The sequence below is a fragment of the Brachybacterium sp. FME24 genome (genome assembly GCF_014897705.1).
Lineage (GTDB): Bacteria > Actinomycetota > Actinomycetes > Actinomycetales > Dermabacteraceae > Brachybacterium.
This window is the reverse complement of the sequence record NZ_JABUXV010000012.1, coordinates 1-55,306: the sequence shown is the minus strand read 5'-3', so window position 1 is coordinate 55,306 and position 55,306 is coordinate 1. Positions and strand designations below refer to the sequence as shown.

Here is a 55,306-nt window from a genome sequence, read left to right as displayed (position 1 = left end):
GGCCTCGCTCCCGAGATGCTCGGCCATCGAGAGCAGGAAGTCGACCACGGCGCGCCGGGACTCCAGCGGCACCTCGTGGGCGATATCGAGCATGCGCTCGTGCATGCGGGTGAGGCGCTCGCGCACCTGCGCGTGGGCGTGATCCGTCGCCACGACGATGCGGGACCGGCCGTCGTGCGGGTGGGGTGCTCGAGCGAGGTGACCGGAGGCCGTGAGGCGGTCCAGCAGCTTGGAGGTCGAGGCCCCCGAGATGTGCAGATGCTCGGCGAGGGCCAGCGGCGTGACCGGATCCTGGGCCAACTCGTGGGCGATGACGTGCCTCAGCGCCGCGAGGTCGGTCACATTCATGTCCATCTCGGCGCTCATACGGCGCCGCAGCTCCGTATCGGCCACCCGGAAGCTGCGCACCGCCGACAGCATCGCCACCGCAGAATCCGCGCCGTCGTACCAGTACGACGTGCCCGATCCGGCGTCTGCACCTCTTGACTCATGGACCACCCCTGGATGCTACAGTCCATTTAAATAGCCAGGCTAAGTACTTGGGAGGAGGTGCCGATGGAGATGGCAGAGACGGACCACGTGATCCTGATGAGCCCCGACGGCCGCGCCCGCGGCCTGATGCCTCGCGCCACCGTCCACAGCGCCACCACCCCGCTGCACCTGGGCTTCTCCTGCTACCTCCGGCGGGAGGACGGATCCGTCCTGCTCACCCGCCGCGCGCTGACCAAGCGCACCTGGCCGGGAGTCTGGACCAACTCCTTCTGCGGGCACCCGCGCCAGGGCGAATCGATGCCCACTGCCCTCGCCCGGCACGCCCGGCACGAACTGGGCATGGACGTGCGCGCAGTGCGCTCTGCCCTGCCCGATTTCCGGTATCGCGCCACGGATGTCTCCGGGGTGGTCGAGAATGAGATCTGTCCGGTGTTCCTCGCCGAGGCCGCAGGGGATCCGGTTCCGAACCCCGCCGAGGTGATGGACCTGCGATGGGTCTCCCCCACGGAGATCGACGAGCTCGTGGTTCTGGCCCCGTGGACGCTCAGCCCCTGGATGACCGCCCAGGTGCCGGCGCTTCGCGACCATTTCGACCCCACCCCCGGGAGAGCGACATGATCAGTGCGGACCGATGGGCGGTGGACCACGAGCTCACGAGGCTGCTGCGTCGCGGCGCCGAGCGCCCCGGCACCCTGCCGATGCGCGACCACGATGACCTCTGGGCGGCCTTCGCGCGCGCGGCAGAGGGTGGGAAGCGGTTCCGCCCGGCCTTGCTGGTCGCCACGCATCGCACCCTCGACGGGGCTCGTCCGGCGGCCGCCATCCAGGTCGCCGCCGCTCTCGAGCTCCTGCACACCGCCTTCGTGGTGCAGGACGACGTCATCGACGGCGACCAGGTCCGCCGCGGTGTCTCGACGCTGTCCGGCAGCTTCGCCCGCGGAGCGCGGGAGCAGGGCGTCCCCCGGGACGGCGCCCAGCGGTATGCGGACGCCGCCGGCATCCTCGCCGGCGATCTCGGCCTCCTCGCCGCCTACCGCGCGGTCAGCCGGTGCGATGCCCCCGACCCCGTCGTCGACCGCCTGCTCGACCTCTTCGAGAGCACGGTCCACGCCTCCGCGGCCGGCGAGCTCGCCGACGTCCGCCTGCAGCTCGGACTCTGCGATGACACCGCCGCCCTCCAGGACGCCCTCGCCGTCGCCGAGCTGAAGACCGCCACCTACTCCTTCCAGCTCCCCCTGCACGCGGGCGCCCTGCTGGCCGATGCGTCCCCCGATATCCTGACCGCCCTGGACGAGATCGGCGGGCTCCTGGGCATCGGGTTCCAGCTGTTCGACGATCTGCTCGGAGTGTTCGGCGACGAGGGCCGCACCGGCAAGAGCGCCCTCGGAGACCTGCGCGAGGGCAAGCGCACCACGCTGCTCGCGCACGCCTCGACCACCTCCGCGTGGCCCCAGCTGCAGCCTCTGGTCGGCCGCCCGGACCTCGACCAGGTTGATGCCCGGCAGGCCCGCGAACTCCTCACCACCTGCGGCTCCCGCGCCTGGACGCAGGACCTCGCACAGTGGCATCTGACCAGTGCCGTCGAGGCCGCCGAACGCCACGGCCTGCCGGCGCCTCTGGTGCGAGCCATGACCACCGCGACCCAGGAGATCCTCCGCGCCGCTGATCTCTCCTCCGCGAGAACAGGACAGCCCGCATGACCACGGCCTCCCCCGCCCCCTTGGTGCTGGTCACCGGTGCCACCGGTTATATCGGCGGCCGCCTGATCCCCGCCCTCCTGGATGCGGGCCTGCGCGTGCGCGCCATGGCTCGGCACCCCGATCGGCTCGACGGCCGCCCCTGGCGGGACGACGTCGAGGTCGTCGAGGCCGACGTCGAGGACCCCGCCAGCCTGCGTCGGGCCCTCGCCGACGTCGACGTGGCCTACTACCTGATCCACGCGATGGGCGGCGGGCGCAGCTTCGCGGGCCGCGACCGCACCGGGGCCCGCGCCTTCGCCGATGCCGCGGAGCACGCCCAAGTGGGCCGCATCGTCTACCTCGGGGGCATCTATCCCGAGGGCGAGAAGCTGTCCGCGCACATGGCATCCCGCAAGGAGGTCGGCGACATTCTCCTGGCCGGAGCCGTGCCCACAGTCGTGCTGCGCGCTGCCGTGATCCTCGGCTCCGGCAGCGCCTCGTTCGAGGTCATGCGGTACCTCGCTGAGCGACTGCCAGTGATGATCGCGCCGCGGTGGATCCACAACCGCATCCAACCGATCGCCGTGCGCGACGTGCTGCACTATCTCGTCGGTGCCGCCCGGGTCGAGGGCGAGCTGAACCGCACTCTCGACATCGCCGGGACCGATGTCCTCACCTACGCCGACCTCCTCCGGGCCTACGCGCGGGCCGCCGGACTGCGACCGCGTCGGATCCAGGCCGTCCCCGTCCTGACTCCGCGCCTGGCCAGTCACTGGATCGGTCTGGTCACCCCGGTGCCCACCGGGATCGCCCGACCTCTGGTCGAGTCGCTGATCCACGAATCGGTCGCCTCGGACTCCACCGTCCGCACCCTCATTCCCGACCCCGAGGGCGGACTGACGGGCGTGGACCGCGCCATCCAGCTTGCGCTGCACCGCATCCAGGACCTCGACGTGGCCACTGCCTGGCACTCCGCAGCGCCGGCGGGCGCGCCGTCGTCCCCTCTGCCCGAGGATCCGCAGTGGTCCGGCGGCGTCACCCGGGGCGACGAGCGCAGCCGCCGCGTCGAGGCCTCCCCGAAGACGCTGTGGTCGGTGATCGAGGGCATCGGCGGGGCGCACGGCTGGTACTCCTGGCGGCTCGGCTGGGTCACCCGCGGCCTCCTGGACCGCATCGTCGGCGGGCCGGGGCTGCGGCGCGGCCGACGCCACCCCCACCGGCTCTCCGTCGGCGAGGCCCTGGACTGGTGGCGGGTCGAGCGTCTCGAACCGGGGCGCCTGCTGCTTCTTCGCGCCGAGATGCGCGTGCCGGGCCGGGCCTGGCTGGAACTCGGGGTCGAGGCGGCGGACGACGGCGGATCCGTCCTGCATCAGCGCGCCGTGTTCCACCCCCATGGTCTGCTCGGCGACGCGTACTGGTGGGCCGTATGGCCCTTCCACGGCATCGTCTTCGGGGGCATGCAGCGCAACATCGCCCGCGCTGCCGAGAACGCCGCGGGCCCCGGACCCGACACCGCTGACCCCGCTGACCCCGCTGACGAGGAGAAGACCCCATGACCACCGCCCGCCCCGACGGCGACCCCGTCGCCCGCGCCTCGCTGCGGCGCCGCATCGCGGTCACCCTCAGCTTCCTCGTCGCGATGGTCGGCACCTCGATCGGCGTCGGCGCTTTCGGTGGGGACCCGATCGCCGAGGCCGCCGGCGGCCTGCTCGCCGCCGATGCCACTCACCTCTCGCCGGCCGGCTCCGCCTTCTCGATCTGGTCGGTCATCTACGTCGGGCTCGGTGCGTACACGCTGTGGCAGTGGTGGGATCCTCGCGACGAGCGAGGGATCGCGCGGCATGCGATCGCCTCGCTGCTGCTGAACGCCGCGTGGATCCTCGTGATCCAGGCAGGCTGGGTATGGCTCAGCGTGCTGGTGATCGCCGCACTGCTGGCGGTGCTCGCAGATCTGTTCCGCCGCACCACGGCGCGCCCGCCGCGCGGCCCCGTCGGCCGTCTCGTCGTCGACGGCACCTTCGGCCTGTACCTGGGCTGGGTGAGCGTCGCGGCCTGCGCGAACATCGCGGCCGCACTGGCCGGTTCCGGGTTCAGAGGATTCGGCATCCCCGCAGTGATCGCGGTCGCGGTGCTCGCCGTCGTCGCCGTCGTCGGGGTGGCTCTGTGCGTCGCCGGGCGTCGACCCATCGCGGCCCCGCTCGCGATGATCTGGGGCCTGGTGTGGATCGCCGTCGGCCGGGCGAGCGACCAGCCGCACTCGCCGACCACTGCCGTCGCCGCCGGCCTGGTGGCCGCCGTCATCGCGATCGCCGCCCTGGCGCAGTGGCGCCGCCGCACCCCGAACGGCGCGCGAGCGTGACCCGCTACGACCGGGTCGCGCAGCAGAGCGCGAGATGCGTGATCGCCGGCTACTCGACGTCGTTCGGCTGGGCCTCCAGGCTCCTGGACGAGCCGGTGCGCACCCACGTGCGCAGCATCTACGCCCTGGTGCGAGTCGCCGACGAGACCGTGGACGACCCGGATCCGCAGCTCACCGCCCCGGTGCGCGCGCAACTGCTCGACGCCCTCGAGGCGGAGACCGCGCAGGGCCTGGACCTCGGGCGCAGCACCAACCTGGTGGTACAGGCCTTCGCCATCACGGCCCGGACATACGGGATCGGGCCGGAACTGATCGCCCCGTTCTTCGCCTCGATGCGCGCCGACCTCGAGGTCGCCGAGCATGACCAGGAGAGCCTGGACCGCTACGTGCACGGCTCCGCCGAAGTGGTGGGGCTGATGTGCCTGCGCGTCTTCGTCGACGGGGACGACGATTCCTACGCGCGTCTGCTCCTGCCCGCGCAGAGCCTCGGCGCCGCATTCCAGAAGGTGAACTTCCTGCGCGACCTCGCCGAGGACCACGACCTCCTGGGGCGCACCTACTTCCCGGGGCTGGACCCTGCCGCCTTCGACGACGCGCACCGGGACGCGCTGCTGGACGAGATCGACGCCGACCTCCACGTCGCCGCCACCGCGATCCCCCACCTGCCGGCGAGCAGCCGTCGCGCCGTCGCCGCCGCCCATGGCCTGTACCGGGCTCTGTCGCGGCGACTGCGCGCGACCCCCGCCGCCCAGATCCGCCGCTCCCGAGTCCGGGTCCCCGAGCGCGAGAAGGCCCAGATCCTCGCCCGCGCCCTCCTCGGGGCCCGCCCATGAGCGCCGCGCCCGCCCGCACCGCGGTCGTCATCGGCGGCGGCATCTCCGGACTCGCGACCGCCTCCCTGCTCGCCCGCGACGGCTACCAGGTCGATCTCGTCGAAGCCCGCGAGGTGCTCGGCGGCCGTGCCGGCTCCTGGGAGCAGGCCGGCTTCCGCTTCGACACCGGCCCCTCCTGGTACCTGATGCCCGAGGTGTTCGACCACTACTTCCGCCTGCTCGGCACCTCCGCCGCCGAGCAGCTCGACCTGCGGCCGCTGGATCCCGGGTACCGGGTGTTCTTCGAGGGCCACGAGGATCCGATCGACATCCGGGCCTCCGCCGCGCGCAACGCCGACACCTTCGACGCGATCGAACCGGGCGCGGGACGGCGACTCGCCCAGTACCTCGACTCCGCGGGGCGCACCTACGACATGGCTCTGGAGCGCTTCCTGTACACCTCGTTCACCTCCGCGCTCCCCTTCCTCTCCCCGCGCGTCGCGACGAAGGCACCCCAGCTGCTGTCCCTGCTCACCCAGCCGCTCGACCGTTTCGTCGCACGGCGGTTCCGGGACCCGCGACTGCGACAGATCCTCGGCTACCCCGCGGTGTTCCTGGGCTCGTCACCGGACCGTACGCCGAGCATGTACCACCTGATGAGCGCCTTGGATCTGACCGGCGGGGTGCAGTACCCGCAGGGTGGATTCGCCCGCCTGATCGACGTGATGGTCGACCTCGCCGCGCAGCAGGGCGTGCGCCTGCACACGGCGACCCGGGCCACGCGGGTCCTCACCGCCCCGGGCGAGCGGCGCATCGGGCGGGCCTCACTCAGTCAGCAGGAGAGACGGGACCGTCGGCCGCGCGCGAGCGGCGTGGAGGTGCAGGGCGCCGACGGGACCCGGCGCACCCTGAGCGCGGACGTCGTCGTCGCGACCGCCGATCTGCACCACGTGGAGACCACGATGCTGCCTCCTGAGCTGCAGACCTACCCGGAGTCGTGGTGGCAGCGCCGCGTCAGCGGCCCGGGCGCGGTGCTGGTCCTGCTCGGGGTACGGGGGAAGCTGCCCCAGCTCGCGCATCACAGCCTGCTGTTCACCAGCGACTGGCGCGAGAACTTCACAGCGATTCGCGACGGGCGCGTCCCCTCTCCGGCCTCGACCTACGTGTGCCGGCCCTCGGCGACCGACCCCTCCGTCGCGCCGGCGGGGCACGAGAACCTGTTCGTGCTGGTCCCGGTCCCGGCGGATGCAGGTCTCGGTCACGGCGGGGTGGACGGCGCCGGCTCCGCGGCCGTGGAGCGCATCGCCGACGACGCCATCGCACAGATCGCGGCCAGGGTCGGCGTGCCCGATCTGGCCGACCGTGTGGTGGTGCGACGCACGATCGGCCCAGCGGACTTCACCACCGATCTCGGGGCCTGGCGCGGAAGCATGCTCGGGCCCGCGCACACGCTGGGTCAGAGCGCGTTCTTCCGCGCCGGCAACGCCTCCCGTCGCATCGACGCGCTGCTCTATGCCGGCTCCAGCACGATCCCCGGGGTCGGCCTGCCGATGTGTCTGATCAGCGCGGAGCTCGTCGCCAAGCGGCTGCGAGGGGACCGCTCGTCGTCCCCGCTGCCCGAGCCGCCGGCCACGGCGGGCAGCGGCGGACAGGGACATCGTGGGACCGGCGGCATCGGGGCAGGCACTGCCGGGGCGGGCAGTGCCGGGGCAGGCGCATGATGCCCGGCCTCTACCTCGCGGCACTGCTGGTCCCGACGTTCTGCATGGCCCTGCTGGACCGCCGGTTCCGCCTCGTGCTGTGGCGGGCTCCGCGACGCGCCGTCCTCACGCTCTGCATCGGCATCGGCTTCTTCCTGGCCTGGGATCTCGCCGCGATCGCCGCCGGTCACTACGGGATCGGGGAGAGCTCGGCGATGACCGGGCTGATGCTGGCCCCGGAGCTGCCGATCGAGGAGCTCGTCTTCATCGCCTTCCTCAGCTACACGACCCTGGTGCTGTGGGCGCTCCTCGCCACGGCGGCGCGCCGACGATCCGCGACGGAGGACCGATGACCTACGCCGCTCTCGCCGCCGTGTTCCTGATCCCTCCCGTCCTGATGACCGTGACCGCCGCCGTGGTGCGCCGCCCCGGCAAACGCTGGTGGGCCGTGACCGCGGCGACCGTTCTGGTGCTCCTGGCCCTCACCCTCATCTTCGACACCGTGATGATCGCGGCAGATCTGTTCCGCTTCGAGGAGTCCCTGCTCAGTGGCGTGATGCTCGGCCTGGTCCCCGTCGAGGATCTGGCGTGGCCGGTCGCGGCCGGACTGCTGCTGCCCTCGCTGTGGCTCCTGCTCACCCCGACGGAGGCCCGATGACCGCCGCGACCGCCGCCCCCGGTATGGCCCGCCAGCTCCTGGGCACCTCCCGCCCGCTGAGCTGGATCAACACGGCCTACCCCTTCGCTGCGGCCTATCTCCTGGCCGGTGGACAGATCACCGCGACGCTGGTGCTCGGGACGGTGTTCTTCCTGGTCCCGTACAACCTGCTCATGTACGGCATCAACGACGTCTTCGATCACGAGTCGGACCTCCGCAATCCCCGCAAGGGCGGGGTCGAGGGCATCGTCCTGGACCGTCGCTGGCACACGGCCACCGCGTGGGCGGCCGGCCTGCTGGCGGCGCCGTTCGTGCTGGCGCTGATCGCATGGGGAAGCATCGCCTCCACGCTCATCCTGACCGTCGTGCTCGCCGCTGTGGTGGCATACTCAGTGCCCGGCCTGCGGCTGAAGGAGCGTCCGGTGCTCGACTCGGTCACCTCGTCGACGCACTTCGTCGGCCCCGCCGCCGTGGGACTCGCCCTCACCGGGGCGCCGTGGGGAGCCACCGCCCTCGCCGCCCTGTCCGCCTTCTTCCTGTGGGGAATGGCATCGCACGCCTTCGGTGCCGTGCAGGACATCGTGCCGGACCGCGAGGCCGGGATCGGCTCGATCGCGACCGTCCTGGGCGCGCACAGGACGGTGCTCCTCTCGAGCGGACTGTACGCCGGGGCCGGGGCGGTCATGCTCACCACGGGCTGGCCGGCGGCGCTCGCGTCACTGCTGGTCATCCCGTACGTCGTCAGCATCTGGCGCTATCGGGGCCTGACCGACGAGCACAGCGCCCAGGCGCACCCCGGATGGCGACGCTTCCTCGGCATGAATCTCGTCGCGGGGTTCCTGCTCACTCAGCTGCTGATCTGGATCCTGCTGCGAGGCTGAGAGATACCGGGACCCACGCTCCCCCACGGCCCGGACCAGACCTGGGATCTATCATGTGCGCATCCAGCGGCCGTGCCGACCAGCGGCGACCACTGCGCTGGAGATCCTCACGCTCGGCGGTCCCGCCGCCCGACCCGGAAGCAGTCCCATGCCGCGGAAGTCCTCACGCCCCACCGTCGCCACGATCGCGCATGACCTCGGCATCTCCCCCGCCACCGTGAGCTACGCGCTCAACGACAAGCCTGGCGTCAGCGCCGCCCTGCGCAGTCGCGTGCTCGAGCACGCCCAGCAGGTGGGCTGGACGCCGCATTCCGGCGCCCAGGCCCTGCGTCGAGGTCGCAGCGGAAACATCGGACTTGTGCTGGTCAGAGATCCGGAGGAAGTATCCCGGGAGCCGTTCTACTCCTCGGTGACGGCGGGCATCGAGTCGGCGACCTCCGCCCACGGCTACGAGCTGCTGATCCGATTCGTGCGCGGAGGCGCCGACGAGGAGTCCGATGTGTTCCGCACCTGGTCCCATCAGCGCCGGGTGGATGGCGTGGTGCTCCTGGACCTCGCCGAGGACGACCATCGGCCGGCCGTGCTCGAGGCCCTGAACATGGACTTCTCGATGCTCGGCCACTACTGCGGGCCCGAGTCCTTCGCGAAGGTCACGACCGCGGAGGCCGAGGACGCCCGCACCGTGGTCGAGCACGTCCTCGCGCAGGGGTACGACGGGTTCATCCAGCTCACCGGCCCGTCCGAGTACGCCCATGAGCGGCGCCGGCTCGAGCTGCTGGCCGAGCTGTCCGGCGAATACGGGGTCCCCCACTCGCACGCCTCCGGCGCGTACACGATCGATGCCGGCCTCGCCGCACTCGAGGCCTCCGACCTCCACCTCAGCAATCGGCCCGCCGTGATCGCCTCGAGCGACCTGATCGCGATCGGGGCCCTGCGCGGAGCTCTGCGCCAAGGCGTCGTGATCCCCACGGAGCTCGGGCTGGTCAGCTGGGACGACTCGCTGATCGCCGAGCTGACCTCCCCGGCCATCACCGCGCTCGCCCGCCGCCCCTTCGACATGGGCCGCAGCGCCGGTGACCTGCTGATCCGACAGATCAGGGGGGAGATCCAGGAGCGCTCGGTGCTGCAGATCGACCCGGCCACGCTGATCCCCCGCGAATCCACCGGCACCGTCTGAGCCCTCCGGGCCGTCGTCGGCCGTGGACCGCCGCCCGGTGCCCGCAGGCCACCGGGCGGCAGGCAACAGGCAGCGGAGGGCGTGCATCCGGCTAGGCAGTGCGACGCCCACACCACGGCGTCGTCACGCACCGCCATAGGGCGTCACACACCGTGACCGCTCCGTGACGTTACCCCGTTGACAGTCGCGCTCAGCCGTTGCCATACTCGCCGAATCGATTAAGTTCGAATCGATTAAGCAGTCTGGCGTGATGCCCACGAGGGCGCCCGCCTCCCCCGCTCTCACCGCTCACCACCCACGACGGTGCACCAAGGAGTCTTTCGATGCGACGACGCACACTTCTGACCGCTGCTCCCCTCGCCGCTGCCGGTATGGCCGGCCTTGCTGCCTGCGGCTCCGGCTCCGGCGGCTCCAATGAGAGCCCCGACTCGTTGACCTACTGGGCCTCCAACCAGGGCACCAGCCTCGAGAACGACAAGGAGATCCTCACCCCTGTCCTCGAGCGGTTCACCGAGGAGACCGGTATCGCCGTGGACCTCGAGGTGATCGGCTGGGCCGATCTCCAGACCCGCATCCAGACCGCCATCACCTCCGGTCAGGGCCCCGACGTGGTCAACATCGGCAACACCTGGGGCGTCAGCCTCCAGGCCACCGGCGGGCTCCTCGACCTCGGTGACGAGCAGTTCGAGGCGCTCGGCGGCCGCGACCGCTACGTCCCGGCGGCACTGGCCACCGGCGGCGCGGTCGACACCGACCCCACCTCGATCCCGCTGTACGGCCTGGCCTACGGCATGTACTACAACGTGCAGATGTTCGCCGACGCCGGCATCGAACCGCCCACCACCTGGGAGGAGATGGTCGAGGCCGCCAAGGCGCTGACCGACGAGGACGCCGGCGTCTACGGCATGTCCCTGGCCGCGGGCTCCTATACGGAGAACAACCACTTCGCGTTCATCAACGCCACCCAGAACGGCGCCTCGCTGAACACCGAGGACGGCAAGCCCTCCTTCACCGAGGACGGCGTCGTCGACGGCATCATGCGCTACCTCGACCTCATGCAGGAGCACAAGGTCGTCAACCCCTCCAACGCGCAGTTCGACAACGGCACCAAGTCCGTGACCTCCTTCGCCAACGGCGAGGCGGCGTTGATCATCAACCAGAACAACGCCCACGCCACCATCGAGTCCAACGGCATGAGCGCTGACCAGTTCGCGGCGATCCCGTTCCCCGCCCCGGCCGACGCCGTCGACGACTGCGCCTCGCACCTGGCCGGCATCAACCTCGCGATCATGAAGGACACCGAGAACGTCGACGGCGCCCTGCAGTTCCTGAACTTCATGACCTCCGAGGAGTCCCAGGCGGAGCTGGGCGAACCCTTCGCCTCACTGCCCGTGCTGGTCGATGGTGAGCCCACCTTCACCGACGACACCGAGCAGGCAGACATGTTCATGGAGATCTACGGCGAGCGCGCCGAGCCACTGCCGCTGGTGCCGTGGGAGGACCAGTTCGAGACCTCCGTCGGCCAGGCCATGAACACCATGTTCGCCACCATCGCCACCGGCGGAACCGTCACCCGTGACGATGTCGTCGTCGCCATGCAGACCGCGCAGGACTCGATCCGCGCCTGAGGTGCACTGCGGCCGACGGGGAACCACTCCCCCGTCGGCCGCCGCACGTCCCGCGCCGCCTCGAAGAGAAGAGCCCCATGCCCAGCAAGACTGCCCCGGAGAGCACCAGGACGCCTCCGCAGAGTGCTGACCGGCCGGCGCCGCGCCGCCCGCGCCGCCACCTGTTCCCGTACCTGATCCTCGCGCCCGCAGTGATCCTCGAACTGCTGATCCACATCGTCCCGATGGCCACCGGGTTCTGGATGAGCTTCGTCGAGCTCACGAAGTTCTTCATCCGCCGCTGGACGGAGGCGCCCTTCGCCGGCCTGGAGAACTTCCAGATCGCGATCGACCTCAACACCCCCGTCGGCCAGGAGTTCCTGAACTCCTTCCTGGTGACCCTCGCGTTCACCGCGCTCGTGGTGGGCATCAGCTGGACTCTCGGCATGGCCGCCGCGGTCGCGCTCCAGCGACCCTTCCGGGGCCGCGGCGTGTTCCGCACCCTGTTCCTGATCCCCTATGCCCTGCCGCTGTACGCCTCGGTGATCACCTGGAACTTCATGCTCCAGCGGGACACCGGCGCCGTGAACCACTTCCTCGTGAACCAGCTGGGCATCCTGGACTCCGCCCCGTTCTGGCTGATCGGCGACAACGCCTTCATCTCCGTGGTGGTCGTCGCGATCTGGCGGATGTGGCCCTTCGCCTTCCTCATGTTCATGGCCGGCCTGCAGTCCATCCCCGGAGAGCTCTACGAAGCCTCCGCGATGGACGGTGCCACCCCCATGCGCCAGTGGCGTTCGGTGACCCTGCCGATGCTGGCCCCGGTCAACCAGACCATGCTACTGGTGATGTTCCTGTGGGTGTTCAACGACTTCAACACCCCGTACGTGCTGTTCGGGACGGCGCAGCCACCGGCCGGCGACCTCATCAGCTTCCACATCTACAACTCCTCGTTCCTGTCCTGGGACTTCGGCGTCGGCAGCGCGATGAGCGTGCTCCTGCTGCTGTTCCTGCTGGCGGTGTCGTTGGTGTACCTCTACTTCACCCAGTGGAAGAAGGAGAAGAACAATGCGTGAGACCGTCGGAGAGAAGATCTTCCGCGCCATCGTGCTGGTCGGTCTCAGTGTGTTCGTGGCCGTGCCGCTGTACGTCATGATCACCACCTCGATGAAGCCGCTGGGCGATGTGCAGGCCGGGTTCTCTTGGATCCCCACCCGCATCACCGTCGAGCCGTTCGTCGAGATGTGGTCGACGGTGCCGCTGGCGCGCTACTTCATGAACTCGCTGATCGTCACCTCGGTCGCGACCCTGTTCAGCGTCGCCGTCGCGACCCTCGCCGCCTACGCCGTCTCCCGCTGGCGATTCCGCGGCCGCGGCCCGTTCATGACCACGGTGCTGTCCACCCAGATGTTCCCCGGCGTGCTGTTCCTGCTGCCGCTGTACCTGATCTTCGTGAACATCGACGCGACCTTCGGGGTGCCGCTGGTGGGCACCCGCATCGGCCTGATCATCACGTACCTGACGTTCTCGCTGCCGTTCGCGATCTGGATGCTGGTGGGCTACTTCGACGGCATCCCGAACGAGCTGGACCAGGCCGGCAAGGTCGACGGCGCCAGCAATCTCACCATCCTGCTGCGCATCATCCTGCCCGCTGCCCGCCCCGGCATCGTCGCGGTGGCGATCTACGCCTTCATGACGGCCTGGGGAGAAGTGCTGTTCGCCTCCGTGCTGACGACGGAGGAGACCCGCACCTTGGCCGTCGGTCTGCGGCAGTACGCCACGCAGACCAACGTGTACTGGAACCAGGTCCTCGCTGCCTCGCTCGCGGTGTCGATCCCGGTGGTCGTCGGCTTCCTGATGATGCAGAAGAACTTCGTCGCAGGCCTGACCGCCGGCGCCGTGAAGTAACGCCCCACCCGCCCAGACTCTGGAAGCCTCCGCGGGCATTGCACTCGACGTGATCGAGTTGGGCGCGCACGACCAGCATGTCGGCGGCCTGGTCGAAGCCGTCGGGCCTCGCTCGCGGACCGTCGCACCCTCTCTCGACCCGGCTCCCGCGCCCGGCTCGGCCCCGCAGAACTCGCAACCGCAACCGCAACCGCACTCGCACTCGCACTCGCACTCGCACTGACAGCTCACCCCACTGCACGAAGGAACTCACCTGTGAACTCCCAGAACTCCTCTGGCCCCGTCGGCGTCGGCATCATCGGCGCCGGAACCATCTCCGGTCAGTATCTCGAGAACCTGACGTCCTTCCCGGACATCGCCGTGCACATCATCGGCGACCTGTTCCCCGAGGCCGCCGCGAAGCGCGCCGAGGAGTTCTCCGTCCCCGCCTCCGGCACCACGCAGGACGTGCTGGATCACCCCGAGGTCGAGATCGTCATCAACCTGACGATCCCCACCGCGCACGCCGAGATCTCCCAGGCCATCGTCGCCGCCGGCAAGCACGTGTGGACCGAGAAGCCGATCACCACCGATCCGGCCGACGCGAAGACCCTGCTCGAGGCGGCCGACGCCGCGGGCGTGCGCGTGGGCGGCGCCCCGGACACGGTGCTCGGCGCCGGTATCCAGACGGCCCTGCGCACTCTGCGCGACGGCACGATCGGCACCCCCGCCAGTGCGCTGACGCTGTTCCAGACCCCGGGCCCGGAGGACTGGCACCCCAACCCGGCGTTCCTCTTCCAGGAGGGGGCGGGGCCGCTGTACGACATCGCGCCCTACTACGCGACCACCCTGGTGCTCGCCCTCGGTCCGGTCACGAGCGTCTCCGCCGCCGGTTCCAAGGCGCGCGAGCAGCGCACCATCGGCTCGGGCCCGAAGGCCGGCGAGGTCTTCGACGTCACCGTGCCCACGCAGGTCTCGGCGCTGCTGCGCTTCGCCTCGGGCCAGAACGCGACCGTGCTGCTGAGCTTCGACTCCCCCCACAAGCGGGCCGGCTTCGTCGAGGTCTACGGCACCGACGCCACGCTCGCCTTCCCCGACCCCAACGTCTTCGACGGCGACTCGGCGCTGACCGTCTACCGCGGCGACGAGCCGACCCCGGTCCCGGCCACCGGCGCCACCACCGGCCGCGGCCTGGGCGTGCTGGAGATGGCACGGGCGATCCGCGCCGGTGTCCCCCACCGTGCGCAGGGCGAGATCGCCGCGCACGTCCTGGACATCATGGTCGCCATCGAGACAGCCATCGACGAGGGCTCGATCGTCGAGGTGAACTCCACCTTCGCCGAGGTCGAGCCCATGCCCGCCGACTTCGATCCCTTCACCACCACCCTCTGACGCAGACTCTGGAAGGGCCCCGCCCCGGGGCACGACCACCCGGGGCAGGGCCCGCCTCAGCTGCCACCCGCGCCCCTCACCTGCCACCACCGCGCACCATTGCGACCATACGCACGTCTTGCCGCTCGCAAAGCCTGCGCAAGGTCACAACGCCCGTCGACGAGGCGGCCTTTGAGCAGTAGTCCACCCTAAGAGCCGCACCCCGGGGCAGACCCTCCTCATCCGCGATGCGCGCGCCCCCGCTGCCACCTTCGCGCGCTGTTGTGACCATGCGCAGGTCTTGCCACTCACAAAACCTGCGCAGGGTCACAACGGCCTTCGACGACGCTCTCGAGCAGCATTCCAGCCGGGCCGCGAGGCGTCGCGCTCCCCGCGGGCAGCCCGGCGGCGAGGCGTCGCGCTCCCCGCGGGCAGCCGGGCTGAGCCGGAACCTGTGCCAACGGCGGACACCGTTTCGGATACCGGGACGGGCGCGATACGGTCTCACCACGACACGGGGTGCCCCATCGGGGCTGAGAACACACCCGCCGAACCTGATCGAGCTCACACTCGCGGAGGGATGTCATGGATGAGCGTCGCACTGCTCGCACCATCACGCCACACTGCACCGTCATGCACCGTCATGCCTGCACCTCCTCACACCGTCATGCCCACACGGCATGGCTTCTCGAGCGTGCTCGTCTCGTCGGCGGGCCCCACGTCGTTCCGGCTGCGAGAGACGCATCCGGGTCACCGACCGAGGAGGAGAGCTCCCCATGAGCACGTCATTCACCCGCTCCCTGCGTGAGGGCAGCGACCCCACCTGGGCGTCCGCCACCGGGCACCGCTTCGTCCACGAACTGCACGACGGGTCGATCGCCGACGACGTCATGGCCGGGTACCTGATCCAGGATCATCGCTTCCTCGACAGCTTCCTGGCGCTGCTCGGGGCCGGGGTCGCGTCGGCGAACACGTTCGAGGCGCGTCTGCGGCTCTCGCAGTTCGTGGGAGAGGTCGCCGGGGACGAGAACACCTATTTCCTGCGGTCCTTCGACGCCCTCGGAGTCACCGCGACCCAGCGCGAGAGCGTCCCGAACACGGCTGCGACCGACGGCTTCCTCGCCGTGTTCCACGATGCCGCCGAGACGCGCGACTACGCGGCGATCCTCGCCGTTCTGCTGGTCACCGAGTGGCTGTACCTGGAGTGGGCAGCGGCCGCGCCCCGCCCACTTCCCGAGTACTTCGTGCACGCCGAGTGGATCACTCTGCACGACGACCCCGGCTTCGTGGGCTTCGTGGACTTCCTGCGCAGCGAGCTCGATGCGGTGGGCCCGTCGAGCGCTGAGAGGGCGCGGGAGTTCTTCGACCGCACTGTGCAGCTCGAGCTGGACTTCTTCGACCAGTCGTACCAGCACCCCGTGAACGCGACGCAGGCCCATGCGCCGGCTCAGCAGGGCGGGGGCACCCGATGAGCCTGATCGAGGATCTCAAAGCGGCGGCCGTGCCGGACTGGGAGGCCTATACCCGCCACGGTTTCGTCGAGCAGCTCGGGGCCGGGACGCTGCCGCTGCCCGCGTTCCAGGACTACCTGGTGCAGGACTATCTGTTCCTGCTCCAGTTCGCCCGCGCCCACGCCCTGGCCGCCTACAAATCGCGCAGCCTGGCCGAGCTCGCGGCGTCGTCGTCGGCGCTGTCCTCGGTCCTGTCCGAGACCGCGCTGCATGTGCGCCTGACCGAGCAGTGGGGCATAGAGCGCGCGAGTCTCGAGGCCGCCCCCGAGAAGCTCGCGACGATCGCGTACACCCGGTACGTGCTGGACTGCGGGCAGCGCGGCGACCTGCTGGAGCTGAACGTGGCCCTCGCCCCGTGCACGATCGGGTACGCCGAGATCGGTGAGCGCCTCGCACCCCGGCTCGCCCAGCACACGGACCATCCGTACCGCGCATGGATCGGCGAGTACGCGAGCGAGGGTTTCCAGAGGGGCGCTCGCGAGGCGGTCGAGCATCTGGACGCTCTGGCGCAGGGATCCCTCAGTACCCAGCGGTTCGCGGAACTGACCACGGTGTTCCGCACCGCCACGCGACTCGAGACCGATTTCTGGCAGCAGGCGCTGGAGGACAGCGCCCGCTGAGCCCCGCACCAGTCGGTGGAAGGGAATGCTCGCCGCACGCCTCGGGCGAGTCGCTGACGCAGCACCGGCCCGTTCACTCCGGGCGGGTTCTCTCCCGGAGCGCCGCGACCGCTCAGACCAGCAGGACCCCGGCGATCGCGGCGCTCATGAGGTTCGCGAGGGTGCCGCCGAGGATCGCCTTCAGTCCCAGCTGGGCGATCTCGGAGCGGCGGCTCGGGGCCAGGCCGCCGAGGCCGCCCAGCAGGATGCCCAGCGAGCTGAGGTTCGCGAAGCCGGTGAGCGCGAAGGTGGTGATCACGGCGGTCTTCTCGCTGAAGCTGCCGATCTCGGGGCCGAAGCCGGCGAAGGCGACGAACTCGTTGACCACGACCTTCTGGCCCACGTAGCTGCCGGAGCTCACGGCCTCGCCCCAGGGAACCCCGATCATCGCCATGACCGGTGCGAACAGCCACCCGAGGATCTGCTGGAAGGTCAGGTCCCCGACGCCGAACCAGCCGCCGACGGTACCGATCAGCAGGTTGATCACCGCGATCAGAGAGATGAAGGCGAGCAGCATGGCGCCGACGGTCGCGGCGAGTCTGAGGCCGTCGGCGGCACCCCCGGCAGCGGCGTCGATGACGTTGCTGTACCGCAGTTCCTCGAGCTCGTCATCGGCTTCGTCCTCGGTGGCTGCGGACGTGGACTCGTCCCGGTCCGTGGTCTCCGTGCCGGCCGATACCCCCTCGTCAGCGGTCACGGTGGCCCCATCAGCCGTCCCCGCCCCGGCCGCGCTCGACCCGTCGGCGTCCGCACCCGCTCCCCGGCGCTTCGAGGACGTGCTGCTCGCCGCGACCAGCTCCGCCTCGCGCGCCACCGCGTCGGGATCGTCCTCCGGCACCAGGATCTTGGCCATCAGCAGGGCGCCCGGGGCGGCCATGAAGCTGGCCGCGATGAGGTACTCCAGGGGCGCGCCGAGCAGCGAGTAGCCCACGAGCACCGACCCGGCCACCGTGGACAGCCCGCCCACCATCACCGCGAACAGCCCCGATCTCGAGAGTCGCTTGATATAGGGGCGGATCACCAGCGGCGCCTCGGTCTGGCCCACGAAGATGTTGGCGGCGGCGTTGACGGACTCGGCGTGGCCGGTGCCGAGCACCTTGCCCAGGCCGCCGCCCAGCAGGGCCACGAACTTGGGCAGGATCTTCCAGTGGTAGAGCACGGCGGTCAGCGAGGCGAAGAAGATGATCACCGGCAGCACCTGGAGGGCGAAGATGCTGCCTTCTCCTTCTGCCGGCAGCAGCGGCCCGAACAGGAAGGCGATGCCTTCGCTCGAGGTGTCGATGACGGCTTGGAAGCCGGTGGACACCTTCTCGAGCGCCCATTGACCGGGTCCCCAGTACAGGACCATGACGCCCAGCCCCAGCTGCAGGGCGAACGCTCCCGCCACGGTGCGAAGTCGAATCGCCCGACGGTTGCTGGACAGGGCCACGGCGATCAGCAGGAGTCCTGCCATCCCGCCGATCCCCCAGAGCAGGTCGACCATCGCACTCACCTCGCAGTCGTGGATCGGGAACATGACGCAGTCGTGCGCGCCAGTGTAGGAGCCATCGCCGCTCGGTGCGGCCTTCAGCGGGACCCACTCCGGCAGCGCCCGACGGGAGGGACGGTTTCTCCTCGGCTGCGATCCACGCGAGGATGAGGGCACCGAGCACCACGACCGACGGAGGCCCCATGAGCGAGACGCCCGGACCTGACGAAGCGCACCACGACGCGCACCAGCAGGCGCTGCTCGCGCATCTGAGCGGGGTCCTCGGCCAGGAGTACGTCGTCGCCACCGAGAGGACCGTCGAGGGTATCGCGCTGGACCTGGCAGTCTTCGCTCCGTCGGAGCAGTTCCCGCATCCCACGCTGGTCACGCTCGGGATGTCCCAGCGCCCGATGACCGCGCCCGGCGGCGAGCAGGAGGTCCGCCTCGAGCTGCTGATCGGCCTGCCCGCCGGGTGGCCGGGCATCGACCCGCCGGACCCGGAGCTGCTGGAGGACCCCGCGAACTCCTGGCCGGTGCGTCTGCTCACCGACACCGCCCGGATCCCCAGCACGGACGGCTCGTTCCTGGACTGGGGCCACAGCATCACGAACAACGGCGAGCGCTATGACGGATCGGCCCCGTTCACCGGCGCGCTGATCGGCCCACCCTATGGATACCCGCCCCAGCTCATGAATGCCTCCACCCCTGCCGGCGGCGTGCAGATCCTCGCGGTGCTCCCGGCCACCGCAGCGGAGCTGGCGGCGAAGGTCTCCGTGCCCTCCGGGGGCGACATGGTGCTGGGCCGGCTCGCGCAGGCCGGCGTCACCGCAGTGCTCGACCCGTCCCGCGAGTCGGTCACCGGCCCGGCGCCGTGGCATGTCCACGTGCTGCTGGCCGAGCATGCAGAGCATCTGGGCGAGGTGCTCGAGGGCGTGCTGCCGAACATGGCCTCGCAGCTCGGTTCCCAGGGCATCGATGAGTTCGTGCTGCCCGTCGGCCAGGAGCCGCTGCGCTGGCGAGTGGGTGGCCGGCTCGCCCCGTCGGCGGTGGAGGAGGATCTTGCGCTCGCGGCCCTGCCCGAGGAGGACCATACGACTCTGCGCAGAGCGGTCGCGGAGCACGGTGGCGTGCTGACCCTCTCGCCGCAGCGTCCCGGCGACGGCGAGACCGTCTCCGGGGCGGCGGCGATGGTGGCGATGCTGGTCGAGGCCGGCAAGGTTGCTGCGATCTGGCTGCCGTACCAGAACCACCTGGTCCTGCCGGCGCAGTTCGTCGCGGATATCGACGCCGAGAGGCCGACGATGTGCCGGGTGCATCTCGAGCCACTGGCCGACGGGAGCGTCGCGGTGATGACCCATGGGCTCACGGCGCTCGGCGGTGCGGAGGTGCTGTTCTCCGCGCCGGATCTGTCGCTGCGCGAGCACACCCAGCTCCTGGACCGCCTGCTCGTCGAGGGCGCCGAGCGGGTCGCTGCGGCGCCGAAAGCAGGGCAGAGCGCGCGTCTGGGTTCCGAGACCTACACGGTGCGAACCGGCGTGCACCGCGACAGCGGCCAGGAGATCCTGGAGATGGTCGCGGAGCAGGCAGCCGCGAACTAGGACGACAGGGGGCGAGTGCCCTGCGACCCGCGCCTCACGCCCGCCCGGCGAAGAAGTCCCGGGCCAGGGCGCCGAGTTGCTCGGGCTGATCGTAGGGCAGCAGGTGCCCGGCGTCGGCGACGGAGACGTAGCGGGAGTCCGGGGTGACTGCATGGGCGGCGGCCATCTCCTCGTCGGTGATCAGCGGGTCGTCGGCCCCGTGCACCCACAGTGTCGGGACTGCCAGCCCGGCCAGCTCCTCGATGCGGCCGAAGCGGGTGCGCAGCGGGCCTATCCAGTCGATCTGCCAGTCGTCCAGGGCGCGTTCGGCGAAGCGGTGCTTCTCCCGCGCCTCCTGGATGGCGAGAAGCGAGATCCGCTCGAAGCCCGGGGTCGCTGCCCCGCGGGACAGCCCGGAGGCGAGGCTGGTGCGGAGGTACCCGGGGAAGCGCGCCAGCACCCAGCTGAGCAGGCGCAGGAAGCCGGGAGTGTTCACGGTGGCCCAGGTCAGTAGCTGATGGGGTCGTCTCTCCCCGAGCCCGCCGGGGTTCACAGGGATCAGGGCGCTGACCCGCTCGGGATGGTCGAGGGCGAAGCGATACCCGACGCCGCCGCCCATCGACAGCCCCATGATCGCGACCCGTTCGAGGTCGAGGGCATCGAGCAGGGCCGGGAGGAACCGGCGGTAGAACTCGTCCCCGAGCGTTCCCGTCCAGGGGCGGCTGCCGCCGTGCCGGGGCATGTCGAGGACGTACACGCGGTGGTCCTCGCGCAGCGCGGGCAGCACGTCGTGCCAGATCCCCTCGGCGGTGTCCAGCATCGCCCCGTGCAGCAGGAGCACGGGCGGGCCGTTCGCTCCCGCCTGGTGCACGCGGACGGGGCCGCCGAGCACGGTGAGGTCGATGTGGCTGTCGAAGACGCGGTGACCGGCGGTGTCGCTCATGGCTGCCCCAGGTGGTCGAGTTGGGTCTCCAGGCGTTCCAGCAGGGCGAACTGGGCCGCGCGGGCGGCATCGTGGTCCGCTTCCTGGCCGGGGTCGAGCCCGCGGCCGACGAGGCGGGCGAACAGGTCCACCGTGTCCCGCAGCGTCTGCTCGGAGACGGGCCCGAGGGTGTCCGGGGCGCTCAGCAGGCCCAGGGTGAAGACACCGAGCACATGCCCGAGGGTGGCGCGGTCCACCTCGGTCGTGATCACTCCGGCCGCCTGCAGGTGCGCGATGTAGTCGCCCAGCCAGTCCATCCGCTGCAGGTAGCGCCCACTGTCGACGGTGCGCACGTGCTCCCCCAGCACTGCTTCGTCGCCGAGGTGGAGGGCGCGCAGGAGGGGCTCGGCGAGCAGTTCCTCGAGGCCGATGCGGTAGACGGTCGGCAGGTCGATCAGCCCGGGCGTGTGCGTGACGCGGCGGTGCACGGCGGCGGTGAGCACGGCCATGGCCCGCAGCAGGACGGCGTCCAGGATCTCGGCCCGGTTGCGGAACTCGAGGTAGACGGCGCCCTTGCCGATCCCGGCGGTGGCGGCGATCTGCGCCACGGAGGTCGCGGGCCATCCGTGCGCGAGGGCGAGGGCGCGGGCCGCGTCGAGGATCCGGTCCCGGCGGTCGGGGATGCGCGGTCGCGGCACGATCCCTCCTCTCGTAGTGACCATTATCTATTATCTAGTCACTACACCGTAGCCGCCGACGGCGGACTCCGTCCAGAGTCGCGAGCAGACCGACCTTCGCACCGGCGCCCTGCGAGGGCCGGCCGGGCCCGGGTAGGTTGACGCCATGGACCTCGATCACCCCGTGCACGTGCGGGCCGACGCTGCCGACCCGGCCGATGAGCACCTCGTCCAGGAGCTCTCGGGCCTGCTGGCCGCGGTGAACGGATTCGAGCAGCTGGCCGAGCGCATGGCCCTGCTCTCCGACCAGCGCCGGCTGCGGATCCTGTTCTGCATCCACGCCCACCCCGGCGTGCGCAGCTCCGACATCGCCCGGGTGACCGGGGCGAGCGACTCCACCACCTCGCACGCCCTGGCGCTGCTGCGTGAGGCCGGGTGGGTACGGGCGGCGCGCTCGGGCCGCGAGGTGCGCTACGAGCTGGCCGACGAGTTCGTCCACGACCTCCTGCATGAACTGGGCTCGGACCACCTGCCCGGGGTCCACCACCACGAGCACGCGCCTGCCTCGACTCCCCGGACAACCAGCGGCACGATCTGACCTGACCCGGAGAACACTTGTAGAGTGCTTCAAGTAATTCTCCGGAAGGACTGGACGCCCCATGGCGGCACCGACGCGCTCCCCTGCAGTGCAGACGCCCCGCGGCACGCGCCGTGAGCGCACCCCCGACACCCTCGGCGTACGCTCCCGTGCCCGCCGCTCCGCTGCCGTCCTCGCCGCGCTCGCCCTCCTCACCGCGGCCAGCCTCCTGCTCTGCATCGGCATCGGGCCGGTGCCGATCTCCGCCGGCACGACCGCGCAGGTGATCGCCGGCCATCTCCCTCTGCCCGCTGCGGCTCCCGTGGATCCGGCCACCGACGCGATCATCTGGACGGTTCGCCTGCCGCGGGTGCTGATGGGAGCCGCCGTCGGCGCCTGCCTCGCGATCTGCGGCGCGGCGCTGCAGGCGATGGTGCGCAACATGCTGGCCGACCCGTACATCCTCGGGGTCTCCGGCGGCGCGTCCACCGGAGCGGCGGCCGCGATCCTGTTCGGCCTCGGGGCGGCGATGGGCGAATACGCGCAGTCCGTCCTGGCCTTCGCCGGGGCGCTCGGTGCAGCGCTGCTGGTCTTCGCCATCGCCCGCACGGGCGGCCGGGTGACCTCGCTGCGCCTGCTGCTGTCCGGCGTGGCCGTCGGCTACGCGCTGACAGCCGTGACCAACCTGCTGATCTTCTCCTCCGACTCGGCCGAGGGGTCCCGTTCGGTGATGTTCTGGATGCTGGGCTCCCTGTCCCTGGCTCGCTGGAACGCGTTCCTGCTGATCGCGGTGCTCGCCGCGGTGATCGGGGTGGCCGTGATGATGCTGGGCGCCCGCACGCTCGACGCCCTCAGCGCCGGCGACGAGATCGCCCACGGCCTGGGCATCTCACCGGACCGCGCCCGCATCGGCTTCCTGATCGTGGTCTCGCTGTGCACTGCCGCGGCGGTCGCCGGCGCGGGGTCGATCGGCTTCGTGGGCCTGGTGATCCCGCACCTCGCGCGCCGCCTGGTCGGGGCCCGGCACCGCGCGCTGATCCCGGCCAGCGCCCTGCTCGGCTCCCTGTTCCTGCTGTGGGCCGACGCCCTCGCGCGCCTCGTCATGCAGCCGCGCGAACTGCCCATCGGTGTGATCACCGCGGCGATCGGCGCCCCGTTCCTGCTGATCCTGGTGCGCCGTCTGTACGCGCGCCAGCCCTGACCCGACCCGACCCGACCCGACCCGACCCGACCCGACCCGAGAAGAGAATCCCGATGAATCTGCCCGCCATCCGTCATCCGGCCGTCGGTCCCGTGGGCCGACGTGCGGTTCTCGCGGGCCTGGCCGGGATCATCGGGATCACGGCGAGCGCGTGCAGCAGTGCCGGCGGCAGGCCCACCGCGGAGGGCAGCGGCCCCGAAGGCTTCCCGCTCGAGCTCACCAACTGCGAGGCCACGCTGAGGTTCGAGGCCCCGCCGGAGCGGATCGTGCTCCTGGAGTCGGCTCCCGTGACGATGCTGGACGGGATCGGTGTGCTGGATCGGGTGGTCGCCCGTGCCGGGGCGTTCCCTCCCGGGTACTACGAGCAGGAGCTCGATGCCCGGGTCGAGGCGATCACGACGCTCTCCGAGGACATCGACCCCTCCGGTCACCTGCAGATCTCCCAGGAGGTGGTGCTCGCCCAGTCGCCGGACGTCGTGTTCGGACTGCCGGACGGAGTCACCCGGGAGGTGCTGGCGGAGGCCGGCGCGCAGGCGATGGTCCAGGACATCTACTGCGGCACCGAGGGCGATCGCGCGAGCTTCGAGACGCTCTACTCCACGGTCGCCACCTACGGCACGATCTTCGACCGCACCCAGGAGGCGGAGGACCTGACCGCCGCGCTCCGGGACCGGGTAGCCGCGGTCAGCGAGTCCGTGAAGGGCCTTGCCACGAAGTCCGCCGCGGTGCTGTACCCCTCGCTCGGCGGCGGCCCGCTGTACACCTACGGCGCCGGCTCCATGGTGACCGCCCAACTGGATGCGCTGGGCCTCGAGAACGTCTTCGCCGACACCGCCGAGCGAGTGTTCGAGATCAGTGCGGAGCCGCTGCTGGCCGCCGATCCCGACGTGCTGATCGTGCTCTACCAGGGCGAGGGCGACGGCAGCGACGTCACAGCGGAGATGACCGATCAGGATCAGCTCTCCGGGGTGCGCGCCGTGCAGGACCAGGCCGTGCTGCCGCTGCTGTTCAACTTCGCCGAGCCGGCCTCTGCGCTGGTGGTGGACGGGCTGGAGAGGATCCACGAGTGGCTGCTCGAGATCGACGGATGAGTTCCGGGGCCGACGGCCGTACCGGCGGGCCCCGCGCCTCGCGGACCACGCCTGTCCTCGAGGCCCGCGATCTCAGGCACGCCTTCGGCCCGAAGCCCGTGCTGCGCGGAGTGGACCTGTCGGTCTCGGCGGGGGAGATCGTCGGCCTCGTCGGCCCGAACGGCAGCGGCAAGACCACCGCCCTGCGGATCCTGCACCGCGAGCTCGTGCCCGATGCCGGGACGGTGCTGCTGGAGGGCCGCGATCTGGGCGGCTATGCCGGGCGCGAGCGAGCACGACGGATCGCGGTGATGGCGCAGGAGATCGCCGGGGATGTGCCGCTGACCGTGGCGGACGTGGTGCTGCTGGGCCGCATCCCTCATTCCAGCACCTTCGGCTCGACGTCCGATACGGACCTGCAGATCGCATCCCGGGCCCTCGAGGACTCCGGTGCCCTGCACCTGGCCCGCCGCGAGTTCGGCCTGCTCTCCGGCGGGGAGAGGCAGCGGGTGCTGATCGCCCGGGCGCTCGCCCAGCAGCCGCATCTGCTGCTCATGGACGAGCCCACCAACCATCTCGACATCGGCTCCCAGCACCACGTGCTGCAGATCGTCCGTTCGAAGGGTCTGGCGACCATCGTGGTGCTGCACGACCTGAACCTCGCCGCCCGCTACTGCGATCGCGTGATCGTCCTGGCGGACGGCCGGATCCGTGCCGAGGGCCCTCCCCGCGACGCGCTGCCCGCGAGCCTGGTCAGCACCACCTACGCGGTCGCCGCCGAACGCGCCACAGCCGACGACGGCACCCCCCAGTTCCTGTTCCGCGGCCAGGAGACCCCCTCTCCCCCTCCCGCCGACACCACCTCCGAGGAGCCCGACGATGACGTACGCCGCTGACCCCGTCCAGGAACGCTGGAACGAGTACTGGACCCGATATGCGGCCGAGTACGACGAGCACCAGGCTTCACGCCTCGCCCTCCCCGCGGAGCGCGAGACCTGGTCACGGGTCTGGGCGCAGGTGCTCCCCGAGGGCACCTGCACGATCCTCGATGCGGGCACGGGCAGTGGGAACGTCGCCCTGCTGCTCGCGGGCGCCGGGCATGAGGTGACCGGGATCGATCTGGCCACGGGCATGCTCGAGCAGGCGCACGCCAAGAGCGCGGACCACCCGACCCCGCCGACGTTCCTGCTCGGCGATGCCGTGGATCCGCCCTTCGCGCCGGGCTCCTTCGACGCGATCGTCTCGCGGTATCTGCTGTGGACCCTGCGTGATGCCCCGTCGGCCCTCGCCCGCTGGTACGAGCTGCTGCGGCCGGGCGGCGTGCTGGTGGCGGTGGACGCCCCGTGGTTCGAGGACGGGGAGTCTATGCCTCGCGGCACTGATCGGCAGATCCATTTCGCGACGGCCTACGACGAGGCCGCCTTCGGGCGCCTGCCGTTCGGGCGCGCGAACGCGCAGCGGATCGTCGCCGACTGGGAGAGCGCGGGCTTCGTGGACGTGCGCGCCGATCCCCTGCCCGAGGTGCTCGAGCTGGACCGTGCCCACGGTGTGGCCCCGGGTCACTCCCCGCAGCTGCAGCACCGCATCAGCGGGCGTCGGCCGGAACGGAACGAGCGCTGACCACATAGCCGATGCTGGCGAGGAGATGCAGCGCGACCCCGATCCACATCAGGACGAGCACCGCCGGAACGACGCCCGGTGCCCACGCTCCGGCCGCGGCAAGGAGGAGCACGGCGGACATCAGCACCGCCGTGCGCACCTTCCCGATCCGGGAGACCCCGATCCCGCCGCGCATGGCCTCCCTGCCGGCGAGCGCGGTGGCCACGACATCGCCCGCAGCGATCACGAGAAGCACCGACCAAGGCAGCAGCCCGGTCAGCGCCAGCGACACGACGATCCCGATCAGCCCGATGCGGTCGGCGACCGGGTCAAGGATCTCGCCCGTTCGGCTGGTCTGGTGCAATCGGCGGGCGAGCATCCCGTCGAGCCAGTCCGTCGAGGCCCACACCAGCAGAAGGATCACCGAGAGGGCGTCGGGCCCTTTGTCCACGAGCATCCAGCACACCGGCAGCAGGAGCACGAGCCGCAGGAGCGTGAGGGCATTGGGGATCGTCACCCAGTCCGGGCGCACCGGCCGCTCGGTGCTCACAGGGCGCTTCACTGTGCAGCCGATCGGCGCTTGATCCTGCCCACGACCAGGAGGATCACGATCCATAGCGGCAGGAGCAGCAGGAGCCACGGTCCGAGCAGCTCGAGGATCTGACCACCGATCACGGCCCCACCGATCACCCATGCGCAGGCCCACACCAGAGCTCCGATCGCGCTCGCAAGGAGGAATCGCGGGTACGGGATCCGAGCGGCACCGCAGGCCGCTGAGATGAGCGTACGAACCCCGGGCAGCTGGCGCAGGGCCACGAGGGTGATGAGCCGCTGCCGGGACGTCGCCCGCAGGGCGCGCTCCCAGCGATCGGTCCCGATCCGGCGCACCGCCGGTGAGCGCCCCACGGCGGGCCCGCCTCGGCGGCCGATCCACCAGCCGATGTGGTCGCCGGCGCACGCTGCGAGCGCCACCAGAAGTGCTGCCGGCAGGACCCACTCCCCCGCCCCGGCGGCGATCGTCGCCGATCCGAGGACGACGACGGTCTCGCCCGGCACGAACGCACCGAGTCCGAGGGCGGATTCGACGAGAGCGGCCAGCATCATCGCCAGGACGACCAGATGGACGTGGTCCGCCACGAGGGCGAGAAGGTGGATCGGATCCAGGAGCATGCGGCCACGCTAGGGAGCGCCCCGGCACCGGCACACCCGCGAAAGCACACCGACCCACGTGACGAAAGTGAGTATTCATCGAGCAGCCTCGTCCTTAGCCTGGACGTCATGGACCCTCTGACCCGTCACGCGCTGATCGGCACGACCGCCTGCGCCGCGGGCGTGATGTGGGGGCTCCTCCCCACCTTCGGCGGCGCCGGGCCCGCTCTCACCATCGCCGTCTCCGTCCTCCCGATCGCACTCACGGGCACCTCGGTCCGACTCGCACACCGCATCCTCGTCGCTCTGGGAATCGTGCTCCTCGCGGGAGTCGTCGCCGCCCTGCGCAGCGCTCTGATCGATGGCGGGATCGCCGTGGATGAGACCCTCCTGGCCGTCATCAACGCCTCATGGGCACTCGCTGCGCTGATCGCCGTCCACGCCGCCTGGATCCTCATCCTGCGCCGCGGCGAGCATCGTCGCCGCGGATGGCGGCTGGCCGACGCCCTGGCCTCCGAGCAGGCTGCCGTGCTGCGGGCATCGATCGCGGAGGAGCGCGCCGAGGTCGCCGGCGAGATCCATGATGGGATCGGCCATCGTCTGGCATTCGCCACGCTGTCCCTCGGACGTCTCGGGACGCGCACCGACCTCGATCCTCCGACGCGTGCGCAGCTCGGAGACATCCGCGAGGACCTGGCCGACATCACCGAGGATCTGGGCCGCACCGTGCAGCTCCTGCGGCGCGGTGATGCCGCGCGTCGCCCGGCCGGACGGTCCCTCGAGGACGCGGTCACAGAACTTCAACGGCGCGCGATCACGGTCCGTGTGACCGGCCTCGAGTCTGCGCACGGCTCCTCGCCGCACACAGCCGCCGCCCTGGCACGGGTCGTCGAGGAGGTGGGGGCCAACGCCGCGAAGCACGCGAACGGCTCAGCTCTGACCGTCGAGCTGCAGCGGTCGGGGCCCGCGATCGTCCTCACCGCCAGCACGGCAGCGCAGGTGCGCGCCCACGCCGCCGGCTCCTCCGGGAACGGACTCGCCTCCTTGGCGCAGCGGCTCGACCTGCTCGGCGGCCGCCTCGATCACACCCCGCTCGACCAGGACGCCGACTCGTTCGTCGTCCACGCACAGATCCCCTTCGACGCCGTTGCGCAGCCACGCGAGGGCGCCGCGGTCCCGGACATCGCCGCCGCACAGGAACGCTCACGACGCGAGGTCCGGCACGGTCTGGGCCGTGCCGCCGTCACGGCCCTCACGCTCGGGCTGATCGCGGCGATCACCGCACCGGCCGTCTTCGCTGTGCACAACCAGCTGGGCGTGCTCCCGCCCGAGCAGTTCGCCCGCCTCCACGTGGGACAGCCCGCGGACGAGGCCCGCGCGATCCTTCCCCCGGTGCAGATGCTCGAGGCGCCGGTGCGCGAAGCACCGCAGGAATGGGACTGCCGGTACTACGAGGAGCGGGTCAGCTGGTTCGAGAGGACCGACGTGTTCCGGGTCTGCCTCGACGACGCGGCCGTGGTCGAGATCGAGAGGATCCCCGCGTGAGCACCTATGCCCAGGCAGATCCCGTGCGCACGATGCTCGTGGATGACGATCCGATGGTCCTGGGGCATCTCCGCTCCATCCTCACCGCCGACGGATCCGTGACGATCGTCGCCGAGGCCCACGACATACCGTCCGCGGTCACCGCGCTGATCCAGCACCGGCCGACGGTGACTCTCCTGGATATCCGCATGCCCGGGACCGACGGGGTGAGCGGCCTTCCGGACCTGCTGCGAGCGGCCCCGGACCTTCACGTCGCCATGCTCACGACCTTCCACGACGAGGAGTACGTGCGCGGCGCCATCGCTCACGGGGCGCACGGGTTCTTGCTGAAGACCGATGCCCCCGCCGATCTCCTGCGCGCGGTTCCAGCGCTCGCCGCCGGCGGCGCCGTGTTCTCGCCGCGCGTCGCTCGCTGGCTGGTGCGCGAGGAGGCTGTGGATCGACACGGACGCGCGGCTGCGGCGCGCCGCGACGTCGGCTCCCTCTCCGCCCGCCAACGGGAGCTGCTCACGCTGCTGGCGACCGGCGCGTCGAATCAGCATATCGCCCGCCGCATGTCCCTCACGGAAGGAACGGTCAAGCAGTACCTGTCGCTCCTCTTCGTGGAGCTCGGAGCGGAGAACCGGGTCCAGGCCGCCGTCCTCGCCCACAGGGCAGGACTCAGCGGCTGAAGGAACCGGAGCACTCCGTCCTCACCCTCAGGACGGCCCCTGGAGACCCCGAGCCGCTACAGTAGCGCCCCCTAGACAACACTGTGCGACGCACACTATGGTGTCAGGCATGAGCGAGTTCTCCGATACCCATCTGCAGGAGCTGCGGCGCGGCACTGTCGTGCTGGCCTGCCTGCGGCTGCTGCGCACCCCTGGGTACGGATACAGCCTGCTCGTGCACCTCGAGGAGCATGGTTTCGCCACGGACGCCAACACGCTCTACCCCCTGCTGCGGCGGCTCGAGAAGCAAGGATTCCTGACCAGCGAGTGGAACACCGAGGACTCCAGACCCCGAAAGTTCTACGTCACCTCGGCCGAGGGCAACCGCCTGGCCGACACCCTCAGCGCGGACTGGCTCGATCTCACCCGATCCATCGCCTCCCTCACCGACGACCCGGGCACGCCCGAGGAGAACTGACATGGCCACCACCTTGACCGAGCGCTACATCAACGCCACGACCGACTCCCTCCCGCCCGATACCCAGGGCGACGTGCGCGCGGAGCTCGAGGCCTCCATCGCCGACGCCGTCGAGTCGCGTCTCGACCAGGGTGAGGACCCGGCCACGGCCGAGCGCACCGTGCTCACCGATCTGGGTGACCCGGTCGCCCTCGCCGCGAGCTACACCGATCGACCGCTGCACCTGCTGGGTCCGCGCTACTACCTGGCCTGGTGGCGGCTGCTCAAGCTCCTGCTGGCGATCGTGCCCGCCGTCGCCGTCGGTGGCGTCGCCCTCGTCCAGGTCATCGTCGGCGCCTCGATCGGCGAGGTCATCGGGCAGGCGATCAGCGTGGGGATCACCGCCACCCTGCATCTGGTCTTCTGGGTGACGCTGATCTTCGTCCTCATCGAGCGCAGCGGGGCGGACACCGGCCCCGACTGGAACCTCGACCAGCTGCCCGAGCCGCGCCCCACCAGATCGGGCCGCGCCGACGTGATCGCCTCCGCGGTGTTCGCCGGGCTGATGATCGCCGCGATGCTCTGGGACCGCTTCCGCGGATTCGTGCGGATCGACGGCCACGACGTGGACGTCCAGATCCTTCATCCGCAGCTATGGCCGTGGGCGATCCTCGGCCTCGTCGGCCTCCTCCTGGTCGAGGTCGGCCTCGCCGCTGTCGCCCACGCGCGCCGCGGCTGGACCGTCGGCCTGGCGGTCGCCAACACGGCCCTCGCTCTCGTCTGGGTCAGCGCGATCCTGACCCTGCTGGGCAACGGGCTCCTGGTGAATCCGGAGCTCATGAGTCTCGTCTTCTCGGGCGAAGGCGGCGCACCGGAGACGACTCGCGTGGTCGGGATCCTGTTCGTCCTGAGCGTCATCGGAGCCTCGGCGTGGGACATCATCGACGGCTGGCTCAAGGCCCGGCGAGGTGCGAAGCATCGAAGGGCGGACGCCGACGCTGCGCCCTGAGGATGGCCGTCGGCCGCTCCGCACCGACGGCCGAACGCTCGGGCAGGCACCGTGAAATGCGGCGCCTGCCCGAGTCATCCTCCAGCGCCGCGGGGTCAGCCGAAGATCGCCCGCAGCGCCACGACGCTCACCGCGCCGATACCGCCCGCAGCCGGGAGGGTGATCACCCAGGCCAGCGCGATCGGCTTCATGAGGTTCCAGTTCGCGGCCTTGTTCACGATGCCCACCCCGAGCACGGCGCCGATGAGGATGTGCGTGCTGGAGACCGGCAGGCCGAGCACCGACGCCGCCATCACGACCCCGGCGGCGGAGAGCTCGGCCGCGAAACCGGAGGCGGGGTGCATCTTGGTCAGTCCGGTGCCGACGGTGCGGATCACGTTGCGGCCGATGAACCAGAGCCCGGCGACCAGTGCGACGCCCGCCGTGACCATGACAGCCGTGGGCACGGCAGCCTGCGCATCCACACTCTGCGTGCGCAGCACGTCCAGGATCGCCGCGAAGGGCCCGATGGCGTTGGCGATGTCGTTGGAGCCATGGCTGAAAGCGAACGCGGCGGCGGTGAACACCTGCATCCAGCTGAACAGCAGGAAGGTGGAGCGGGAGAGCGTCTGATTCTTCAGGGTCTTGGCGAAGATGAACACGGCCATCCACACGGCGGCGCCGATCATGCCCATGATCAGGAAGTTGCCGACCGAATTGATCTCCAGGTTGAGGTTCTTCAGGCCCTTGAACAGCAGCATCGAGGAGATGACGATCGAGCCGAACGCCGCCAGCAGCGGCACCCAGATCTCCAGGGCGCGATGGGGGTCCACGGCATCGCGCTCGTTCTCGATCGCGTGCAGGCGCCGGAAGTAGTCCGATTCCAGCTCCTCGGGATCGAAGTCGCGCTGCGTGACGGTGACGGCGTCCCGCGTCATCGCATTGGAGTAGGAGATCTGCTGGAGCTCGTCCAGCCGCTCGAACGAGGTCTTGTGCGCGCGCCGCAGCTCAGCGCGTGCGGTCTTGAACTCACGCAGCTTCGCGTCGGCTTCGTCGTTGTAGACCAGGATGTACTTCTTGATCCGACCGAAGAGAACCCAGGCCACGAGGCCCCCGAGGAGGGGCGAGAGGACCCAGGAGAAGGCGATCTGGCCGATCTGGCCCCACTGGATCATCTCTGCGCCGCCGGTGCCGGTGAGGACGCCGACGGTCAGCGCAGCGCCGACGATGCCGCCGATGATGGAGTGGGTGGTCGAGACGGGCCAGCCCATGCGGGTCGCGATCATCAACCAGACGGCGGCACCCAGCAGCGCCGACATCATGATGAACACGAAGTCCGCCGGCGCGAGATCCACGGCGTCGAGGTCCACGATGCCGCTGCGCACCGTGTCGGTCACCTCGCCGCCCGCGAGCACGGCACCGCTGACCTCGAAGATCGCGGCGACCATGAGCGCCTGCTTCATGCTCAGGGTGCCGGCGCCGACGGAGGTGCCGAACGAGTTGGCGACGTCGTTGCCCCCGATGTTGAAGGCCATGAAGAGCCCGAAGATGATCGTGGTGATCAAGATCGTGCGGTTCGCCTCCTCACCGATGTACCCGAAGGACCAGAGGGTGAAACCGACCAGGGCGATGGCCATCAGGAGCCCGAAGCTGACGTGCCACCAGCGGTCCGGGCCGAGGAATCCTGTCTGCTCGGTCGGGAGATCGGCGCGGGGCGGTGCGGTGTCCTGTGACATGAGGAGCTCCCGAGAACGGGGACGAGGGTGAACTCAGGGTGCGATGCGGGGGGAGAATCCGGGTGACGCCCGGGTGATCACGAGGCGGCGGAGCGCCGAACTTGTCGTGCCGACCCCTGGCGATCCGCGCGGCGGGTCACGACCTACGCCGCGCGGTTCCGGGAGAGCACTCGGTACCGGCTCGGCCTCAGGGCATACTCCCGGGTGAAGGCCGCGCTGAGAGCGTAGGCACTGGAGTAGCCCACCCGGTGCGCGATCGCCTCGAGGGTGTCCTCGCTGTCCTGGAGCAGATCCGCGGCCAGGCAGAGTCGCCATCCGGCGAGGTAGGAGATCGGCGGCTCCCCCATCACCTCGGCGAAGCGTCGCGCGAAGGTGGCTCGGGAGACCCGCGCCTCCTCGGCCAGCGACTCCACCGACCAGGGGTGGGCCGGGTCGGCGTGCAGCGCACTGAGGGCGGGGCCCACCACCGGATCGCCGGCCGCACCGAACCACGCGGGGGGCGCCGCCCCCGGAAGCGCGAAGCCGTCGCGCAGGGCACCGATCAGCACCAGGTCCAGCAGGCGGTCGAGCACGGCCTGCTGCCCGGGCTCCCCACCGTCGAGCTCGTCCTCGAGCAGCCCCAGCGCCCGCGATCGCTGTTGGGCCCGCGGCACCACGAACACCGGTGGCAGGGCGTCGAGCAGGCGCTCGGAGATCCGACCCGAGGTCGGGAACGACCCCGTGAGCAGCAGGTGATCGTTCTCCAGCTGCGACCGCCCCGCCCTCCCGCCGAGCCCGATCCGGTCCTCGGCGAGCGGGGCGTCCAGCGCGTCCGTGCACACGCCGTCACCGGTGAGCACGCAGACAGGCGGCGTCCTCCCGCTGGGATCGCTCGTGAGCAGGCTGGTACCGGGGCCGGTGAGGATCGCGAGATCACGAGTGCCCAGACGGGTCGGTTCGGCCCCGTCCCGCACGATCCACCCCTCCCCACGGAGCATCGCCACGACGGCGAGGGAGGAGCCGGCCTCGTGACGGACCGTCCAGGGCGCCACGAGCAGGCTCTGCCCGATCAGCGCACCCGAGGACCGGATGTTGTCGAGCATTTCGGAGAGCGTGTCCACCCCTCCACTTTAGACGCTCGCACATCGATTCCGGCGTTGTGAGCATTCACCGTCTCGCGCTCCCGGAGTGGACTGGTCGAGTACCCCGGAGCCCGCCGCTCCGGACCTCACCTCTGCACCAGGAGACCTCATGACCCTGAATCATCCGCCGACGCCCGGCTCCGCCCTGTGGGTTCTCGCCCACCCGCGCCAGGAATCCCTGAACGGGCATCTGTTCCGCAGCGGCGTCCACGCACTGGCCCAGGACCACGACGTCGCGACCTCGGATCTGTATGCCCAGGGCTTCGATCCGGTTCTCGGCGAGCCAGACCTCGGTCAGCCCGCGGGAAGGGCCGGCAATCTCGCGGTGCTCGCCGGGGAGGCCCACACTCAGGGAAGGGAGCAGCCGGATGTGGTGGCCGAGCACGAGAAGCTCGCGGACGCCGAGCTGCTCGTCCTGCAGTTCCCCCTGTGGTGGTACGGGCCGCCGGCGATCCTCAAGGGCTGGCTGGACCGAGTGCTGACCGACAGTTTCGCGTACGACAACGAGCTGGACCCGGCGCTCCGCATCCCGCGGCGCTACGGCGACGGCGGGCTCACCGGGCGCAAGGCCCTGATCGTGGTCACCGCCGGCGAGGACGAACGCACGATCGGGCCCCGAGGGCTCAGCGGCGACCTCGACTCCCTGCTGTTCCCCCTCACGCATGGAGCGCTCTGGTACGTCGGGATCGACGTCCTGGACCTGCACGTGGTGCACGACGCCGACGCGCTGACCACGCAGGGCGTCGAGCGCGAGACGCGACGGCTGACTGCTCGGATCGAAGGACTCGGGACGGAGCAGAACCGCCCCTATCGTCGTCTGCGTGACGGGGACTATCCCTCGGATCTGCGGGCGCTGCATCCCGATCTGCTGCAGGGGCGCACCGACCTCGACATCCACCGCCGCGGGGAGCTCCGCGGAGCCGACCGGCCCGCCTGACCTACGCCGGAGGGTCCGACGAGCGCAGGCGATCCAGGCGCTCGCGGGCCCGCTCCGCGCGGTCGGCCACCGTCATCTCCCACCAGGCCTGGCCGCGCTCCCCCAGTCCCTCCTTGGCGAGCTGGACCCGGTCGCGCCAGGCCCGCACGACGTCGGGATCCTCGGCCCGGCCGATCGCGGAGCGGGCCCGTCCCAGCTCCGAGCGCAGGTTCCGGGCGACCTCCTCGGGAAGCTCGGAGTCGGTGGCCCGCCAGCGGCGGCCGCGCACCACGATGTACCGGCCGTCGGCCGTCCGTTCCGGGCCCTCGCCTCCACCCTGGTGGCCCGGGTGCGGATCGTCTGCGCCGCCGGGGAGCGTGTCCACGAGGTCCTGCGGAGCCGGGGTGTCGTCGTTCATCAGGGTTCCTTCCGCGTGGCCGGTGCCGTCGTTCCCGACGGTACAAGCACCCTCTCGCCCGGGTACGCACCCGACCGTTCGGTACCGATATCCACCCGGGTGCGCGGGCCTCCGGCGCACCGTGATCCCACCCCTGCGCGCATCCTGCCTGGGACGATTTCCTGCTAGCACACCCGTCGTCCCCCACCCGCGGTGCGTGGTGGTACCGGGGAAGGTCGAGAACTCCCTCGGCACGCGCCCCGCGGTGCCGTACTTTGACGAAGGTGAGCACACACGTCGCGCAGAGCGCCCCGCAGCCCGGCTTCGGCACGCCTGGTCCTGTCGCCCCCGGTATCACCCTCGGCATCTCCGCAGCCGTCGGCCACACCCCCCTGATCCGTCTCGACCACCTGTTCCCGAGCTCCGGCATCGAGATCCTCGCCAAGCTCGAGTCCGTCAATCCCGGCGGCAGCACCAAGGACCGCCCGGCGCTGGCGATGGTGCGCGACGCGTTCGAGCACGGCCGGCTCACCGTCGGCGGCACGGTGGTCGAGTCCAGCTCCGGCAACCTCGGCGTGGCGCTGGCGCGCGTGTGCGCCACGTACGGCGTGCGCTTCGTGTGCGTCGTCGACTCCCGGACCAATGCGACCACGGTGGCCACCATCCGGGCGCTGGGCGGGGAGGTCGAGATGGTCTCCGAGCCCGACCCGGAGACCGGCGACCTGCTCACCGCTCGCTTTCGCCGCGTCGAGCAGCTGCTCGAGCAGCTCCCGGGCGCCGTGAACCTCTACCAGTACGGCAACGCCGCGAACCCCGGCGCGCACGCGGCCGGCACCATGGCCGAGATCGCCGAGGCCACCGACCATCGCCTGGACGTGCTGATGGCGGCGGTGAGCACGACGGGCACGATCGCCGGGTGCACCGCCTACCTCCGCGAGCACTCCATGGACACGCGCACGGTCGCGGTCGACGCCGAGGGCAGCGTCCTGTTCGGCGGCACGGCCGCCCCGCGCCCGCTGCCGGGCCTGGGTGCGGGCGTGGTCACCGACATCTCCCGCACCGTCGATCCGGATCGGGTGGTGCGGGTCAGCGGGCTGGACTGCGTGGTCGGGGCACGCCTGCTGGCCCGCCGCGAGGGCATCCTCGCCGGCGCCTCCACCGGCGGCATCGTCCACTCACTGGGCTCGCTGATCCCGGAGCTCGCACCGGGCTCGCGGGTGGCATTCATCGTGCATGACGGTGGCGTGCCCTACCTCGACACGGTCTACGACGACGCCTGGGTCCAGCAGACCCTCGGGGCCGACGCCGACGCCCTGGTGCAGGCCGCCGCCTCGCTGCAGACCTCCGCGCGACGTGGCTGAGCACAGGGCCGACGACGCGGCGGCCGGAGGCGACCGGTCCGGGACGCCGCTGCGCCTGGCCGTGGTCGGGGCCGGCCCGAAGGCCCTGTTCGCGCTCGAGGAGCTGGCCGCGCGGCTCGCCGAGAGGGCCGGTGGGGCCGACGGCGATCCCTGCGCCGGGTCACTGCTCGAGGTCATCGTCGTCGACCCCGGGCCCCATCCCGGCACCGGCACCGCCTACGACCCGTTCCAGCCCCCTCACCTGCGACTGAACGTCAGCTCGACGATCCTCGACGCGCCCGCGACCAGCGCCATGGCGTCCTTCCCCGACTGGGCGAGCAGCGCCCACCCGGAGCTGGCCACGGAGCCCTACCCGCCCCGCGCGATCGTCGGCCGGTACCTCAGCCTCCGCTGGCAGGCGATGCGAGAGGCGCTCGAGCTCCACGGCTCCTTCCACGAGCACTGCGGCCGGGCGGTCGCGGTCCGTCGCGACGGCGCGAGCTGGCTGCTCGAGGTCGCCGACGTCCCGGCCGAGGGCTCCGCAGCCCCGGTCCCGGGCACGGCGTCGACCACGATCGGCCCGCTCGACGACGTCCTGCTGGCCACCGGTCACGCTTCCGGCCACGACGACGCGCTCGCCACTGCCTGGCGATCGCCGCTCCCCCTGCGGCCCGCCGTGCTGCCCGTCGGCACCATGCTCGCCCCCGAGCATGTTCCCGCCGGCTGCCGGGTCGCGGTGCGCGGCGGAGCGCTGACCTTCATCGATGCGGCGCTCACGCTCACACGCGGTCGCGGCGCCCGCTTCCTGCCGGACCCCGAAGGGTCCACGGGCCTGGTCCATGAGCGCAGCGCTGAGGAGCCGGCGGTGATCTGGCCGACCACGCGCCACGGCCTCCTGCTGGATGCGAAGCCCGACCCCGGCGCCCCGCTGTCTCCGGCACTTGAGCGGACGCTCGAGGGCGGCCGGCGCCAGCTGGCCATGGTGATCGCCCGCCGCACCGCGGGTGACCTCGACCCCGACCACCTTCTCGACCGGATCCTCGAGGTCGCCGTCGATGTCGCTGCACACCTCGTCGCGGCGGCCCCCTCGACGGGCGCCGGCCCTTCGGCCGAGACCTGCCGTCGGGCGGTCGCACACACCCTGGCCAGCGGTGCAGAACCCGATCTGCCACCCGGCCCCGGTCGGGCCGAGCGGGCCCTGCGGCGCAGCGTGGCTGTCGCGGAGGGCTCGCGCGCGCCCGGGCCGGCGTGGGCGCTGGGCCGTGCCTGGGTGCTGCTGTACCCACACTTCACGACAGCACTGCGCGGCAGTGACGTCAGCGAGGAGGCCTGGTCGCGGTTCCGGGCCGCCGAGCAGGTGCTGGACCGTTGTGCGTTCGGTCCTCCCCTGGACACCGCCCGTGAGCTGCTCGCGATGATCGACTCCGGCGCGGTGGATCTGTCCTGGGTCGATGCCGGCACCGCCATCACCCGCGACGGCGTGCACGGCACGCCCGACGGATGCGCCGGGCCCGATGTGGTGGTCGACGCTGTGCTGTCGCCGCCGGGACTGCTCGGGACCGGCGATCCGCTCGCGCAGCATCTGCTGAGCCGCGGCCTGGTCTCCCTGCGACCGGGCAGACGCGGCGCGATCGTGGCGTCCGACGCCACTGCCGTGACCGCCGCCGGGAGCAGGGCCGAAGGCCTCGCCCTCCTCGGCCGCCCCACGGAGGACCACGTGATCGGCCACGACACCCTCAACCGTCACCTGCATGCCGAGAGCGGGCGCTGGGCGGCTCGCGTCGCGCATCTCGTCGAGGAGACGGCGGGGGCGCCCGTGGTCAATCGCCCCTTCGACACCGCAGACCTGTAAGAATCTCTCCTCGATGCCCACGCGGCGCGTCCCGCCGCCGGATAGGACGGGAAATCCCCACGATGACGCCCTCACCCGGCTCAGCCGATCTCGCACCTGCCGACCGCGAGCGCCCCGACGCTCTGCGCGCGGCATGTCGGGGCCTGCCGCCGCTGTCGGCCCGGCTCGAACCGTGGATGCGGGACCTGCTCGCCGACCCCGCCGCCTGCACGGCGCTGCTCGAGGAGTACGGCAGCCCGCTGAACGTCCACGACTTCGCTCCGCTCGCGCGCAATGCGGCCGAACTGACCGCCGTCGCCGACGCCGACGGGGTCGACCTGCGGATCTTCGTGGCCCGCAAGGCGAACAAGACGCTCGGCATGGTCACCGCCGTACATCAGGCCGGACTCGGTCTGGACGTCGGCAGCCATCGCGAGCTCGAACAGGTCCTCGAACTGGGCGTTCCCGCCGACGACGTCGTGGTCACCGCCGCGATGAAGCCGCGACCATTGCTGCGCCTCGCGCTGGACTCCGGGGCCATGCTGGTGCTGGACAACCTCGACGAGGCCGCCGCCGTCGACACCGAGCTCGCCGACGCTCCGACCGGCCACGCGACGCCCGGCACCCAGCGCCCGGTCGCACTGCGTCTCGCCCCGACGCCGAGCGATCTCGTCGGCCCCACCCGTTTCGGAGAATCCGCGCCGACCTGGCAGCACTGGGCCGAGGCCCGCGACGCCGCCCACGACGGGCTGCGGATCGAGGGGATCCACTTCCACCTGCACGGGTACGACCCCTACGCCCGCGCTCGCGCCGTCGGGGAAGCACTCGAGCTGGTCGACGCACTCCGGGCGATGGGCCACCGGCCCCATTTCCTCGACATCGGCGGCGGGCTCCCCATGTCCTATCTCGACGACGCCGCGCAATGGGGCGCCTTCTGGGAGGCCCACGCTCACCAGGCCGAGACACCGAGCGAGAGCCTGACCTGGCGCGGCGAACCGCTGCGGCAGGTCTACCCATACCACCAGGAGATGATCCGCGGGCCCTGGCTGCGCACTCTGCTCGACGCGGAGGCCCTGGCCGGCACCCGCGTCGCCGAGGCGCTGCGGGAACGGGGTCTCGAGCTGCGGTGCGAGCCCGGCCGGTCGATGCTCGACGGCTGCGGGATGACGCTGGCGCGGGTCCTCCAGCGCACCAGCACCAGCGATGGGATTCCGCTGATCGGGCTGGAGATGAACCGTACCCAGTGCCGGTCGACCTCCGACGACTTCCTGGTGGACCCTGTGCTGGTCAGCGCCGGCGGGACCCCGTCCGCGCCGGTGGACGGCTTCCTGGTCGGTGCGTACTGCATCGAGGCGGAGCTGATCCAGCGCCGCCGTCTGCGATTCCCGCGCGGTGTCGCCGTCGGGGACGTCATCGCGCTGCCGAACACCGCCGGGTACCTGATGCACATCCTGGAGAGCGCCTCGCACCAGATCCCGCTGGCCTCGAACGTGGTGCGCGACGAGGACGGCTTCCGACGCGACTGCATCGACGCTGTCTCGCCGCTGCGGCGGTGGGATCCGGCCCAGGCCGGCTGACGGCCTCGGCCGGACGCGGCTCCTGGTCGGGACACATGCAGGCACCCGGACGAGACGTGCGGAATAAACCCGTGACCCCCGCCGTTGGGTGGTGATAGTGTCCGACACGGTCACGGGTGGTCGAACCGTGGCACGGATAGGCACTTTCCACAGCCATCCCGGCGGAGCTCCCCGCCACCTGGGCAGAACGTCTGCCCGGTCGACCACCGCGACGGTCCCGGCCCGCTGCGCTGCCACGGAGGCAGCGCACCACGAGCCCGATCCGCACAGCCTGCGCAACCGCGCTGCGACCACCCCGCCTCCTCGGCGGACTCCGTGGGCACCCGCACCCGGATGCGCGCTGGCGAACGCCCGCTTTCCACATCGGGCTGATCACTGTCGCGACACCTCGCCGGCCTGACGCCGGCACCGCACATCACCTCGGCCTCGAGCCGACCACAGACACCGTCGGCCCCGCGCCGACGAAGGAGAACACCATGAAGAACACGCACAACACCCAGTACCGCACGGTCGTCTTCCGCGACCAGAGCGCCGACGTCAAGTTCCTGACCCGGTCGAATCGCGCCACCGAGCACTCCACCACTTGGGAGGACGGCAACGTCTACCCGGTCATCGACGTGGACGTCTCCTCGGCGGCGCACCTCGCCCGCCGCCGCACCGCGCAGAAGGCGACCTCCGGCCGTCGGCCCGTGCGCTCCCGCCGTCGCGAGAGCGTCGACGCCGGCCGGGCCTGACCAGGCAGGCCCTGGGCCCCACCCCTTGTCGGGTGGCCCCCGGGCACAGCCCTGCAGATCGAACCCTGCAGTGCGAGCCGTGCAGCACACGCCGAGGATCCTGTCCCCGGCGCGCGCTGCACGGCTCGTTCCGTCTGCGGGCGACGATCAGACGGCGACGCCCTCCCGCTGGGCGGCAACGGCTGCATCGGCATCTGCCATCACCAGCATGCCGTTGATGTGACCGCCGGCGAGCGAGCCGGCCGCGGCCGACGGCCCCACCTGGGCACTGGGATCTGCAGCGTTGCCCGCCACCCACACGCCGGGGACCTCGGTCGCCCCGGCGAAGCTGGTGGAGATCTTCTCCCCCATGCCTCCGGGGACCTCCTCGAGCGCCAGGCCCAGTCCGTCGAGTCCCTCGGTGCGCGGGTGCATCACCGACGCGGCCACGAGCACCGAGCGCGGGACGAGCTCGCCGCCGATCAGGCGCACGCCGGCCACGTCGCCACCCTCGGTCGGAACGATCTCCTGGACCCCGGTCTCGATGATCGAGATGCCACGCGCCGCACAGCGCTCGCGGGACTCCTCGTCGGGCGTGAAGCCGTGGGTGAAGACGATGATGTCGTCGCTGAGCTGGCGGAACATGAGCGCCTGGTGGGTGGAAGCTGGGCGGGTGGCGATAATCCCGATCGGCTCGTCGCGCACCTCCCAGCCGTGGCAGAAGGGGCAGTGCACGAGGCTCTGACCCCAGTGCTCGGCGAGGCCCGGGATCTCGGGCAGTTCATCGCGCAGACCGGTCGCGACCAGCAGACGGCGCGCGGTGAGGCGGCGACCGTCGGCGAGCTCGAGCTCGAAGCGCAGATCCCCTTCGGCAGACGGCTCGGCGGCGCGCGCCGAGACGACCGCGCCGGAGACGATGAGGCCGCCGTACTGGCGCACTTCCCGCCGGCCGCGCTCGAGGTATTCCGCGGGCGGGGTGCCCTCGTTGCCGAGCAGGCCGTGGATCGCGTCGGCCGGGGCGTTGCGCGGGGAGCCGCTGTCGATGACGACGACCGAGCGGCGGGACCGCACGAGCATGAGCGCGCCGTTGAGGCCGGCCGCGCCGCCGCCGATCACGGCGACGTCGAGGAGTTCGGTGGGGAGGGCGTCCGCGGCGGTGGCGGTCGGAGCAGACGCGGATTCTGGCGTCGTCATGGTGGGGCCTTTCGTCGAGGGTGTCGACCAGGGCGAAGCCCGGGTCTCTGCCGACGACTCTAGACACGTTTTGCCCATGCGGCATAGTATCTTGCCCATGTCGCAAAACATTGATGATCTCGACGGCCTCGTGCGCAAGCGGATCCGCGCCCTGCGGATCGCGCGGGGCCTGTCCCTCGCCGATCTCGCCGCGCGCGCCCACCTCAGCCAGTCCACCCTCTCCCGGATCGAGAACGGGCAGCGTCGACTCGCCCTGGATCAACTGGTGACCCTGGCCCGCATCCTCGACACGAGCCTGGATCAACTGGTCGAGACCGCAGCCGACGAGGTCGTCTCCCATCCTGTCGTCGACCACGGCCTGGACTCCTTGCGCTGGCAGATCCGCCGCGACCCCGATTCCCTGATCCTGCGCCGACGGCTCACCGACCCTCCCCCGGAGCCCTCCCGTATGAGGGCTCACCCCGGCCACGAGTGGATGGTGGTGCTCTCCGGCACCGCGATCCTGCTGCTGGGAGAGCGCAGGTACCGGATCGAGGCGAATCAGAGCGCGGAGTTCCCCACGATGCTCCCGCACGCCTTCGGCTCCGAGGGAGGGCCGGCCGACGTGCTGATGATCGTGGACAACGACGCCCGACGAGGTCACCGGGAACCCGAGGCGGACTGACCTCGCACCCTCCGGCCTCACGACTGGTCGGGAATTTTTCGCCCCTCCAGCTTGTTGAAAGAGACCGCACCTGGCGCCGGCACTCCACGGCGCAGCTGCGACTCGACCCGGAAGGAATCCCATGCGCAAGAACATCCACCCCGAGTACCGCCCCGTCGTCTTCCGCGATGCGAGCGCCGACCACTCGTTCCTGACCAACTCCACCCGCACGTCCGAGAAGATGGTGACGTGGGAGGACGGCAGGGAGTACCCCGTGATCGACGTCGAGGTCTCCTCGGCCTCCCACCCCTTCTACACCGGGAAGGCCACGGTCCTCGACACCGCCGGTCGCGTCGAGAAGTTCCGTCGTCGCTACGCGCAGAACGTCGTCACCGCTCGGAGCGCCACGGCCTGAGAGCGCAGGAAGGGGCAGCCCCGGACCTCGAACCGGGGCCGCCCCCGTCCCTTACGCGATGCGCCGCTCCTCGGCGCCGCGCTCACCGAGCCACGGGGCGAGCTCGTCCTCCACCCCCATCCACGGGGCGAGGCCGAGGGCCCACTCCTCCGGGGTCAGCAGGCTTCGGGAGAAGGCGTGTCGCACCCGGAGCGCATCGCCAGCCTCGACCCCGGTCACGACCAGACGTGTGGTCGGCAGGTCGCGACCGGACTCGATGACCGCCCCGATCGAGACCTGACCTCCGGCCCCGTCCCACTGGCAGACGGTGCCCGGGCGGTCGGGGACCCAGAAGCGGCCGCGGCCACGAAGGCGGCCCGACCCGAGAGCTTCGACGTTCTCGAGGAATCGCCGCGGGTGGAACGGCCGCCTCGAGGACAGGTCGAGAGTCCAGGTGCCGTGATCCGACGGCCCTCCGTAGGACTCGACGGTCCGTGGGTCGCGTCGCGCGAGGCCCGCCCCGTGGTCGAGTCGGTCGCCGACCACCGCGCGGGCATCGACTTCGTAGAGGGAGGTGGCCAGCAGCTGGTCCGTGGACCGCAGGTGCTCGACGAGCTCGAGACCGGCAGCGGCCTCCTCGCCGTCGATGCCGTCCACCACGATCAGGTCGGAGTACTCGATCTGGGCGGCGAGCGCCTCTCCGACGCTGCGCTGATCCTCCGCAGCCCACGGCAGCCCGCGCTCGGCGAGCGTGTCGTCCCCGAGCAGATCATGGAGCGCGGTGGCGGCACCGAGCACCGCGGTGGCCCCCGACAGACGCCATCGCCCCTGCTCACGTACGAGAGTTCCGGCAACGATCGAGGGGTCCGCACTGATCGGCGGGACGAGCAGGATCCCGCCGATCCGCGGGTCCCTGGCCAGACGGTCCAGCGCCGGCACCGCGTCCTCCCGCATCGCGCAGGAGACGCAGGGGTGCTCGAGCTCGACCTCCACGTCCTCGAGCACACCGCCGGGCCCGACCACCAGACGGCGCAGAACCGCAGTCTCCGCCTCCACCTCGTAGCGCAGCTCGACGGCCCCGGGAAGGTCGAGCAGGAGGCTCGCCACCAGGGAGTCGCGACGCACCGTGTCCACGGCGGTGAGGATCGCGACGGGAACGGCGCGCGGGCCCGACGGGGACTTGGCGCCGCGCTGCGGGCTCCGGGCCCCCCGAGCTCGACCGGAGCCCGACGGGAGGCTCGGCCCGCGAGGGCCGGCTCCGGCTCCACGATCCGACGGCTCTCCATCCATCTGACGATCCTCAGCCATGCGGTGACTCACTCTCCTGCTTGCCGATAATGATTCTCAATAACTAGTATCGCTGTTCATGTCGCAACGTTGTCAAGTCACCGGAGCCGCACCGAGCTTCGGTCGGTCCGTCTCCCACTCTCATCGACGCACCTCGCGTCGCTTCGATCCCAACATCCAGAAGAAGCGCTTCCTCGTCCCGTCCCTCGGCCGGACCGTACGGCTGCGGGTCTCCGCCCGTGGCCTGCGCATCATCGATCGACGCGGGATCGAATCCGTCGTCGCCGAGATCCTGGCGCGCGGCGAGAAGCTCTGACCCTGAAAGGACTCCGCCCCATGGCGAAGAAGAACGACGTGCGCAGCACGATCAAGCTGCGCTCCACGGCCGGCACCGGCTTCACCTACATGACCACGAAGAATCGCCGCAACACCCCGGACCGCATGATCATGCGGAAGTTCGATCCCAGGATCCGGGCCGTCGTCGAGTTCCGGGAGGAGCGCTGATGGCGAAGACCTCGAAGATCGCCGCGGACCTCCGCCGCCGCGAGACCGTCGCCCGGTACGACGAGCAGCGCCGTGCCCTCAAGCGGACCCTCAGGGACCCGTCGGCCTCCACGAGCGAGAAGGTCCTGGCCCAGCGCGCGCTCCAGCGCCTGCCCCGGGACGCGAGCCCCACCCGTCTGCGCAACCGCGACGCGATCGACGGCCGCCCGCGCGGTTACCTGCGGACCTTCGGGCTCTCCCGGGTCCGCTTCCGCGCCGCCGCCCATCGGGGCGAGCTGCCCGGCATCACGAAGTCCAGCTGGTGAGCTCGCCGTCCACGCTCCGCACGACCGCCCACCACACCCCTCCCCGTGACAGGACATCAGCATGAAACCAGGAATCCACCCCGACTACCGGCCCGTCGTCTTCCGTGATGCGAGCGGAGACCTCTCCTTCCTCACTCGCTCCACGCGCAGCTCCGAGAAGACCATCACCTGGGAGGACGGCAAGGACTACCCCGTGATCGACGTCGAGGTCTCCTCGGCCTCGCACCCCTTCTACACCGGGAAGGCCACCGTGCTCGACACCGCCGGTCGCGTCGAGAAGTTCCGTCGCCGCTATGGGCAGAGGACCGGCGAACCGGAGGCCCAGGGATGAAGGTCCGCAACTCCCTGCGCTCGCTGATCGCGAAGCCCGGCGCCCAGGTGGTGCGGCGGCGCGGTCGCATCTACGTCATCAACAAGAAGGACCCCCGCTTCAAGGGACGACAGAAGGGCTGAGGCCGCGGGGCGCGCAGGCCCTGCGGTCCGCCTGCGCGCCCCGACAGGCAGGGCTACCGTGGAGCCACGGCCTGCACCAGGTCGATCCACGTCCCTGAGGTGACGAGATGGCCAGTGCCAGTGCCCCGCCCCTGCTCGAGACCGACGTGCTCGTCGTCGGCGCCGGCCCCACCGGACTGATGGCTGCGCTGGTGCTGGCCCGACGCGGCGTGCGCGCCCTCGTGATCGATGGCAAGCCGGGGCCGACGCGCGAATCCCGGGCGCTGGTGGTCCAGGCACGCAGCATGGAGATCTACGACCAGCTGGGCCTCGCGCAGGAGGTGCTCGACGGCGCCACGCCCGCCGTCCGGATCCAGATCCGCGGGGAACAGGGCCGTCGGGCTGCCGGCCGGGTGGACATCGCCCGGATGCAGGACGGCTGGACCCCCTTCCCCGGGGCGCAGATCTTCGAGCAGTCCCGGAACGAGGAGCTCTTGTCCGGGACACTGGCGGATCACGGACACCCTGTCCTCTGGGGTCATCGCCTGGAGACCCTGGCCGCGGGCACGCGGCCCGGCGACGAGCAGGTGAAGGCGCTGATCGAGGGGCCCGACGGCCCGCTGCGGATCCGGGCGCGCTGGTGCATCGGCGCGGACGGGGCGAGCTCTCCGGTGCGCCATCAGCTGGGCCTTCCTTTCGAGGGCGTCACCGATGACGCCACCTTCTGCGTCGCCGACCTGCACGGGGTCACCGGCCTGCCCGACAACACCCTGGCCGCCCGCTTCGGCGAGGAGAAGTTCGCGGTGATCTTCCCCCTGGGCCCCGGTGGGCATGTGCGCCTGATCTGGCTGCACGGCGATGACCACCCGGTCCAGGAGGCCGCCCTGGCGGAGGCTCGTTCCGACCTGGAGATCGACTACGACACCGTGGACTGGTTCTCCGCCTACCAGGTCCACCACCGCGTCGCCACCCGCTTCCGGCAGGGAGCCGTGTTCCTCGCGGGGGACGCCGCGCATGTCCATTCCCCCGTCGGCGGCCAAGGCATGAACACGGGCCTGCAGGACGCCCACCACCTCGCCAACCTCCTCGCCGACGTCGCCGCAGGTCACCTCGCCGACGCGGCGCTGGACCGCTACGAGCGCGAGCGCCGACCCGTCGCGCTCACCCTGATCAACGCCACGGACCGCGTCTTCGGGGTGATCGCACGACCTGGCCGCAGGACCGCGTTCGTGCGCCGGCGCGCCCGCGACGTCATGGCTGTGCTGGCGCCGCGACTGCTCAGCACCCGGCTCGGGCCCTACGCCGGCGGCCTGCTCGGGCAGTACCGGATCCGGTATCACGCCCACCCGCCCGGGCAGCAGCTGCCGCGGTGGGCGCGCGACCGCGCCGTCGGCCTGCGCCTCCCGCCCACCGACGACAACGCCGAGTCGCTCCGGGCGCTGACCTGGCAGCTGCACACCTACGGCGCCGCCGCGGACCGGCCGGCCGTGCCCGACTGGGTCGAGGGGCCTCTCGCCTTCGCGCCCGACCCGCGTGGGCGCCTGCGCGAGGACCGGCTGTACCTGGTGCGGCCCGATGGCTTCGTCGCCGCGGCGTTCCCGCTGCACGCCGGCGCTGCCACCATGCACGACGTCGCCGCGTCGCTGGCCGCCTACGACGTCGGCGAGATCGTCACCCGGCCGATCTGACGTCGCCGAGACGGCGCGCCCCTCCGGAACGCCGGAGCGCGCCGGCGCGGCTCCACGTGTACGTTGCCCGGATGGACCTGAACCACATCGCCGACCGGATCGAGAAGCTCTCCACCCAGTACGCGGAGGTCTACGGCATCGATCGATCCGCCGAGTGGGCTCTGTTGAAGCTCACCGAGGAGGTCGGGGAACTCGCCCAGGCCCATCTCACCGCGACCGGGCAGAGCCGTGACCGTGGGCTGACCGCGGAGGCGCAGCGCCGCGTCCTGGCCGACGAGGTCGGGGACGTGCTGGGGATGTGCCTGGTCTACGCGCGCCAGATGGGCATAGACCCCGAAGCGGCCGTGACGGAGAAATGGTTCCAGCACGAACAGGCCGACGCCGCTCCGTCCGCGCCTGCGGCACCGTGAGCTGACCTGTGGCGCTGAACGTCTCCTTCAAAGTCGTCCTGCTCGACGGTGGTGGGCGGGTCCTGCTCGGCCGCAACCCGCGCCAGGAGTGGGAGCTGCTCGGCGGGCGGCCCGATCTGATCGACGCCTCGCCCCAGGATGCGCTGCGCCGTGAGCTCCTGGAGGAGGCGGGCATCGCCATCGCCGTCGGCCCGCTCCTCGACTCCTGGATCTACGATCTCGGCGAGCTGGGCCGCATCTGCATCGTCACCTACCTCGCAGCCCCGGCCGCCGATGCGTCGCTGCTCGTCAGTGAGGAGCACTCCGACCTCCGCTGGTTCACTCCCGAGGAGGCGCTGGACGCGCCGATGCCGCAGGGCTACAAGAACAGCATCGCGGCGGCGACCCGATAGCCGGACCCTTCGATCACCGTCGCTCTGTGGTCCCCGTCGGGTCACCGATCGAACCGTCGGTCCAGGCGCTGCTGGATCGTGGCCAGTGCGCGTTCCGCGGCATGGGCGACGGCGCGCTCCTGGTCATCGAGTGCAGCGAGCACCACCGGCGTGTGCTCGGACTCTCCCACCACGCCCAGTGCCCTCAGCGCTGCCACCCGAACCCTCGGGGTGCTGTCCCCCTCGGCCAGGCGGGCACATTCGTCGGCCGCTATCGACTCCTCGTAGCGGGCCACGACCTTGGCGCACATCTCTCGTACCCGCCACGCCGGATCCGAGAGTCCCTGGCGGATCGCCGACGCCGCGAGCGGATGCCACTGGTGCAGCAGGGCCCGGGCCGCCCACACTCGGGGCCAGTAGCCCATGCCGCGGTCCGGCCAGGTGGCAGGATCACCCCAGGTCCCCGCGGCATCCACCCCGAGCCACCGCGGATCGGGAGGGGCCGGCGCACGGTCGCCCTCCGCTGCATCCCCCGCACCGAGAAGATCGCACCGGCCGCTCAGCACGTCGGCGCACCAGCTCGCGAGCTCCTCGAGGCCCAGCGCATCCGCTGCCGCGCGTGCACGGTCAGCGGGCGTCGCCCGGAGCCACTTCTCCGCCTCCTCGGCCATGGAGTGATGCTACGCGCCGGGACCCGAGGCAGTCCGCTGCGCCCGAAGCGGTCGCGAGGTGCTCCCTCACCACGAGGGCCCGGGGTCAGGCCAGCAGAGCCTGAGCCGACTCCTTCATCTCTGCCAGCCACCGATCGTGCATCGCGGTCAGCTCCTGGACGACGTCCGGGTGCTGCTCGGCCAGGTCCGTCGTCTCGTCCAATCCCGCCAACGTCGGCACGGACGGGCTGAGCTGCAGACCCTGCCCGATGTCGGTGTGCTCCACCTGGAGGATGCTCGCCCGCGCTGGTGACTCCGGATCGACGTACCGCAGCTTCCACTGCGGGGTGCGCACCGCCCACTGGAAGTTGTTGTCGAAGTGGAGGACGTCGTGCACGGGCGCCGAAGCGTCCTCGAGGGAGGAGCGCAGATCGATGCCGTCGCACAGGGCACCGTCCTCGACGCCCCGACCGCTCGCGGCGAGGAACGTCGGCGCCAGATCCAGGGCGCTGACCAGCGACGAGGAGACCGAGCCGGGCTCCGTCACGCCGGGCCAGGAGATCAGCATCGGGGTGCGGATCCCCCCGTCGAACAGGGTGTACTTCGACCCCTCCAGCGGGGTGTTGCGCCCGTAGTTGCAGCGCGATCCCCCGTTGTCCGTCATATAGACGATGATCGTGTTCTCCGCGAGGCCGGTCTCCTCGAGGTGAGCGCGCAGGCGCCCGATCTCGCGGTCCATGATCTCGAGCTGTGCCAGGTAGTACTCGCGCCCGTTCTCGAGATTCGGTTCCACCGCACCGTCGTACCAGTCGAGGTAGTCGTTGGTCTCGGCATCGAAATCCGGATGCTGCGGCAGCCCGCGAGCATCGAGCTCGTGCTGCGGCAGCTGCCAGGTGAAGTTGTGGACGGCGTTGAAGGCGACCATGGCGAAGAAGGGACGATCGTCCGGCACGTCGACGAAACCTATGGTGCGCTCGATGAACTCCTCGGTGAGGTGGCGCTCGCAGTCGACCGTCCGCGTGCCCTCCCACATCGGGGAGACGCCGTGGCGATGCGCCGCGTCGCCGTAGGCCTCCTCGTGCTCTCGGGAGTGATGCAGGTAGTGCAGGCGCCCCATGGAGTGCGCGGCGAGACCGTAGAAGGAAGTCTCGAAACCATGATGGGGAGGGCAGGCACGGCTGCCCACCTCGTCGGCGCCGTAGTGGATCTTCCCGAAGTATCCGGTGCGGTACCCGCGATCGCCGAGCTGCTCGGCAAGGCTGGGGACCGCCTCCGGTGCCATCGCCGAATCGGTGAACCAGTGCGAGCCCCAGCGTGCCTGGTGGACCCCGGTGATCAGGCCCGCACGCGACGGGCTGCAGATCGGCGCGGTGACGTACGCATTGTCGTAGACCCGCCCGTCGGCGGCCAGGGCATCGAGGTGCGGGGTCGAGACCGCCGGGTCGGTGTCCCGGAACCCGAGATCCCCGAACCCGTGGTCATCGGAGACGACGAGGACGATATTGGGGCGGCTGCCGACCACGGTTCAGGCCTGTCCCTCGTCGAAGTACGCACGCACGTCGCCCGGGACCGGCGGGATGTCGTAGGGCATGCCCCCGTTGCGGATCGATTCGGCGCCGTACACCCCCGTGGCCACGGCTTCGCGGGCCGCGATCACCGACACCTCGGTGGCGCCGCCGTCCCGGGCGAAACGCAGGAACTCGGCGACCAGGCTCGGGTCCGCGCCGCCATGGCCGCCGGTGGCCTGACGGACGACCTCGACCGCGTCGGGCCTGCCGGGCCCGGAGCGGCGGGACTCCCAGATGTGGATCTGGTCGCCGCTGCCGTCGCCCATGTTCTCGATCCGCCCGGCGTCACCGATCACGGTGTAGTTGCGCCAGTAGTCGGGCGTGAAGTGGCACTGCTCGTAGGAGGCGAGCACCCCGTTGTCCAGCGTCATGTTCAGCATCGAGATGTCCTCGACGTCGATGACCGGGTTCAGCTCCTTCTGGGTGCTCGGGGGCCAGGTGTCCTCGTCGTACCAGTCGCCCATCCGGCGATCGGAGTTGTCGCGACGGTCGGTCACGTCCCCGTAGACGGCCAGGTCACCGATGCCGGCGACGCGGCGGGTGTAGCCACCGGCCAGCCAGTGGATGACGTCGATGTCGTGGGCGCCCTTCTGCAGCAGCAGGCTCGTGGCCTTCTCCCGCTCGGCGTGCCAGTCCTTGAAGTAGAAGTCGCCGCCGGTGCCCACGAAGTGGCGGCACCAGATCGCGCGCACCCGGCCGATCCGGCCAGAGTCGACGATCTCCTTCATCTGCCGGATCACCGGCATGTGGCGCATGTTGTGCCCGACGAACAGGCGGGTGCGCTTCTCCATGGCCAGGGCGAGCATCGCGTCGGTGTCCTCGACGCGGATCGCCATCGGCTTCTCCGAGAAGGTGGGGATGCCGGCCGCGAGCGTCTTCAGCGCGACCTCGGCGTGAGCGAAATCCGGGGTCAGGATCATGACCGCGTCGACTTCGTGCTCCGACAGGAGCTGGTCGACGGTGTCGACGGCGGCCACCTCCTGCCCGAACAACTCGCGCGCCGTGTCCTTGCTGCGCGCGGTCGGGTCGGCCACGACCGTGACGCGGGATCCCTCCCCCGGCATGTGCGCGTGTCGGGCGAGGCCACCGCGAGCACCGAAGCCGATGACTCCGATCTTGAGGTCAGTCATGGAGGGGAACCACTTTCAACGAGGGGCACGGCAGCCGATCATCCCATCACCCCCGATTCCGGAACGGAGGAGCGGTGATCGACGCCGTGCCGATGAACCGATTTACAAAGTAGGTGAAAGCATTTACTCTCGACCTCACCCTGTCAAGGCATCGAGGCCCGGGGGATGAGCGCCCCACTCCGACGGGCACGACCGAGAGGACCGATCTCGTGAGCACGTCATCCACCGCGCAGTCCGCTGCGCCGCACGAGAAGGGGAGGAGCAGACGGATCAGCGGGACACCCGCCGCACACCGTTCCAGCTCGCCCCCGCCGCTCAGGTCGGCCCCGTCACTGCGCAGCCGCCTGCGCAAGGACTGGCAGATGCTGGTCCTGATGATCCCCGGGGCCATCGCACTGCTGCTGTTCTTCTACGTCCCCATCCTCGGCAATGTGATCGCGTTCCAGGACTACCAGCCCTACTACTCGATCACCGAGGCCCCCTTCGTCGGGTTCGAGAAGTTCCTCGCCCTCGCGGACGACAGCCGCTTTCTCCTCGCCCTGCGCAACACCATGGTCTACGCCGCGTTCCAGCTGGTGCTGTTCTTCCCGCTGCCGATCCTGCTGGCCCTGATCGTCGACTCGGTGATGAGCCCCCGGATGCGCAAGGCGTTCCAATCGATCGTGTACCTCCCCCACTTCCTCTCGTGGGTACTGGTCATCGCACTGTTCCAGCAGATGCTCGGCGGCGCGGGACTGATCAATCAGTTCCTCATGCGCGGCGGACTCGACCCGATCCCGTTCATGACCAATTCCGACTCCTTCGCCCTGCTCATCGTCGTGGAAGTGGCCTGGAAGGACGCCGGCTGGGGCATGATCATCTTCCTCGCGGCCCTTTCCGCCATCGACCAGTCCCTGTACGAATCCGCTGCGGCCGACGGGGCCGGGCGCGTCCGGCGCACCTGGCACATCACGCTGCCCGGCATGCGGCCGGTCATCGTGCTGCTGCTGATCCTGAACCTCGGGTCCATCCTCACCGTCGGATTCGAGCAGTTCATCCTGCAGCGCGACGCCGTCGGCGCGGACACCGCCGAGGTGCTGGACACCTACTCGTACTACACGGGTGTCATCGGAGGCGACTGGTCGATGGGTGCCGCAGCCGGCCTCGCGAAGGGCGTCGTCGGCACCGTCCTCATCCTCATCGCCAACAAGGTCGCGCACATGCTCGGCGAAGACGGCATCTACCGCGGGAGGCCCCAGTGACCGCACGTCCCGACACGCTCCCCGAGGAGACCTCCACGGCACCACCCACCTCGCGTGATGCCCGTTCCCCGGAGCGGAGGAAGGGTCGAGGCGGGGTCCACCGGCGGATCTGGGGCTTCGTCTTCGGGGAGTCCACCCGGCCCGCATGGATGGAGAAGCCCAGCTATCCCCTCGCCGCCGCGAAGACCTTCGTGATCATCGCGATCAGCATCTCTATCCTGGTGCCGATGCTCGTCGTGGTCTCCACCTCCTTGGCCTCCGGTGAGCAGATCCGAGAGGCCGGCGGGTACGTGCTGTTCCCGACCGATCCGACGCTCGAGGCCTACACGACGATCTTCGCCAGCCCCCTGGTGTTCCGCTCCCTCGGCGTCAGCGTCTTCGTCACCGTGGTCGGCACGCTGCTGGCGCTGTTCGTGACCATCTGCATGGCCTACGCGCTGAGCCGCCCCGTCCTGGGCGGGAAGTTCATGCTCATGGCCATCATCCTGACCCTGTTCTTCAGCCCCGGCCTGATCCCGATGTTCCTCATGATCAAGCAGCTGGGCCTGCTCAACTCCATCTGGTCCCTGATCCTCCCGGGGGTCTTCGCGGGCTTCAACTTCATCGTCATGAGGTCGTTCTTCATGGGGATCCCGTCCGAGCTCACCGAAGCTGCCCGCATCGACGGCGCGAGTGACTTCCGGATCCTGCGCACCATCGTGCTGCCACTGTCCAAGGCAGTGATCGCGGTGATCGGACTGTTCTACGCGGTCGGGTTCTGGAACTCGTTCTTCAACGCGATGCTCTACATCAACGACCAGTCGCTGTGGCCCGTCCAGATGATCCTGCGCAGCTACGTCATCCAGGGCACCTCGTTGACCGCCGACCAGCTGGGCGTCCAGCAGTCCCCGCCACCGCAATCCATCAAGATGGCCGTCGTCGTCGTCGCGCTGATCCCGATCGTCCTGGTCTACCCCTTCCTGCAGAAGTACTTCTCCAAGGGCGTCATCACCGGCGCCATCAAGGGCTGATGCCCACATCCCCACCCCACCGGTGCGCACTGATGCGCCACCGCCATGAAAGGAACCCCGGATGCGCTACCAGATCCGTCGACGTGACCTCTTCACCCTTACGGGAGCCGCTGCCGTCGCAGGCGGAGTCGCGGCCTGTTCGAGCAGTTCCGGCAGCGGCAACGGCGGCGCCGATGCCTCCGCATCGCTCGCTCTGCCCACGTATCAGGCACTCGAAGGCCTCACTCCCGATCTCGAGGGGAACGAGGACGGCCTGCACAACGTCTACCTCGAGGCTCCCGAGACTCTGATCCGGACCACCGAGAAGAAGCCGATCAGCTCCGGTGAGATCACCGCGCTCACGCAGACCTTCGCCACCCCGCCGACGCCGATGGACGCCAACCCGTTCTGGCAGCGCCTGAACAAGGCCGTCGGCGGGACCCTCGCCCTCGACATCGCCATCGACTCCTACCCGGAGAAGTTCGCGACGATCCTCGCGTCGGGCGACCTGCCCGACCTCATGTGGGTGCCGCCGAACCAGGGCATCCCGAACATCGGCCCCATGCTCGAGGCCCAGTTCACCGACCTCACCGACTACGTCTCCGGCGATGCGGTGCTCGACTATCCGAACCTCGCCGCGCTCACCCCCAGCTCCTGGCGCACGGCCGTCGTCAACGGTCGGATCTGGGGCGCGCCGATCCCGTCGACCCCGTTCGGCCAGGTGTACCTCGGCAATCCCACCGTGTGGGAGGAGGTGGGCGGCTTCCAGTCCGCCACTGCCGAGGAGTTCCTCGAGAAGTGCAAGGACGTCACGATCGCCGGCAAGCGCTGGGCGCTCGAGCCGTTCCTGCCCAACGCATTCCATATGTTCGGCGAGTGGTTCGGCGTCCCCAACCAGTACCGCGTCAACGAGGACCGCACCCTCACAGCGGGTCACCAGACCGATGAATACCTCGAAGCGCTCGAGTACGCGCAGAAGGTCTTCGCGGCAGGGGTGTTCTACCCGGATCTCAATCACGCCGAGACCGCGCAGGACTTCGCCAACGGCTCGATCGCGGCGATGGTCTCCGTGGGCCCTCGTGGCGCGAGCGAGGTCCGGAGGGACAACCCCGAGCTGCTCGCGGACATCCTGGTGCCCTTCTCCGCCGTGGAGGGCCGCCGCCCGGTGTACGACATGGGCTATGGCACGGTCGGCTTCACGCCCTTCAAGCAGACCGACGACGAGGCAAAGGTCCGTGAGCTGTTGGACCTGGTCAACTGGCTCTCAGCCCCCTTCGGGACCACCGAGTACATGCAGAAGAACTATGGGACCGAGGGCGAGGACTATTCGGTCGAAGATGGTAACTACGTGCCCACCGGAAGCGCCGAGGCAGACGTACCTGGCCTGCGCAGCGCCCTGCAGATCATGACTGCGGGCGAGGGGGTCATCTACAACCCCATCCCGTCGGACTCCGAGTACATCTACGCCAAGGAGCAGGAGCTGCTGGAGCTGATGATGCGCCGTCCCACCAACGGTCTCTACTCGGACACCAGTTCCAAGAAGGGCACCGAGATCTCCACCCGCCTGAACGACGTGCGCAACGATGTCATGCAGGGACGCAAGACGATCGACGACTTCCAGGCTGCGGTCAAGGAGTGGGAGGAGGCCGGCGGCAAGCAGATCCTCGAGGAGTTCGCAGAGGTCCTGCCCGAGGATGTGCCCGTCACCCCCAGCACCACGCTGTGAGCAGCGCAGGCTGAGTGCCGCAGGCGGAGCACGACTGCCTACGTTCCGAAGGCAGAGCACGGCGCCCCGACCGACCGCGAGAAGCGGCCGATCGGGGCGTCGTGCTGTCCGGAGGCGGTGGCGGCGATCTTCGGTCGGCAGCAGACCACGGTTGACACGGACCCGGCCGCCAAGCGCCGCACTGCGCTGCTCTGCTCTGCTCTGCTCTGAGGCCTACCGGTCCTGTTCGCGGTGGACTTCTTTCCTCCCCACCACGAGTTATCCACAATTTCCCCCACAATCCCTGAATCCCTTGCCCGCAACGAACAAGCATTCTAAAATAGAGGAATAATCGGGCAACCGTTCGAGAGGCACTCCACGGCGAGTGAGTGTCGTTCCTCGAACCGTGCGGCCCGTCCTGGATGCGTGAGGGTGAGGAGGTGGCTGTGATGACGACACTGGAGTTCTCCGGTGGGGAACTGATCGAAACC

At 70.5% G+C, this 55,306-nt stretch carries 58 protein-coding genes and 1 riboswitch (1 of these 59 cut by a window edge); of the genes, 44 read left to right on the top strand and 14 right to left on the bottom strand.

Features of this window, described 5'->3' with window-relative positions; all coding sequences use genetic code 11:
• Positions 1-498, bottom strand: the 5' portion of a protein-coding gene (locus tag INT51_RS14455; protein WP_193106031.1) for a MarR family winged helix-turn-helix transcriptional regulator. 42 nt of this gene lie to the left of the window's left edge; the window shows 498 of its 540 coding nt (coding positions 1-498); its start codon is at positions 496-498; the stop codon falls past the left edge of the window.
• Between the two features lie 57 nt (positions 499-555).
• On the opposite strand from INT51_RS14455, the gene idi reads away from it, so the two are divergent.
• The 16 genes from idi to tenA all read left to right on the top strand — a co-directional run bounded on the left by idi (position 556) and on the right by tenA (position 16,754).
• The gene (gene idi, locus INT51_RS14450; RefSeq protein WP_370540813.1) at positions 556-1,110 is read left to right on the top strand and encodes an isopentenyl-diphosphate Delta-isomerase; all 555 of its coding nucleotides are present in this window, start codon (positions 556-558) and stop codon (positions 1,108-1,110) included.
• Complete coding sequence (locus INT51_RS14445; RefSeq protein ID WP_193106030.1) at positions 1,107-2,192, top strand: polyprenyl synthetase family protein; 1,086 nt, start codon at positions 1,107-1,109, stop codon at positions 2,190-2,192. The genes idi and INT51_RS14445 overlap by 4 nt, the downstream gene beginning before the upstream one ends.
• Positions 2,189-3,727: an SDR family oxidoreductase gene (locus INT51_RS14440; RefSeq protein ID WP_193106029.1), complete on the top strand. Its 1,539-nt coding sequence runs from the start codon at positions 2,189-2,191 to the stop codon at positions 3,725-3,727. Before INT51_RS14445 ends, INT51_RS14440 begins: the two co-directional genes overlap by 4 nt.
• Positions 3,724-4,530, top strand: a complete 807-nt coding sequence (locus INT51_RS22340; RefSeq protein WP_226832481.1) for a tryptophan-rich sensory protein — start codon at positions 3,724-3,726, stop codon at positions 4,528-4,530. The genes INT51_RS14440 and INT51_RS22340 overlap by 4 nt, the downstream gene beginning before the upstream one ends.
• Positions 4,527-5,363, top strand: a complete 837-nt coding sequence (locus INT51_RS22335) for a phytoene/squalene synthase family protein (RefSeq protein WP_304502203.1) — start codon at positions 4,527-4,529, stop codon at positions 5,361-5,363. Before INT51_RS22340 ends, INT51_RS22335 begins: the two co-directional genes overlap by 4 nt.
• Positions 5,360-7,063, top strand: a complete 1,704-nt coding sequence (gene crtI / locus INT51_RS14430) for a phytoene desaturase family protein (protein WP_193106027.1) — start codon at positions 5,360-5,362, stop codon at positions 7,061-7,063. Before INT51_RS22335 ends, crtI begins: the two co-directional genes overlap by 4 nt.
• Complete coding sequence (locus tag INT51_RS14425) at positions 7,063-7,395, top strand: lycopene cyclase domain-containing protein (protein WP_193106026.1); 333 nt, start codon at positions 7,063-7,065, stop codon at positions 7,393-7,395. The genes crtI and INT51_RS14425 overlap by 1 nt, the downstream gene beginning before the upstream one ends.
• Positions 7,392-7,700, top strand: coding sequence for a lycopene cyclase domain-containing protein (locus tag INT51_RS14420; protein ID WP_193106025.1), 309 nt, complete (start codon positions 7,392-7,394; stop codon positions 7,698-7,700). Before INT51_RS14425 ends, INT51_RS14420 begins: the two co-directional genes overlap by 4 nt.
• Positions 7,697-8,581, top strand: a complete 885-nt coding sequence (locus INT51_RS14415) for a prenyltransferase (protein ID WP_193106024.1) — start codon at positions 7,697-7,699, stop codon at positions 8,579-8,581. The genes INT51_RS14420 and INT51_RS14415 overlap by 4 nt, the downstream gene beginning before the upstream one ends.
• 148 nt (positions 8,582-8,729) lie before the next feature.
• A complete protein-coding gene (locus tag INT51_RS14410; protein ID WP_193106023.1) occupies positions 8,730-9,758 on the top strand; it encodes a LacI family DNA-binding transcriptional regulator in 1,029 nt (342 codons plus the stop codon).
• Between the two features lie 323 nt (positions 9,759-10,081).
• Complete coding sequence (locus tag INT51_RS14405) at positions 10,082-11,386, top strand: ABC transporter substrate-binding protein (protein ID WP_193106022.1); 1,305 nt, start codon at positions 10,082-10,084, stop codon at positions 11,384-11,386.
• A 77-nt stretch (positions 11,387-11,463) separates the two neighbouring features.
• Entirely contained in the window at positions 11,464-12,441 is a 978-nt protein-coding gene (locus INT51_RS14400) for a carbohydrate ABC transporter permease (protein WP_193106021.1), read from the top strand.
• Complete coding sequence (locus INT51_RS14395) at positions 12,434-13,273, top strand: carbohydrate ABC transporter permease (RefSeq protein WP_193106020.1); 840 nt, start codon at positions 12,434-12,436, stop codon at positions 13,271-13,273. The genes INT51_RS14400 and INT51_RS14395 overlap by 8 nt, the downstream gene beginning before the upstream one ends.
• A 255-nt stretch (positions 13,274-13,528) precedes the next feature.
• Positions 13,529-14,644, top strand: a complete 1,116-nt coding sequence (locus INT51_RS14390) for a Gfo/Idh/MocA family protein (protein ID WP_193106019.1) — start codon at positions 13,529-13,531, stop codon at positions 14,642-14,644.
• A 484-nt stretch (positions 14,645-15,128) separates the two neighbouring features.
• Positions 15,129-15,221, top strand: a riboswitch (TPP riboswitch).
• Positions 15,222-15,399: 178 nt separating this feature from the next.
• On the top strand, positions 15,400-16,095 hold the full coding sequence (locus INT51_RS14385) for a TenA family protein (RefSeq protein ID WP_193106018.1): 696 nt from the start codon (positions 15,400-15,402) through the stop codon (positions 16,093-16,095).
• The gene (tenA, locus tag INT51_RS14380) at positions 16,092-16,754 is read left to right on the top strand and encodes a thiaminase II (protein WP_193106017.1); all 663 of its coding nucleotides are present in this window, start codon (positions 16,092-16,094) and stop codon (positions 16,752-16,754) included. The genes INT51_RS14385 and tenA overlap by 4 nt, the downstream gene beginning before the upstream one ends.
• A gap of 112 nt (positions 16,755-16,866) precedes the next feature.
• Here the strand turns inward: tenA and INT51_RS14375 are convergent, their stop codons facing one another.
• On the bottom strand, positions 16,867-18,276 hold the full coding sequence (locus INT51_RS14375; RefSeq protein ID WP_193106016.1) for a NupC/NupG family nucleoside CNT transporter: 1,410 nt from the start codon (positions 18,274-18,276) through the stop codon (positions 16,867-16,869).
• Positions 18,277-18,464: 188 nt separating this feature from the next.
• Here INT51_RS14375 and INT51_RS14370 point away from each other — a divergent pair, with 188 nt between their 5' ends.
• Positions 18,465-19,859, top strand: coding sequence for a suppressor of fused domain protein (locus tag INT51_RS14370; RefSeq protein WP_193106015.1), 1,395 nt, complete (start codon positions 18,465-18,467; stop codon positions 19,857-19,859).
• A gap of 34 nt (positions 19,860-19,893) precedes the next feature.
• On the opposite strand, the gene INT51_RS14365 is transcribed toward INT51_RS14370, so the two are convergent.
• Both INT51_RS14365 and INT51_RS14360 read right to left on the bottom strand, forming a co-directional pair.
• Positions 19,894-20,781 carry an alpha/beta fold hydrolase gene (locus INT51_RS14365; RefSeq protein ID WP_193106014.1) on the bottom strand — a complete coding sequence of 296 codons (888 nt, stop codon included), beginning with the start codon at positions 20,779-20,781 and terminating at the stop codon, positions 19,894-19,896.
• On the bottom strand, positions 20,778-21,458 hold the full coding sequence (locus tag INT51_RS14360; RefSeq protein WP_193106013.1) for a TetR/AcrR family transcriptional regulator: 681 nt from the start codon (positions 21,456-21,458) through the stop codon (positions 20,778-20,780). The genes INT51_RS14365 and INT51_RS14360 overlap by 4 nt, the downstream gene beginning before the upstream one ends.
• A gap of 145 nt (positions 21,459-21,603) precedes the next feature.
• Between INT51_RS14360 and INT51_RS14355 the strand changes: the two genes are divergently transcribed.
• The 5 genes from INT51_RS14355 to INT51_RS14335 all read left to right on the top strand — a co-directional run bounded on the left by INT51_RS14355 (position 21,604) and on the right by INT51_RS14335 (position 25,905).
• Complete coding sequence (locus tag INT51_RS14355) at positions 21,604-22,035, top strand: helix-turn-helix transcriptional regulator (RefSeq protein WP_193106012.1); 432 nt, start codon at positions 21,604-21,606, stop codon at positions 22,033-22,035.
• 61 nt (positions 22,036-22,096) lie between these two features.
• Entirely contained in the window at positions 22,097-23,215 is a 1,119-nt protein-coding gene (locus INT51_RS14350; RefSeq protein WP_193106011.1) for an iron ABC transporter permease, read from the top strand.
• 53 nt (positions 23,216-23,268) lie between these two features.
• Complete coding sequence (locus tag INT51_RS14345) at positions 23,269-24,306, top strand: ABC transporter substrate-binding protein (protein ID WP_193106010.1); 1,038 nt, start codon at positions 23,269-23,271, stop codon at positions 24,304-24,306.
• On the top strand, positions 24,282-25,181 hold the full coding sequence (locus INT51_RS14340; protein ID WP_304502202.1) for an ABC transporter ATP-binding protein: 900 nt from the start codon (positions 24,282-24,284) through the stop codon (positions 25,179-25,181). The genes INT51_RS14345 and INT51_RS14340 overlap by 25 nt, the downstream gene beginning before the upstream one ends.
• The gene (locus INT51_RS14335; RefSeq protein ID WP_193106009.1) at positions 25,165-25,905 is read left to right on the top strand and encodes a class I SAM-dependent methyltransferase; all 741 of its coding nucleotides are present in this window, start codon (positions 25,165-25,167) and stop codon (positions 25,903-25,905) included. Before INT51_RS14340 ends, INT51_RS14335 begins: the two co-directional genes overlap by 17 nt.
• Here INT51_RS14335 and INT51_RS14330 read toward each other — a convergent pair.
• On the bottom strand, positions 25,871-26,434 hold the full coding sequence (locus INT51_RS14330) for a CDP-alcohol phosphatidyltransferase family protein (RefSeq protein ID WP_304502201.1): 564 nt from the start codon (positions 26,432-26,434) through the stop codon (positions 25,871-25,873). The two genes, INT51_RS14335 and INT51_RS14330, sit on opposite strands and share 35 nt — an antisense overlap.
• A gap of 8 nt (positions 26,435-26,442) precedes the next feature.
• Entirely contained in the window at positions 26,443-27,054 is a 612-nt protein-coding gene (locus INT51_RS14325; RefSeq protein WP_193106007.1) for a DedA family protein, read from the bottom strand.
• Between the two features lie 108 nt (positions 27,055-27,162).
• On the opposite strand from INT51_RS14325, the gene INT51_RS14320 reads away from it, so the two are divergent.
• The 4 genes from INT51_RS14320 (at position 27,163) to INT51_RS14305 (ending at position 30,694) form a co-directional block, all read left to right on the top strand.
• Complete coding sequence (locus INT51_RS14320) at positions 27,163-28,578, top strand: sensor histidine kinase (protein WP_193106006.1); 1,416 nt, start codon at positions 27,163-27,165, stop codon at positions 28,576-28,578.
• On the top strand, positions 28,575-29,249 hold the full coding sequence (locus INT51_RS14315) for a response regulator transcription factor (protein ID WP_304502200.1): 675 nt from the start codon (positions 28,575-28,577) through the stop codon (positions 29,247-29,249). The genes INT51_RS14320 and INT51_RS14315 overlap by 4 nt, the downstream gene beginning before the upstream one ends.
• Before the next feature lie 109 nt (positions 29,250-29,358).
• Positions 29,359-29,706: a PadR family transcriptional regulator gene (locus tag INT51_RS14310; RefSeq protein WP_193106005.1), complete on the top strand. Its 348-nt coding sequence runs from the start codon at positions 29,359-29,361 to the stop codon at positions 29,704-29,706.
• A 1-nt stretch (position 29,707) separates the two neighbouring features.
• Positions 29,708-30,694, top strand: coding sequence for a permease prefix domain 1-containing protein (locus tag INT51_RS14305; RefSeq protein WP_193106004.1), 987 nt, complete (start codon positions 29,708-29,710; stop codon positions 30,692-30,694).
• A 95-nt stretch (positions 30,695-30,789) separates the two neighbouring features.
• Here the strand turns inward: INT51_RS14305 and INT51_RS14300 are convergent, their stop codons facing one another.
• Together INT51_RS14300 and INT51_RS22725 are read right to left on the bottom strand one after the other, a co-directional pair.
• Positions 30,790-32,409, bottom strand: coding sequence for an inorganic phosphate transporter (locus INT51_RS14300; RefSeq protein WP_193106003.1), 1,620 nt, complete (start codon positions 32,407-32,409; stop codon positions 30,790-30,792).
• Positions 32,410-32,552: 143 nt separating this feature from the next.
• The gene (locus INT51_RS22725) at positions 32,553-33,509 is read right to left on the bottom strand and encodes an AraC family transcriptional regulator (protein WP_193106002.1); all 957 of its coding nucleotides are present in this window, start codon (positions 33,507-33,509) and stop codon (positions 32,553-32,555) included.
• Between the two features lie 130 nt (positions 33,510-33,639).
• Here INT51_RS22725 and INT51_RS14290 point away from each other — a divergent pair, with 130 nt between their 5' ends.
• Positions 33,640-34,467 (top strand): NAD(P)H-dependent oxidoreductase, encoded by an 828-nt coding sequence (locus tag INT51_RS14290; protein ID WP_193106001.1) that lies wholly within the window; start codon positions 33,640-33,642, stop codon positions 34,465-34,467.
• Position 34,468: 1 nt separating this feature from the next.
• Here INT51_RS14290 and INT51_RS14285 read toward each other — a convergent pair whose 3' ends face one another.
• On the bottom strand, positions 34,469-34,864 hold the full coding sequence (locus INT51_RS14285; protein WP_226832476.1) for a biopolymer transporter Tol: 396 nt from the start codon (positions 34,862-34,864) through the stop codon (positions 34,469-34,471).
• A 263-nt stretch (positions 34,865-35,127) separates the two neighbouring features.
• Here INT51_RS14285 and sbnA point away from each other — a divergent pair, with 263 nt between their 5' ends.
• The 4 genes from sbnA to INT51_RS14265 all read left to right on the top strand — a co-directional run bounded on the left by sbnA (position 35,128) and on the right by INT51_RS14265 (position 40,325).
• Positions 35,128-36,204 carry a 2,3-diaminopropionate biosynthesis protein SbnA gene (gene sbnA / locus INT51_RS14280; RefSeq protein ID WP_304502199.1) on the top strand — a complete coding sequence of 359 codons (1,077 nt, stop codon included), beginning with the start codon at positions 35,128-35,130 and terminating at the stop codon, positions 36,202-36,204.
• Positions 36,197-38,035 (top strand): FAD/NAD(P)-binding protein, encoded by a 1,839-nt coding sequence (locus INT51_RS14275; protein ID WP_193106000.1) that lies wholly within the window; start codon positions 36,197-36,199, stop codon positions 38,033-38,035. Before sbnA ends, INT51_RS14275 begins: the two co-directional genes overlap by 8 nt.
• Positions 38,036-38,097: 62 nt before the next feature.
• Positions 38,098-39,591, top strand: coding sequence for a Y4yA family PLP-dependent enzyme (locus INT51_RS14270; RefSeq protein WP_193105999.1), 1,494 nt, complete (start codon positions 38,098-38,100; stop codon positions 39,589-39,591).
• Between the two features lie 476 nt (positions 39,592-40,067).
• Positions 40,068-40,325: a 50S ribosomal protein L31 gene (locus tag INT51_RS14265; protein WP_193105998.1), complete on the top strand. Its 258-nt coding sequence runs from the start codon at positions 40,068-40,070 to the stop codon at positions 40,323-40,325.
• A gap of 147 nt (positions 40,326-40,472) precedes the next feature.
• On the opposite strand, the gene INT51_RS14260 is transcribed toward INT51_RS14265, so the two are convergent.
• Positions 40,473-41,498: an NAD(P)/FAD-dependent oxidoreductase gene (locus INT51_RS14260; RefSeq protein WP_193105997.1), complete on the bottom strand. Its 1,026-nt coding sequence runs from the start codon at positions 41,496-41,498 to the stop codon at positions 40,473-40,475.
• A gap of 97 nt (positions 41,499-41,595) precedes the next feature.
• On the opposite strand from INT51_RS14260, the gene INT51_RS14255 reads away from it, so the two are divergent.
• On the top strand, positions 41,596-42,162 hold the full coding sequence (locus INT51_RS14255) for a helix-turn-helix domain-containing protein (protein WP_193105996.1): 567 nt from the start codon (positions 41,596-41,598) through the stop codon (positions 42,160-42,162).
• Positions 42,163-42,283: 121 nt separating this feature from the next.
• The gene (locus tag INT51_RS14250; RefSeq protein WP_193105995.1) at positions 42,284-42,556 is read left to right on the top strand and encodes a type B 50S ribosomal protein L31; all 273 of its coding nucleotides are present in this window, start codon (positions 42,284-42,286) and stop codon (positions 42,554-42,556) included.
• A 51-nt stretch (positions 42,557-42,607) separates the two neighbouring features.
• On the opposite strand, the gene INT51_RS14245 is transcribed toward INT51_RS14250, so the two are convergent.
• Positions 42,608-43,843 carry a GTP-binding protein gene (locus tag INT51_RS14245; protein ID WP_193105994.1) on the bottom strand — a complete coding sequence of 412 codons (1,236 nt, stop codon included), beginning with the start codon at positions 43,841-43,843 and terminating at the stop codon, positions 42,608-42,610.
• 58 nt (positions 43,844-43,901) lie between these two features.
• Here INT51_RS14245 and rpmB point away from each other — a divergent pair, with 58 nt between their 5' ends.
• The 8 genes from rpmB (at position 43,902) to INT51_RS14205 (ending at position 47,553) form a co-directional block, all read left to right on the top strand.
• The gene (gene rpmB, locus INT51_RS14240) at positions 43,902-44,138 is read left to right on the top strand and encodes a 50S ribosomal protein L28 (protein WP_193105993.1); all 237 of its coding nucleotides are present in this window, start codon (positions 43,902-43,904) and stop codon (positions 44,136-44,138) included.
• A 20-nt stretch (positions 44,139-44,158) separates the two neighbouring features.
• On the top strand, positions 44,159-44,326 hold the full coding sequence (rpmG, locus tag INT51_RS14235) for a 50S ribosomal protein L33 (protein WP_193105992.1): 168 nt from the start codon (positions 44,159-44,161) through the stop codon (positions 44,324-44,326).
• The gene (gene rpsN, locus INT51_RS14230) at positions 44,326-44,631 is read left to right on the top strand and encodes a 30S ribosomal protein S14 (protein ID WP_193105991.1); all 306 of its coding nucleotides are present in this window, start codon (positions 44,326-44,328) and stop codon (positions 44,629-44,631) included. The genes rpmG and rpsN overlap by 1 nt, the downstream gene beginning before the upstream one ends.
• A 61-nt stretch (positions 44,632-44,692) precedes the next feature.
• Positions 44,693-44,962, top strand: a complete 270-nt coding sequence (locus INT51_RS14225) for a type B 50S ribosomal protein L31 (RefSeq protein ID WP_193105990.1) — start codon at positions 44,693-44,695, stop codon at positions 44,960-44,962.
• Positions 44,959-45,084: a type B 50S ribosomal protein L36 gene (ykgO, locus tag INT51_RS14220; RefSeq protein WP_193105989.1), complete on the top strand. Its 126-nt coding sequence runs from the start codon at positions 44,959-44,961 to the stop codon at positions 45,082-45,084. The genes INT51_RS14225 and ykgO overlap by 4 nt, the downstream gene beginning before the upstream one ends.
• Positions 45,085-45,191: 107 nt before the next feature.
• Positions 45,192-46,751, top strand: a complete 1,560-nt coding sequence (locus INT51_RS14215) for an FAD-dependent monooxygenase (protein ID WP_193105988.1) — start codon at positions 45,192-45,194, stop codon at positions 46,749-46,751.
• Positions 46,752-46,822: 71 nt separating this feature from the next.
• Positions 46,823-47,161, top strand: coding sequence for a MazG nucleotide pyrophosphohydrolase domain-containing protein (locus INT51_RS14210; RefSeq protein WP_193105987.1), 339 nt, complete (start codon positions 46,823-46,825; stop codon positions 47,159-47,161).
• A gap of 8 nt (positions 47,162-47,169) precedes the next feature.
• Positions 47,170-47,553, top strand: coding sequence for an NUDIX domain-containing protein (locus tag INT51_RS14205; RefSeq protein WP_193105986.1), 384 nt, complete (start codon positions 47,170-47,172; stop codon positions 47,551-47,553).
• 41 nt (positions 47,554-47,594) lie between these two features.
• On the opposite strand, the gene INT51_RS14200 is transcribed toward INT51_RS14205, so the two are convergent.
• From INT51_RS14200 to INT51_RS14190, 3 genes are all read right to left on the bottom strand, one after another.
• Positions 47,595-48,203 carry a HEAT repeat domain-containing protein gene (locus tag INT51_RS14200; protein WP_193105985.1) on the bottom strand — a complete coding sequence of 203 codons (609 nt, stop codon included), beginning with the start codon at positions 48,201-48,203 and terminating at the stop codon, positions 47,595-47,597.
• 85 nt (positions 48,204-48,288) lie between these two features.
• A complete protein-coding gene (locus INT51_RS14195; protein WP_193105984.1) occupies positions 48,289-49,704 on the bottom strand; it encodes a sulfatase in 1,416 nt (471 codons plus the stop codon).
• Between the two features lie 3 nt (positions 49,705-49,707).
• A complete protein-coding gene (locus tag INT51_RS14190) occupies positions 49,708-50,880 on the bottom strand; it encodes a Gfo/Idh/MocA family protein (RefSeq protein WP_193105983.1) in 1,173 nt (390 codons plus the stop codon).
• A gap of 209 nt (positions 50,881-51,089) precedes the next feature.
• On the opposite strand from INT51_RS14190, the gene INT51_RS14185 reads away from it, so the two are divergent.
• The 3 genes from INT51_RS14185 (at position 51,090) to INT51_RS14175 (ending at position 54,836) form a co-directional block, all read left to right on the top strand.
• A complete protein-coding gene (locus INT51_RS14185; RefSeq protein ID WP_304502198.1) occupies positions 51,090-52,121 on the top strand; it encodes a sugar ABC transporter permease in 1,032 nt (343 codons plus the stop codon).
• Positions 52,118-53,131 (top strand): carbohydrate ABC transporter permease, encoded by a 1,014-nt coding sequence (locus INT51_RS14180; protein ID WP_304502197.1) that lies wholly within the window; start codon positions 52,118-52,120, stop codon positions 53,129-53,131. The genes INT51_RS14185 and INT51_RS14180 overlap by 4 nt, the downstream gene beginning before the upstream one ends.
• Positions 53,132-53,192: 61 nt before the next feature.
• Positions 53,193-54,836, top strand: a complete 1,644-nt coding sequence (locus INT51_RS14175; protein ID WP_193105982.1) for an extracellular solute-binding protein — start codon at positions 53,193-53,195, stop codon at positions 54,834-54,836.
• Positions 54,837-55,306 lie beyond the last annotated feature (470 nt).

Excerpts from the sequence above, each read along its gene's own strand:
- INT51_RS14255 (WP_193105996.1), top strand. The coding sequence starts at position 41,596 with ATGTCGCAAAACATTGATGATCTCGACGGCCTCGTGCGCAAGCGGATC.
- INT51_RS14215 (WP_193105988.1), top strand. The coding sequence starts at position 45,192 with ATGGCCAGTGCCAGTGCCCCGCCCCTGCTCGAGACCGACGTGCTCGTC.
- INT51_RS14440 (WP_193106029.1), top strand. The coding sequence starts at position 2,189 with ATGACCACGGCCTCCCCCGCCCCCTTGGTGCTGGTCACCGGTGCCACC.
- INT51_RS14345 (WP_193106010.1), top strand. The coding sequence starts at position 23,269 with ATGAATCTGCCCGCCATCCGTCATCCGGCCGTCGGTCCCGTGGGCCGA.
- INT51_RS14420 (WP_193106025.1), top strand. The coding sequence starts at position 7,392 with ATGACCTACGCCGCTCTCGCCGCCGTGTTCCTGATCCCTCCCGTCCTG.
- INT51_RS14405 (WP_193106022.1), top strand. The coding sequence starts at position 10,082 with ATGCGACGACGCACACTTCTGACCGCTGCTCCCCTCGCCGCTGCCGGT.
- INT51_RS14365 (WP_193106014.1), bottom strand. The coding sequence starts at position 20,781 with ATGAGCGACACCGCCGGTCACCGCGTCTTCGACAGCCACATCGACCTC.
- crtI (WP_193106027.1), top strand. The coding sequence starts at position 5,360 with ATGAGCGCCGCGCCCGCCCGCACCGCGGTCGTCATCGGCGGCGGCATC.
- INT51_RS14175 (WP_193105982.1), top strand. The coding sequence starts at position 53,193 with ATGCGCTACCAGATCCGTCGACGTGACCTCTTCACCCTTACGGGAGCC.
- ykgO (WP_193105989.1), top strand. The coding sequence starts at position 44,959 with ATGAAGGTCCGCAACTCCCTGCGCTCGCTGATCGCGAAGCCCGGCGCC.
- INT51_RS14300 (WP_193106003.1), bottom strand. The coding sequence starts at position 32,409 with ATGTCACAGGACACCGCACCGCCCCGCGCCGATCTCCCGACCGAGCAG.
- INT51_RS14210 (WP_193105987.1), top strand. The coding sequence starts at position 46,823 with ATGGACCTGAACCACATCGCCGACCGGATCGAGAAGCTCTCCACCCAG.
- INT51_RS14445 (WP_193106030.1), top strand. The coding sequence starts at position 1,107 with ATGATCAGTGCGGACCGATGGGCGGTGGACCACGAGCTCACGAGGCTG.
- INT51_RS14425 (WP_193106026.1), top strand. The coding sequence starts at position 7,063 with ATGCCCGGCCTCTACCTCGCGGCACTGCTGGTCCCGACGTTCTGCATG.
- INT51_RS14400 (WP_193106021.1), top strand. The coding sequence starts at position 11,464 with ATGCCCAGCAAGACTGCCCCGGAGAGCACCAGGACGCCTCCGCAGAGT.
- INT51_RS14385 (WP_193106018.1), top strand. The coding sequence starts at position 15,400 with ATGAGCACGTCATTCACCCGCTCCCTGCGTGAGGGCAGCGACCCCACC.
- rpmB (WP_193105993.1), top strand. The coding sequence starts at position 43,902 with ATGTCGCAACGTTGTCAAGTCACCGGAGCCGCACCGAGCTTCGGTCGG.
- INT51_RS14415 (WP_193106024.1), top strand. The coding sequence starts at position 7,697 with ATGACCGCCGCGACCGCCGCCCCCGGTATGGCCCGCCAGCTCCTGGGC.
- INT51_RS14200 (WP_193105985.1), bottom strand. The coding sequence starts at position 48,203 with ATGGCCGAGGAGGCGGAGAAGTGGCTCCGGGCGACGCCCGCTGACCGT.
- INT51_RS14355 (WP_193106012.1), top strand. The coding sequence starts at position 21,604 with ATGGACCTCGATCACCCCGTGCACGTGCGGGCCGACGCTGCCGACCCG.
- INT51_RS14290 (WP_193106001.1), top strand. The coding sequence starts at position 33,640 with ATGACCCTGAATCATCCGCCGACGCCCGGCTCCGCCCTGTGGGTTCTC.
- INT51_RS14325 (WP_193106007.1), bottom strand. The coding sequence starts at position 27,054 with ATGCTCCTGGATCCGATCCACCTTCTCGCCCTCGTGGCGGACCACGTC.
- INT51_RS14270 (WP_193105999.1), top strand. The coding sequence starts at position 38,098 with ATGACGCCCTCACCCGGCTCAGCCGATCTCGCACCTGCCGACCGCGAG.
- INT51_RS14285 (WP_226832476.1), bottom strand. The coding sequence starts at position 34,864 with ATGAACGACGACACCCCGGCTCCGCAGGACCTCGTGGACACGCTCCCC.
- INT51_RS14250 (WP_193105995.1), top strand. The coding sequence starts at position 42,284 with ATGCGCAAGAACATCCACCCCGAGTACCGCCCCGTCGTCTTCCGCGAT.
- INT51_RS14350 (WP_193106011.1), top strand. The coding sequence starts at position 22,097 with ATGGCGGCACCGACGCGCTCCCCTGCAGTGCAGACGCCCCGCGGCACG.
- INT51_RS14410 (WP_193106023.1), top strand. The coding sequence starts at position 8,730 with ATGCCGCGGAAGTCCTCACGCCCCACCGTCGCCACGATCGCGCATGAC.
- idi (WP_370540813.1), top strand. The coding sequence starts at position 556 with ATGGAGATGGCAGAGACGGACCACGTGATCCTGATGAGCCCCGACGGC.
- INT51_RS14225 (WP_193105990.1), top strand. The coding sequence starts at position 44,693 with ATGAAACCAGGAATCCACCCCGACTACCGGCCCGTCGTCTTCCGTGAT.
- tenA (WP_193106017.1), top strand. The coding sequence starts at position 16,092 with ATGAGCCTGATCGAGGATCTCAAAGCGGCGGCCGTGCCGGACTGGGAG.
- INT51_RS14335 (WP_193106009.1), top strand. The coding sequence starts at position 25,165 with ATGACGTACGCCGCTGACCCCGTCCAGGAACGCTGGAACGAGTACTGG.
- INT51_RS14310 (WP_193106005.1), top strand. The coding sequence starts at position 29,359 with ATGAGCGAGTTCTCCGATACCCATCTGCAGGAGCTGCGGCGCGGCACT.
- INT51_RS22340 (WP_226832481.1), top strand. The coding sequence starts at position 3,724 with ATGACCACCGCCCGCCCCGACGGCGACCCCGTCGCCCGCGCCTCGCTG.
- INT51_RS14320 (WP_193106006.1), top strand. The coding sequence starts at position 27,163 with ATGGACCCTCTGACCCGTCACGCGCTGATCGGCACGACCGCCTGCGCC.
- INT51_RS14305 (WP_193106004.1), top strand. The coding sequence starts at position 29,708 with ATGGCCACCACCTTGACCGAGCGCTACATCAACGCCACGACCGACTCC.
- INT51_RS14260 (WP_193105997.1), bottom strand. The coding sequence starts at position 41,498 with ATGACGACGCCAGAATCCGCGTCTGCTCCGACCGCCACCGCCGCGGAC.
- INT51_RS14370 (WP_193106015.1), top strand. The coding sequence starts at position 18,465 with ATGAGCGAGACGCCCGGACCTGACGAAGCGCACCACGACGCGCACCAG.
- INT51_RS14395 (WP_193106020.1), top strand. The coding sequence starts at position 12,434 with ATGCGTGAGACCGTCGGAGAGAAGATCTTCCGCGCCATCGTGCTGGTC.
- INT51_RS14265 (WP_193105998.1), top strand. The coding sequence starts at position 40,068 with ATGAAGAACACGCACAACACCCAGTACCGCACGGTCGTCTTCCGCGAC.
- INT51_RS14375 (WP_193106016.1), bottom strand. The coding sequence starts at position 18,276 with ATGGTCGACCTGCTCTGGGGGATCGGCGGGATGGCAGGACTCCTGCTG.
- rpsN (WP_193105991.1), top strand. The coding sequence starts at position 44,326 with ATGGCGAAGACCTCGAAGATCGCCGCGGACCTCCGCCGCCGCGAGACC.
- INT51_RS14245 (WP_193105994.1), bottom strand. The coding sequence starts at position 43,843 with ATGGCTGAGGATCGTCAGATGGATGGAGAGCCGTCGGATCGTGGAGCC.
- INT51_RS14190 (WP_193105983.1), bottom strand. The coding sequence starts at position 50,880 with ATGACTGACCTCAAGATCGGAGTCATCGGCTTCGGTGCTCGCGGTGGC.
- rpmG (WP_193105992.1), top strand. The coding sequence starts at position 44,159 with ATGGCGAAGAAGAACGACGTGCGCAGCACGATCAAGCTGCGCTCCACG.